Here is a 51,249-nt window from a genome sequence, read left to right on the forward strand (position 1 = left end):
TGATAGCTGATAGCTGATAGCTGATAGCTGATAGCTGATAGCTGATAGCTGATAGCTGATAGCTGATAGCTGATAGCTGATAGCTGATAGCTGATAGCTGATAGCTGATAGCTGATAGCTGATAGCTAATAGCTGAATGCTTACGTTATTTTTTAACGTTTCTTGATCCAGATCAATTTAGAAAAAGAACCAGGAGTTGGGTCTGAGTTTTCGATTTAGGAGCAGTTTATTAAATTTTGTTAAGCACTATTGGCTTAAATCCACTAACATAGAACAGAATTAGAGAAAATGGCTAATTAGAGAAATTCAGAAAGTATCATGAAATACGGAATTGATATTGGTCACAACTTGCCCGCTGATACAGGAGCTCAAGGTATCAGAGTAGAAGATGAAATGACTAGGGACGTCGGAACGAGAGTAATTTCAAAATTGAGAGACTTGGGACATCAGGTAGTTGAATGCAAGCCTAAGAGTGCGAGTACTTTAGGCAGCTCACTGCGGCAACGGTGCAATATTGCCAATGCTAATCGAGTTGATCAGTTTGTTTCAATTCATTTTAATGGATTTAATGGCCAAGCTAATGGGGTAGAAGTATTTGCGATTAGTGATACCGCCAAAAAAATTGCCCAGCCAGTTTTAGAAAAGATAGTGGAGTTGGGTTACTTTAATAGAAAGGTTAAAAATGGCTCTCATTTATATGTACTGCGATATACAAATATGCCAGCAATTCTGATCGAAAGCTGCTTTTGTGATTCCCAGAAAGATATGGAAATCTACGATCCAGAAGCATTGGCTAATGCAATTGTTAAAGGATTAACAGGAGAAGAGCCACCAACTAATCAATCTTCCTCCGAAGATAATGTTCTAGAATTACAAAAAGCTCTCAATCGCCTAAAAATTAAAAGTCCTGCTGGTCAGGGATTAGGAGAAAATGGCTCCCTTGATCAGGCGACTATAGCAGCAATAAAAACATTTCAAGCTATTGTAGGAATTAACCAAACTGGAATGGGTGACTCGACGACATGGCAGACTATTAATCAGATTCTTGAGCAACCCATACTTAGACCTAATCATGCTGGAGGTACCACGGTAAAATATCTCCAACGTCGGGTAGGAACTCAGGCAGATGGTATCTTTGGTTCAGGCACCGCAAGTGCTGTGATCAGATTTCAGAAACAACAAGGTTTAACGGCTGATGGTATCGTCGGACCACAAACTTGGAGTAAATTGATTGACTAGCAAGGCTTAAAGGCACGTTTACCATTCAACAGGTGCGACCCGTGGCGAATTTAATTACGGGTCAAGCGCACCTCAAGCAGTTGCCTCACGTCTCACCCCATCGGGGAGCGTGAGATTAATGGGGGACTGGAATTATAGCGTTTATCATACCTATGAGGTACAGTCTTGATTGGCGCTTATTCCCTTAAGACCTTCTTGCCTTGCTGCCTTCTGCCTTCTGCCTTCTGCCTTAAAAGGATAAGCAATGTCGCTCATGACTCTGAGAATTGCTATATAATAGTTCAAGGTAATAACGAATATTACTGATTACTAGTATAGTTTTCTGTTAACAGGATAAGATAGTCTAATGCTCCATATAATCGTGACAATTTATCAATCGTAAAATTTTCGACATTTTGAGTAAAAATGTCCCTTTGTAATCTTCCAAACTGCCATAAATTCCCATCAGTAACTATGCCATAAACAGGACGTTGAACATCTTGATTTATTTTTTGGGAAGCTACCAACTCGGCAAGGCATTGTCCCCAACCTTGTTGAAAATCATTTTTTTTCGCTTCAAGAATAATAACCAGTGGTTTTTCTAAAACCGTTTTTCCTAATTCCGATTTTGTCGAAAATATGTAGTCAGGAGTCCCTGACAGAACTTGGTCATAGAAGATGGTTTTTTGAATCCAGAAAGAATAGATTTTATAGTATTTTTTATAGAGTTCTCGCAACAATGGTGAAATGATAATTTCACTCCGGGAGGCTTCCGAGCTGAATACATCTATTGTTTCTTTATAAAACTCTAGGTCTTTTACAAAAATTTCGGGTGGGTCAGTATCTTGAGAAACTATAAATGTTCCTTCTTCGTATTTAATTTGATAGTGTTTCTGTACATCAGCAATAGTTTTAAAGTCACTGAATGCCATAGTTGATCAGTCTCCTGATTGCGTCTAATTCTATTTTAGAGACCAAACTATTTCGTTTTGAGATTGGAACAGATGTGCGGCTTAGCTAAGAGACTGTTGATAAAGAAAATTATAAAGTATATCTTAGAGGTTGTCTGAGAAGTCTCATTTGCTACATCCAAGCCCCCGTTGGTCCCCCAAGCGAGGGATTGCTCGCTTGGGGGACTTTTAGAAGCAAATTGACTCTTGTTCCCCCCAAAGTTGGGGGGTCAGGGGGGCAAAATTCAGTATCAAAAAACTTTTCAGATATCCTCTTAAGACGGCGATTATTCGCTGACTGTCATAGCACTTACGAAGTATAAAGTGCGATCGCTCTTAACGGTCAATAATAAGTATAAATACTTACCAATTACCGAAAATCAAGATTTGACTACAATTTAACCGTAAGCATTCACCAGTCAGCAGTCAGCTTATGGGCGTAGCCCATAGGCTGACCGCTGATAGCTGACTGGTTATAACTGGTAAATTATAACTGATAACTGATAGCTGATAGCTGATAACTGATAGCTGATAGCTAATAGCTCACAAATTAACTTATGAAAAAATCCATCTTAAAAGAAAACCGAAAGTATACATTTAGTGACTATTTTGCGATGACCAATCCCACTGAGGAAATTGTTGGTGAGTTTGGTTACTCTTTTGCCATTGAAGTAATTGACCTGCCTAAGTCTAGCAACTATGACCTAGATATCATTCAACAGCTCAACCATACCTACTACACCATTATTCCTAAAATAAGCCTTACCTCGGAAATTGCCAAACGGGAATTTCTGATTGCCCCACTAATCCTGGAAATTGCCAAGCTGCTCCCAGTTAAAGTCAATGTTGAGTATCCCCTAGACATTAACGATCAGCTAGGAGGAGCCCTAGACTACTTATTAAAAACTAGCCAAAATTTGATTATTATAGAAGCAAAAAAGAAAGATATTGATGGTGGCTTCAACCAGTTAGCAGCCGAACTAATTGCTTTAGATAAGTACGAAGATAGCGAATCTATTGAAATTATTTATGGTGCTGTGACTCTGGGGGATATTTGGAAATTTGGAACCCTTGATAGGAAACGGAAGCACATTGCCAAAACTATTCAAAGTCAGACTATTCCTAGAGATACAGAAGAAATATTCTCCATTTTGATTGGAATACTGAGCTTAAAACCAGACCAGACTTCAAATAAGCGGTAACCTATAATCTATAACCTGCAACCTATGGTCAATCGGGAGTAACGGATAATGATTATTGTCATTGACAACTACGACAGCTTTACCTACAACTTAGTCCAATACCTAGGAGAATTGGGTACCCAATTACCTGTGGGATCAGAGATTCAGGTCTATCGCAATGATAAAATTGATATACAGAAAATCCGCGACCTCAACCCAGATGGGGTCGTGATTTCTCCAGGGCCAGGACGCCCTGAAGATGCTGGGATATCAAGTGCTATCTACAGCAATTTGGGGTCAACTCTACCCATTCTAGGGGTTTGCTTGGGTCATCAAGCCTTGGGTCAGGTATTTGGCGGGAAAATTGTTTCGGCACCAGTATTGATGCATGGCAAAACCTCAGAAATTCATCACACTGGGGTTGGGGTTTTTCGGGGATTACCCAATCCTTTCATAGCGACTCGATACCATAGCTTAGTGATTGACCGTAGCTGCTGTCCTGATGTCTTGGAAATTACGGCTTGGGTAGATGATGGCACAATTATGGGAGTTAGACATCGGAACTATCCCCAGCTCGAAGGCGTCCAATTTCATCCAGAGAGTATTTTGACCTCTTCTGGTAAGCAACTTCTAAAAAACTTCTTAGAATCGCTGCCAGCATCTGCTACTCTCTCTATATCTCCCTGAAAATAAACTTGTTTCCAACAAACCATGAAACGGCGACAGTTGATGCGCTATGTCAGTGCGGGTGTACTCACAACTCTTTCAACCGGCTTAGCTTCTGGACTCAGTTCTTACCAAGCACAGCCATCACGCAATGTATTGACAGTAAAGTGGCTTGGTCATACCTGCTTTTTATTTACTGGGGGTGGTGTGCGAGTTTTAGTCAACCCATTCCAAACCATTGGGTGTACCGCTAAATACAACTCACCAAAAGTAGAGGCAGATTTAGTCCTAATCAGTAGCCTACTACTAGATGAAGGAGCAGCGGAAGGCATACCGGGCAGTCCCCGGCTCCTCTTTGAACCGGGTATTTTTCAAGCAAATGGGCTAAAATTCGAGGGAATTAGTATTCCTCACGACCGAGTCGGTGGACGTCGCTTTGGTAATAATGTTGCTTGGAAATGGACTCAAAACGGTATCAATATTCTACATCTGGGAGGAGCAGCAGCCCCTCTAGATATTGAGCAGAAAATTCTGATCGGGCGTCCTGATTTAGCGTTAATTCCAGTGGGAGGGGGACCGAAAGCCTACAACCCTCAAGAAGCTAAACAGGCATTTGATTTCCTTAAGGCAAAGATAATGATTCCTACTCATTTCCGAACCAAGGCGGCTGATGCCGAACAGTGTGATATTTTACCAGTGGAGGAGTTCTTAACATTGATGAAGGACACACCCATACGCCGTGCCAAAAACGATACCATTAGGATTAGCTCAGGGGATTTATCCCAGGATGGGTCAGTGATTCAACTAATGAGTTACAACTACAACTTCTAAATGCCCTTGCCTAGCCCCTTACCCAGACTGCAACCGCCTTTCTGGACTGGTGGAGTGGCGCTTGTAGCCATGATTTTCTGGATTGAAACCCTACGGCAGTTTGGGTTTATTGTTCCAACTCCGTTTATACTTCTTATCTTTGCTGTTGCCCTAACTGCCAGTATCGACGGATTACTTGCTGGAGTTACCAGTGCCACAGTATGGGCAATTTACCTGATCTATGCCTCTGCTGTTCACTTTGGTCCACCGAGTTTAACCGGGGGTTCAGTAGAGGTCAGTTTGGGGATTCTAGTGGTGGTCTTACTGGCTGTGCGGCTCGGCTGGATCAAAGACCAGAACCAGAAGCTGATCAAAAAGTTGCGACAAGCCAGCCTTGAGCTAGAACGACGGATTGAACAACGCACTGCTGAACTCTTAACTGCTAATTCTAGACTAGCCAAGGAGATTCGCGGACGCATTCTGGCTCAAGAGGCACTCGGAAAAAACGAATTGGCATTACAGTTAAGCCACAATCGACTCGAAAGTATCGAAAGTATTTTGAGTTCCCTAGAGGATGTGGTTTGGTCCGTGCGCCCCCAAACTTCCAAACTGCTTTACCTCAACTCCGCTGTTGACAATCTTTATGGTTATAGCATATCCGATTTTTTAGCTAACTCAAATATTTGGCTAGAGGGAATCCACCCAGAAGACCGAGAACGAGTTCAGCAGAAGCGAAATTTTATCAACAATAAATCATTGCCGTTGTCACCCCAATCACTCCTGGCAATTGACGGTATTGACTTAGAATATCGCATCGTGCGCTCTGATGGGCAGGTGCGCTGGATTCGTGATCACGTCCAAATTCACACCGATGCCCATGGTATCCCCATACGCATTGATGGTATTGTCACTGACATTACCAAAGCCAAGCAAGTCGAGAAAGCTTTGGGAGAGAGTCAGCGAAAATTCCAAGCCATCTTTGACCAGACCAGCCAATTTACTTGGCTGCTGCAACCAGATGGTACCTTGCTCGAAGCCAACCAAACCGCCCTTGACTTTAGCGGATTAACTCCGTCAGAGATTGTGGGTAAGCCCTTCTGGCAAATCCAATGGTGGACAAAGTCTACTCAAATCGAAAATCCTTTAAAAAATGCGATCGCGAGAGCAGCCACCGGTGAGTTTGTCCGTTATCAAGGGTCGGTGCTAGGGTTACAGGGTCAAGTGCTCACGATGGAGTTTTCCGTGAAACCGTTGCGGGATGAGAACGGAAATATAGTGTTGTTAATCCTAGAAGGTCGAGATATTAGCGATCGCATCAGAGCAGAAGCAGCAACTCTAGAGGCCCAAAACAAGGACATACTGCTTAAAGAGATTCACCATCGGGTCAAGAACAATTTACAAATTGTCTCAGGAATCCTTTACCTCCAATCTCGATATATAGATGATGAAAGTATCCTGGAGATCATCTGTGAAAGCCGCAACCGTCTCCAAGTCATGGCCTTAATCCATGAGAAATTGTATGGCTCTAAGAACCTGAGCCAGCTTGACTTCGAAGATTATATTCAATCTCTGACTAAGGACTTATTAAGATCTTACACCTGTAGTAATCATCCCCCTAGGATTAAGGTTAATTTTGTTAAGAAATTTATGGACATCGACAGGGCCATTCCCTGTGGTTTAATTATTAATGAATTAGTCTCCAATGCCCTCAAACACGCTTTTCCAGAAGTAGATGGCGGTGAAATTATTGTTGACTTTAAGTGCCGTGAGGATAACTATTTTGAACTGATGGTCAGTGACAATGGTCTTGGCATCCGAGAAGGTATAGATTTAGCAAACCCCAAGACCCTAGGGCTACGCTTAGTCCATACCCTAGCCACTAAGCAACTCAAAGGTGAGCTTGAGTTAGATACAAGTCATGGTGTTATGTTTAAAATTAAATTTTCATAAAGTTTAAACAAGTTTAAACAAGCTTAAAGCATTAGGAAATTTTTCAAGACCCACCCTCGAATTGTGATATAGAACTATCAGGTTGTGAGGCAGTTAACTAACTGGCAGCACAGAACCAAAGCAAAAATTATTAAGTAGGGAGAACACACTGGCTTGCTTCAAAGTTAAGACAAGGGACAACCCAAGGTAACTTAAAAAGCAATTCCATAACTAGGAAATGTCACAAATAAACATCTTAGTGGTTGAAGATGAAGCGATCACAGCTGAAGTTATTGCTGAACAGCTCATACAGTTGGGATACACAGTAACCGATAGCGTCACCTCTGGTACGGGCGCTATCAGCAGCACTGCCAATAACCAGCCTGATTTAGTCCTGATGGATATTACCTTAGATCCAAACGATATAGATGGCATAACTGCTGCTCAGCGCATCCGAGAGCAATTCCAGATTCCAGTAGTCTATTTGACAGCCCACTCTGATGAGAGTACCCTAGCCCGAGCTAAGAGGACAGCACCGTTCGGGTATCTGATCAAACCATTTAACGAACGGGAATTGCGGGTAGCGATTGAAACGGCCCTCTATAGGCACCAGCTGGAAAAAGAGTTAGTCAAACAGCAGGATCTGCTAGCCACAATACTCAGCTCCACTAATGATGCTGTGATCGCTACCAATGAAACAGGAGCAATCACCTACATGAACCCAGCAGCTGCAACCCTCACTGGCTGGACAGTAGCAGAAGCTTCTGGGCAAAGCATTACAGATGTGATTCAAATTGTAGACGAACTCACTGATACCCCACTCCAGAACCCAGTCATGGAAGTGCTTCAGGAAGAAAGGGTCATTTTTGTGGATCAGGGCATAGGTTTGATTGCCAAAGACGGTAGCAAGATCTCCGTGGGAGATAGTGCTTCCCCGATTACAGAAGAAGATGGTACCATCAAGGGTGTAGTTCTTGTGCTGTGGAATATCAGGGAACAGCAACAACCAGAATTATTGGCAGTAGAAAGATCAAAATTGCCAGCCAAAGCTGCCGCTAGCCGACAAGCTGAAGCTCAAGTGGGTCAAATATTGTCTGCAGTACAAGAACTAGGGGAACTGAAATCTGACCTAATCGCTAGGATTTCCCATGAGTTTCGCACTCCCCTATCGATTATCCTAACTGCTGCTGAAGTCCTGCAAAAATACGGTTCCAAGTTGTCACCGCACAAAAAAGAAAGAAACTTGTATCGGATTCAATCATCAGTGATGCGAATGACTCGAATTATGGAGGATGTTCTGACCTTAAGCAAGGCTGAATCCGGTGAACTCCAGCTCAACTGTGTGCCCGTAGATGTGGTTGAATTCTGCCGCAGTTTAGTCGAAGAGCAGCAAATCATTGTGGGAAAGCGCTATACTATTGAGTTATTTGCTCAGGATTACCCTGGCCTAGTTGAGCTGGATGAACAAATCCTACGGCAAATTTTGAGCAATTTGCTGACCTTAGCAACTCATTACTCCTTGAAGGGTAGTATGATTGCTTTGGAAATTTTTTGTGAAGATAACCAAATTGTGTTCCAGGTAAAAGACCAAGGCAGTGGGATTGTGCCCGAAGGTCAGGGACAATTATTTGAAGCGTTCTTCCGAGCTAGTAATATTGGTTCTATGTATTCTTCAGGAATGGGGCTAGGCATGATCCGCAAGTTTGTGGATTTGCATCGTGGTCAAATTACCTTAACTAGTCAAGTCGGAGTTGGTACAACCTATACGGTAAAATTGCCATTAACCAGTTCTATATAGGTGGGCTTGGGCTAAAAAGAAATATAGCAAACAACTAACCAATAACTAAGGATGATTCCACAAACCGAATATAAAGAGCGTCGTGAACAGTTGATGAGTAAGATTGGCAACGGGACCGCAATCTTTCGGAGCGCCCCGGTTGCCATTATGCATAATACTGTGGAATACAATTTCCGACAGGATAGCGATTTTTTTTACTTGACCGGTTTCAATGAACCAGAAGCAGTAATTGTACTAGCGCCCCATCACGAAGAACACCGATTTGTCCTGTTTGTGCAACCGAAAGAACCAGAGAAAGAAGTCTGGACAGGCTATCGGACAGGTGTGGAAGCAGCAAAAGAACAATTTGGAGCGGATGAGACCTATCCGATTACTGAGTTGAATGAGAAGTTACCTCAGTATTTAAAAAAGGCCGATCGAATTTATTACCACTTGGGACGGGATAAACCTTTCAATGATACCATCCTGAAACACTGGCAAAGGTTGATGGGACTTTATCCCAAAAACGGAACCGGACCGATGGCTCTCGAATCGACTAACTTAATTCTCTATGGGATGCGCCGGGTTAAGAGTACTACGGAATTGAAGTTGATGCGTCAAGCTATAGAAATCTCTGTGGACGCCCATAACCATGCTAGAGCATTTACTCAACCTGGACGTTATGAATATGAAGTGCAGGCAGAGCTAGAACATGATTTTCGGCGACGAGGTGCCATCGGTCCGGCTTACCCGAGCATAGTAGCATCTGGTGCCAATAGCTGCGTCCTACACTATACCGAGAACAATCGACAGATGCAAGACGGGGATTTACTACTGATTGATGCTGGTTGTTGTTATGGGTATTATAACGCTGATATTACTCGGACATTTCCAGTGGGTGGTAAGTTTACCCCAGAGCAGAAAATTCTGTATGAGCTGGTATTGAAAGCACAGTTGAATGCGATCGCACAAGTTAAACCAGGGAATCCCTATAATCAATTTCATGACACGGCTGTGAAAATCCTGGTGGAAGGGTTAATCGATTTGGGACTCCTGGCCGGTGATAGTGAGGAAATTATTAAAGAGAAGAAATATAAACATCTATATATGCACCGCACCGGTCACTGGCTGGGATTGGATGTCCATGACAGTGGAGGGTACAAACAGGGGGAGAACTGGCATATTTTTCAGCCCGGTAATGTAGTAACAGTAGAACCAGGACTTTATATTGGTCCTGATACTGAGCCTTTGGAAGGTCAGCCAGCTATTGATCAGCGCTGGCGCGGGATTGGGATTCGGATTGAGGATGATGTGTTAGTGACTGAGTCAGGGAATGAAGTATTGACTGCTGGTGTACCGAAATCCTTAGAGGAGCTGGAGACTTAAGCGATTACAAGCTTTTTCATTCCCGATTCCCGATTCCCGATTCCCGATTCCCGATTCCCTGTTCCCGATTCCCGATTCCCGATTCCCGATTCCCGATTCCCGATTCCCGATTCCCGATTCCCTGGGTGCAGCGCTATAGCTACCATTTTAAAAAACAATGGACAATGTGAATGATTCTTTATCTCGGCAAGAGTCAAAGTTTCAGCAACTACAGCACCAATTACGCGATCGCTGGCAGAGTAGTGATCAATTTGACCAAGACGACCACGATATTCTGGTAGTACCTTCTGTCAGTGTTGACCAACGGGAACTGCTGAAAGTTGAGGGTTTTTTGCACTACGAAGAACGGTTATTATTTTCCCTAATTCGTCTGCGCAACCCTTACACACGGTTAATTTATGTTACCGCTGTGCCGTTGCCACCGATTGTGATTGATTACTACTTGCAGCTTCTGCCAGGAATTCCCTTTTCCCATGCACGCGATCGCTTACTGCTGTTTTCCACCTATGATGCTTCCCTCAAGCCACTTAGCCAAAAGATTCTAGAACGTCCCCGCTTGATGAAGCGGATTCGTCAAGCCTTACGTCCAGGAAAGTCTTACATGTCTTGTTACAACTCTACTAATCTAGAGCGCGAGATATCCTTAAAATTGAACTTACCCCTACTTGCCCCAGACCCAGATTTGCTTTATTGGGGTACCAAGAGCGGTAGTCGGCAAATTTTTGCTGACAGTGGTGTCCCCCATCCCGACGGCAGTGAGTTAGTCTGGACCGTTGATGATTTAGTCGAAGCAACAGCGCAGTTATGGCACAGGCAACCGCAACTGAACAAGATTGTGATTAAACTCAACGAAGGGTTTTCTGGGGAGGGCAATGCTATCTTGGACTTGAAACCACTATCGGAGGTAGGTCCGGGAAATGTTTCCCATACTCAAACAGTAGCGGCTTTGAAAGAAAAGATCGTAAATTTGAGATTTCAAGCTAGTGGGGAAACCTGGGAGAGTTATAGCAGTCGGATACCGCAGTTAGGGGCAATTGCCGAAGCCTTTATTGACGGAGAAAAAAAGCGATCGCCTAGCGTTCAGGCTTATATTACCCCCCATGGCGAGGTCAAGATTCTCTCGACTCACGATCAAATTCTCGGCGGACCAGACGGTCAGATTTATTTAGGTTGTCGATTTCCCGCTGATCCAGGTTATCGCCTACAATTGCAAGATTTGGGACTACGAGTCGGTCAGACCTTAGCGAAAAAAGGAGCAATAGAGCGTTACGGTGTAGATTTTGTTGCGGTTCATCAGCCCGATCGGGATACCTGGGACTTACAAGCCATTGAAATCAACCTGCGCAAAGGCGGTACAACCCATCCCTTTATGACCCTGAAATTCATGACCAATGGTCGCTATGACCTCTCCACTGGTCTTTTTTGCTCTCAAGAGGGTCAACCAAAGCACTATATTGCCACGGACAATTTACAAAAAGATAGTTACAAAGGGTTAATGCCCAATGACTTGATGGATATTATCGCCTACCATCAACTCCATTTTGATAGCAGCACTAAAACTGGCACTGTATTTCACTTGATGGGCACACTCTCTGAATTTGGCAAACTAGGATTAACTAGCATTGGAGATTCTCCCCAACAAGCAGAAGAAATATATAACCAGGTTGTTAGGGTACTGGATCTAGAAACTAAATCTGACAAAGATGCTAATGTCCCAGTTTCCCATCCTAGTATCCCTATTACTTGGAATAGATAATAAAGGGAATAGTAGAATGAAGAATGTAGAATGTAGAATGTAGAATGTAGAATGTAGAATGAAGAATGTAGAATGTAGAATGTAGAATGTAGAATGTAGAATGAAGAATGTAGAATGAAGAATGTAGAATGTAGAATGTAGAATGTAGAATGTAGAATTAAGAATGTAGAATTAAGAATGTAGAATTAAGAATGTAGAATGGAAAATTAAGAATTAAGAATTAAGAATGTAGAATGGAAAATTAAGAATGTAGAAGTTTAGGTGCTAAATTATCAATTATGACAGACAACGTTCAACATGTTAGATTTTAGATATAAATTCTGAATTATGAATTCTAAATTCTAAATTCTACATTCTTCATTCAAAATATCTTTGCCGTATGGGTTAGTGGATCAAACTCAAATCGCTGGTCGTAGTTGGTTTCTCCATAAATATTAAAGGTAATTGTTGGTTCATCTCCCATTGCTTCCACACTATGGATCCCATCAGAGGTAAAACTAATAATATCTCCAGGGAATAGGATTTTTTCTCCTACTTGTTCGATGCGATCGCGAAAATCTGGGTCATGAGTACGCCGCCAAAAGGTGTTTTTTTCTTGCCCACTGATCACGGCTACTACTCCCCATGTACCATGGTTGTGAATGGGAGAAACTCTTCCCGGTAACCAGACTACATTTTGGACGGTTAAGGGATAATTGATTTCATCATAAAGCATTTGCACCGACCAGCCTGGGTCAGGGTTAGGTTCAAGATATTCACCCTGTAGCCAGTAGGAACTAGTGAGTAAGCGACGTACCAAAGGACGAATGACTTGGAGGAGTTGGCGCTCATCGTTAATGTGATCGAGAGTATCCTCTAGGTCAGTCAGAAACCGATAGAGTCGATAGGGTTTCGTTGACCATTCCCAGTCACTAGGTATCTCACAGGCTTCACAGTCCCCTTGATTTGTCAGCAACCAATCACTACTTTCCATACAGTTTACCTAAGCAAGGTTTTTGATAAATGTTTTGTAAGCTATCAGCTATCAGGTTTTAGGTTTTAGGTTTTAGGTTTCAGCTTTCAAAGTCTGACTAAAATTTGACTGGTGGGAAAGCAACTAAAGCGCTACGGGGTTGCTGAATTAAGGAATGAATCCGCGATCATCTGGTTTTCTTAAAGCCCCCTAAATCCCCCAACTTTGCGGTGCGACCCAAGGGCGATTTACTCGCCCATTGGAAAGCGCACCGAGAGGGACTTTTAGAGTTTTTTTCCCCCCAGAATTGGGGGGCTAGGGGGGCGAAACCATACTCAGAATCAGCAACGCCCAATTCTCAGCTATTCCTCAGTCATCTCTCAGGTGTCATTCAGTTTAAACCAATTCAGTCTCAGCCATTTCAATTATTACTCATGTACAATGCAGATAAAAATTAACCTTCATGAAAGCAAAGGAGGGAATTGCCATGAAAATTAAGTATTTTGCTACTATCGCTGCTGCCTCAATTGTCACTCTAGGACTGGTAACATCCTGTGGTGCTCCCACAACCAATACTACTCCTGGTGAGAGTACTACAGAGCAAGGCAATCCTTGTGCCGGTAAATCCAATCCTTGTGCAAGTAAAAAGAATCCTTGTGCAAGTAAAAAGAATCCTTAATCATGTCTCTCCCGCACCTAAGATACCCTGATCATAGGTGGATTTGCCCCTATTGCTGCTGGTGTGATGGCAGCTTAGCATTTCCCTGGCCATACTAGCAGATTACTTAATTGCTGCCTCGGTGATGTTTGTGCCAGCCGCCCTTGCCTTTACCTGTAGGCTTTCTAAGCCATCTGATCATAATAAGTTTGATCATAAGTTTGACAGCTTGTAATGTGTATGACAAGTTGTCATATAATTGAACCGTTGACAGTCATGGTTCAATTTTTTTTATGAAAAACATAGCATTGAAAAAGCTACTATCACTGCTTGTGGTAACCTTCTGTATCTTGACCTTTACCTATGGTTGCGCTGGCTCAACTACAGCTACTGTTCCTCCAGAAACCACACCTGCCCCAGCTGCTGAAGTTGCCCAAGAGGTAGAATCTCCAGCGGAAACCACTGAGGTGGCTGAAGAAGAACCCACGACCGCTGAACCCACCGAGGTCGCTGAAGCACCTGAGCCTGCTGCCGCAGCTGGTGGAGGAACCTACACTATAAAAATGGGTACAGACAATGGGCAACTAAAATTTGAACCAAGTTCTCTTACCATCAAAGCGGGGGAAACTGTCAAGTGGGTGATGAACAACATTGGTCCTCATAATGTTGTTTTTGAGGACGCCCCATCTCTGACTCACAAAAACATGTTGATGGCTAAGGGTTCTTCCTATACATCTACCTTTGATGAGCCTGGTACATACTCCTACTACTGTGCCCCCCACCGTGGTGCTGGCATGGGAGGCACAATCATTGTTGAAGCTGAGTCATAGTAGCACTAGGACTAGGGCTGTGGATCAAGACTTCCAGCAATGTCAAAACCACACAGCTTTCACAAGATTAACTATTCTAAGACTTAAGCGATCGCAAATCGTGGTAGTTTTGTGAATTTAAATCAGCACTTACCCAGCAACTATAACCGTAGGGTATGACGTCAGGGCGCACAGTGTGCGCCCTGACTGCGCTTCAAGTCAGGAATAAAGAAGTTTGACAGCTTGTCTTTTGACGGAAAGAAAGACATGATCTGACAATCCTGTATGGACTAGCCAACTTGTTTTTTTTAATCTCATGAGAAAAATTGCATTGAAAAAGCTATTATCACTCCTAGTGGTAACGGTCTGTGTCTTGACCTTTACCTATGGTTGCGGTAGCGCAACTACAGCTACTGTTCCTCCAGAAAGCACACCTGCCCCAACTGCTGCAGTTACCGAAACCGTGGAATCCCCAGCAGAACCCACCGAGGTAGCAGAGGAAGAAACTGCTCCTGCTGAACCTACCGAAGTAGCAGAGGAAGAAACTGCTCCTGCTGAACCTACTGAGGTAGCAGAGGAAGAAACTGCTCCTGCTGAACCTACCGAAGTAGCAGAGGAAGAAACTGCTCCTGCTGAACCTACTGAGGTAGCAGAGGAAGAAACTACTCCTGCTGAACCTACTGAGGTAGCAGAGGAAGAAACTACTCCTGCTGAACCTGTCGAAGTAGCTGTAGCCGTAGATGAAGCAGCCCTAGCTAAATCAGGACAACTCTTCGCAAGTAACTGTGCCAGTTGTCATAAGGGTGGAAATAATTTACTCAATCCCCAAAAAACTCTGAAAAAGGATATCCTTGAGAAGTATGGCATGTACTCTAAGGACAAGATTGTTTACCAGATCACCAATGGTAAGCCCCCCATGCCAGCCTTCAAAGGTCGTCTAAAAGCGGATCAGATTGCAGCCCTTGCTGATTATGTGTTGTATCAAGCTGACAATGGTTGGCAGTAGATTGATTCAATTGGGTTTATAAAGGATTTGTGAAACTCAATCAACCCAAAACATTTGTAGTTCAGGGATTCTGTCTAAGTAATAATTCACAACCTATTTAGAATTCCTAGATTACTAAAGGAATTGAAACTTTAAGTTAGTGGTTAGTAGTTAGTTGTTGGTGTTATTTTCATTAGCAACTGGCTGCTAACCACTAATTATTTTTTATAGCGCTGCGCTATAGCTGAAGATCTTTTTAACGAAAAAATCAAATCATCAAGGGGTGATGATCATTATCACCCCTTGAGCCCCTAAGATTCAGATTCGTCTTGGTCTATTGGCAGACTGACATCAAAAAAAATCAAAAATTTCGCATGGGGCATCAACTGTTTCAGAGCCTGGGAATGGCTCTTGGCATCGGAAAGGTTGCTGAATCGAGCGAAAACTAGTGGTGGCATCGGTGGCAATAGCCGAATCATTACCCATCCGTATAGGCGCTGACTATAGCACATAATATAAGTTGTCTCCTGTAAATGGGGATCAAGAGCCAGCCCGACCCGCTTGAACATGTCCGGGCTGGCTCTTCCGTGGAATTTATTCTCCACACTTTTAGTTTACCACAAAAATTATTATATTATAGCATATTTTGAAAAATTTTGTAACAAACTTGTGAGGGAGTCGGGAGTAGGGAATCGGGAGTCGGGAGCAGGGCTATAATTTTAGATTATATTAAGTTTTTTTGGTCAGGATTTGTGATACAATCTTAATAGATATTAGTAACACAATCTTAATCATCTATAGGGAACCGGTTTCTAATGGGAACTCCCTTGCTTCGGTTTTCTTTAGGGAGTCGTAAGCTATCAGTTATCAGCTATCAGCTTATGGGCTACGCGCACGCGATCGCGTTCAGCTATCAGCTTATGGGCTATGCACATGGTTATTGATAAGTTCTGTAGGGTGCGTTAGGGGCGGTCGCCCTAATTTTCCGCCTCTTCGTGTCTGGTTGTGACAGCCCGCCCCGTAACGCACCACCGGGTCAAACACCATGCATTAAGATGCACCCTCTTAGCTCCAGTAGGGATTTAAAAATAATACTGGTTTATCCTGGTCTAGCAACTAATCACTATAGCACTTCTGATAGTAATTAAAATCTACAAGATTTATTCCCGACTCCCGACTCCCGACTCCCGACTCCCGACTCCCTAATTTATAGCTCACCCAATTAATAACTCCTATAAATGCTAATGAAAGCTCAAACAATTCTAGCAAGATATGCCCAAGGAGAAAGGGATTTCCGAAAGGTAAATCTCAGGGGTCAGTCATTCCAAGGGAGAGACCTTTCAGGGGCAGATTTTAGTGAAGCTGATATTAGAGGAGCTAACTTTAAGAATACTATTCTAACTGGGACTAAGTTCTGTAAAGCTAAGGCTGGATTACCACAATCGTGGTCAATTGTTATTATATTGGTTTCATCGATGATAGCCTTAATACTATCAGCAATTGTATCATTTTATGGTGGGTGTTATGCAGCATTTATTGTTAACTATGTCCAGGGAGCAAACCTAATCTTCGCCTGGATAGCCTTGGTGGCAATAATTGTTTTATTTGTTGTTATCCTTGGTCAAGGTATTCAAACAGTCCAAGCCTTAGTGGTAGGCTTGGTCTTTGCCTTTGCCGTAGCTGTCGCTGTCGCTGGAGCCTTTGGCTTAGCTTTCCCCTTCGCCCTAGCCTTTGCCTTAGGCTTACCCTTCGCCCTAGCCCTAGCCGTAGCTACAACTGGAGCGGGATCGGGAGTCTTGGATGGTGTCTTAGTGGGAGTCTTAGGCTTGTTGGTAGCTGTAGGTGGAGCGGTAGCTGGAGTGTTTGCTGTACAGCAGTCAGCCTTGCCATTTACCAAAACAGGAACCTTGGGCTTCGACCTGGCATCTGCCATAGGTGGAACCTTGGCCTTCCTCTTGGCGTTACTTGGTTCTTACCTGGGCTGGGGTGCTCTCACCGAAGACCCTAAACATGCCTGGATTCGGAGTACTGCGATCGCATTTGCGGCTACAGGGGGTACTAGTTTTTACAACGCTGACCTAACCGATGCTGACTTTACCGGAGCTACCCTCAAAAGTACAGATTTAAGAAAGGCTAATCTTACTGATACTTGTTTGGATAATACTAGTGAACTTGACTTGGCTAGACGAGATCAAACCTAAGCATTCAGCCGTCAGCCGTCAGCCGTCAGCCTTCAGCCTTTAGCTGAAAACAAGCGTAAGTATTCAGTTGGGAGTGCAGAGTCGGGCTATTTGATTACTCCCCCCTTTGATAAGGGGGGTTGGGGGGGATCGATTCCGGATCTGCTTCAGGGTTGAGATCCCCTTCATTACTCCCCCCTTTGATAAGGGGGGTTGGGGGGGATCGATTCCGGATCTGCTTCAGGGTTGAGATCCCCTTCATTACTCCCCCCTTTGATAAGGGGGGTTGGGGGGGATCGATTCCGGATCTGCTTCAGGGTTGAGATCCCCTTCATTACTCCCCCCTTTGATAAGGGGGGTTGGGGGGGATCGATTCCGGATCTGCTTCAGGGTTGAGATCCCCCTAAATCCCCCTTAATAAGGGGGACTTTTCAGACTAATACTAGCGCTATACTTTTAAAGTTTCTTAATTTGCTTCACTCAGAAAATCTGATCTAATATTCAGTGAATATACTGAACCCAGTTTATCATCAAGACTCTCTTCCTTCGGTTTTACCTAGGGATTCTAATCCCTAAGTCAGGGTAAATACATCGATATTAATTAATCAGCAAAAATAATCTAATTATTAATACTTAACTAAAGCTGTCAGCCATCAGCGGTCAGCCGTCAGCCTTCAGTGGTCAGCTTGTTTTATTCAAAAGCTGATAACTAAGAGCTTATAGCTGAATGCTGAATGCTGAATGCTGAATGCTGAATGCTGAATGCTGAATGCTGACCGCTGATAACTGATAGCTGATAGCTGATAAACGACTAATGAAAGCTAATGACGTTATAACCAGATATAAGAATGGACAAAGGGATTTCCGCAGGGAAAATCTCAGAGGTCAGTCATTCCAAGGAAAAGACCTTTCAGGAGCAGATTTTAGTGAAGCTGATATTAGGGGAGCAAACTTTAATAGTGCTATTCTAACCGGAACTAACTTCTGTCAGGCTAAGGCAGGATTACAAAAACGCTGGGTAACTGTTCTTCTGTTAGTTTCCTGGATAGTGTCAGGACTATCAGGAATTGCCTCCTTACTTGGTGGAGCTTTAGTAGCGTCATTCTTTGACTCTAACAGCTTAGATGACCCAGTCTCCGGTTGGATAGCTTTGGTGACTCTAATTATAGTATATAGTGTTATCCTGCGTCAAGGTATCGGCTCAGAAGTCGCCGTCGCTGCCGCTGTAGCCGTTGCTATCGCCATTGCCTTTACCATCGCTATCGCCTTTATAATCGCCATTACTATCGCTGCCGCCTTCGCCTTCGCCTTCACAATCACCATCGCTTTTCCCGTCGCCGTAGCCTTTATAATCGCCGTAGCCTTCGCTATCACCATCATACTCGCCTCCCCTGTCGCCTTCCCTGTCGCAATCACCATCTTTATTACCATCGCCATCGCCATCGCCAGTGACTGGGAATTAGCCAGCGGTGGCTCATGGGTCGTAGCCATAGCTGTGGCATTAGTCTTAGTATTACTTGGTGCTTACCTGGGCTGGCGTGGGCTAAAAGGGAACCCCCGAGATGCCTGGATTCGCACTATTGCTATTGCTTTGGCTGCTACAGGAGGTACCAGTTTTTACAACGCTGACCTAACCGATGCTGATTTTACCGGAGCTACCCTCAAAAGTACAGATTTAAGAAAGGCTACGCTTACTCGTACCTGTTGGCAAAATACTATTAAACTTGACCGAGCTAGACCAGGTAATACTATCTTAGCTGATACGGCTGTCAGACAATTATTGAGAACTGGTTATGGTTATAATAATAATTATAGTAATGCCAATCTCAGAGGGGCAAATTTAAAAGGAGCTAATCTAAATAAGGCTAATTTAAAATGTGCTGATATTAGCGAAGCCACCTTAGAAGAAGCTAATTTAGAATGGGCGATTTTAACTCAAGCTCAATCAATTGGTACTGATTTTACTCATGCTTACTTTACCGGAGCTTGTTTAGAAGCTTGGAATATTGACTCAACAACTACGTTAACTAACGTTGATTGTCAGTATGTGTTTTTACTAGAGAAGCCCAATCCTCAAGGAAGTCGAGAGCGTCGTCCCCATGACCCTGACCGGGTTTTCCAACCAGGGGATTTTGAAAAGCTCTATAAAAAGATTATCAATACGGTGCATATTCTGCTGCGGAATGGTGTTAATCAAGAAGCATTTCGTCAAGCCTTTCAAAAAATAATGGCGGAAAATCCTGCAATTACTAGTGATTCGATTCAAGCCATTGAGAAGAAAGGCAATGATGTTTTACTTACCTTGGAAGTTCCAGAAGCCACAGATAAAGGTAACTTTGAAAAACATTTTTTAGCAGTTTACGAAGCTAGGTTGGAAGCAGCAAAACAAACTGCTCTGCTAGAGGCGGAAAGAAGTCATAATCAGGATATGAAGGAATTTGTTAGAGCCGCTTTTACCAGCAATCAGTCATCCAATCCTATACTTAATTTTACAAATACAGCTAAAGCCAAGAGTGATATGTCAGATAATTCACGTAATTTTAATATAGATAATCTAGATATAGATCAAAGCCAAGCTAATAATCCTAATAATTTTAATGTTTTCAACGACAATGCTAGACAAGTTAACACTACTAATTTTACATCAGAGCAAAAACAAAGCTTAGCCGAAGCAGCAGCAGAAATCCAGCAACTCCTCAACCAACTATCCCAGACTAATCCCACTACAACCAACAAAGAGAAGATGATAGTTGTAGGTGAAGTTATTGACCAAATTGAAACTAACCCAACCTTGAAAGCCAAGGTTATCAATGCCCTGAAAGCAGGAGGAGTAGAAGCCTTCAAGGAAGCTATCGATCATCCTCTGGTGAATATTTTGATGGCAACAATCGAGGGATGGACAGAAGTTTAGGTGTTGCTGATTCTGCGTATGGTTTTGCCCCCCTAGCCCCCCAATTCTGGGGGGAATAAAACTCTCAAAGTCCCCCGAGCGAGGGATTGCTCGCTCGGGGGATTTAGGGGGCTTTAATAAAACCAAATGATTGCGCATTCATTCCTTAATTCAGTTGCGTAGGGTGCGTTAGGGACGGGCTCGCCCCATTTTATTGATAGCCAGTATTTAAAAAGCCCGTCCCGTAACGCACCACCCACAGGTTCTAATTTTATCCGTCGCCAGTGTTTAAAAAGCCCGTCCCGTAACGCACCACCCACAGGTTCTAATTTTCTCGGTCGCCAGTGTTTAAAAAGCCCGTCCCGTAACGCACCACCGGATCAAACAGCTTTAATCAGATGCACCCATATGAAATTAATGTTTAGTAGTAATATCCGAAATGGCGTTGCATCAGTTTTTGAAGGAAAATCAGTAGAGTGGGCATCCTGTCCGCCCGATGTTGAATGAATATCAGTAGAGTGGGCATCCTGTCCGCCCGAAAATAAAGAGGAAACTGGCAAGATGCCAGTTCTACACAAGATGCCAGTTCTACACAAGATGCCAGTTCTACACAAGATGCCCATTCCATTATTAAGCAACGCCGAATTTTTACCCTACTCCAATTCAGTAATCCCACCGATTAAGATGGGAAATATAGCACTACGCATTAAGGTGTTTGACATGCATACAAGCACAAAAAGCTCTTGCCTTTTGCCTTTTGCCTTTTGCCTTTTGCCTTTTGCCTTGCGCGTAGCGCTATAGGAAGCAATTTCTAGAATCTTGTCACAACAACCAACAATGAAAGGACTCTGGCTCGAAAACCAGCAACTGCAACTGCGCACTGACCTACCTGTGCCATCACCACCCTCTGATGAAGCCTTAGTGCGGGTATTGCGTGCGGGGATATGCAACACTGACTTGGAACTAATTCGAGGCTATTACCCCTACAAAGGTATATTAGGTCATGAATTTGTTGGTGTTGTGGAGGATGGACCAGAGAATTTAGTCAACCGGCGGGTGGTGGGAGAAATTAATGCCGCCTGTGGTGAGTGTCGATTTTGTAGAAGTGGACAACCGACTCACTGCCAAAACCGTACTGTCTTAGGTATTGTTAACCGTAACGGAGCCTTTGCTGACTATCTGACCTTGCCGGTAAAAAACTTACATCCCTTACCGGATAATATTTCTAATGATGCCGCCACCTTTACCGAGCCTTTGGCTGCGGCTCTGGAAATTCAGGAACAAGTCAGGGTGCGTCCCGATCACCAGGTGTTAGTAGTGGGAGACGGTAAGCTGGGACAACTGGTGGCACAAACCCTAGCCCTAACCGGCTGCAATTTGCTAGTGATTGGCCGTCATCAAGAGAAATTGGCCAATTTAGAAGCCAGAGGAATAAAGGTAGGTTTTGCCGATGCCATCACTAACGGTCCTTTCGATATCTCAGTGGAGTGTACTGGCAACCCCGACGGATTTGCCCTTGCCCGGGGAGCCTTGCGCCCACGAGGTACCCTGGTACTAAAAAGTACCTACGCTGGCAACCTAACCTTTGATGCATCCTCTCTGGTAGTAGACGAAATTACTCTAATCGGTTCCCGTTGCGGTCCCTTTAAACCAGCGATAGATTTGTTAGCACGAGATAAAGTAAATGTCAACTACCTGATCCAAACTCATTACCCCATTGAAGAAGGGTTAACCGCCTTTAACCATGCCCAGCAGCGGGGAGTATTGAAAATTTTGCTGACCATGGATCAGAACTCTTGAAAGATGAGCAATAGGTGATGGGATGTATAGCAGAAGTCAGAAGTCAGAAGTCAGAAGTCAGAAGTCAAACTCTTGCGCTTACAAAGGGTGTGAGACTTTTGTCATGTCCTAACTGCCCTGGCGACTGCTATCAGCGGTCAGCGGTCAGCTATCAGCGGTCAGCGGTCAATTATCAGCTTATGCCCTACTTTAAATGCTTTTGAATAAAATAAGCTGTTAGCGTAGCGTAAACCAAAAACTGAAGGCTGACGGCTGACGGCTGACGGCTGACGGCTGACAGCTGACCACTGAATACTGTTAATACTTTATATTTAATCCTTAATGACTTACCAACCACAATCCGAATTCGAGAAATCTCTTAATATCCGTGCGATGACCACTAAACAAATTTGGTCGTATGCTACTGGAATGTTAGCGATTTGTATGATTTTTGCCCCAGGCAGATATAAGTTAGCCATACCGATGATTGTGATCGGAGGAGCAGCAAGTAGTACCGCTTTTGTTTGGCACTCTCATAACAAGTCCGATAAAACCCTTCTTCCTAATCAAGTACAACAGATAGAAGAACGCCTCGGTAACATAGAAACTATTGTGGGACGGGATGATTTGGAAGTAAATTTGAAACTTAAACAATTAGAGGAAAAGATATAGTACAGCAGTTTTAAATTGGGTGATGTAAAAATTCTTGGGTTTAAGGGAGCAGGGAGCAGGGAGCAGGGAGCAGGTAAGAGCTAAGAGGTGAAAAATATTGTTTACTTGATAGCTATGATAAACGCTGTATTTGTAAGTTTAGATATAAAGATAATATAGGATTATAATTGAGGATTGTAACAGGCTCGATTATAGTAGATAAGGCTAGATAATTTGTAAAAATATATCCTAATATCCTAATATATAGCGTTGATCATATTCATGAGGTACAGTCAATCTTATTACCTCTAATCCCTGCTCCCTACTCCCTACTCCCTGCTCCCTGCTCCCTTAAAAAAAATACCTCACCCAATCAACAACTGCAATAATAATGCTCAAAACGAAGACTTATGTAACTGCTACACTGTCTACACTACTCCTAGCACTAGTAATTGGATGTAATGGGGCGGATTCCCCTAAGGGCGTATCTCCATCTGCTGATCCAGATGCTTCCAACTCCTCAGAAGCAGAGAATGCACTAAAGGTGATCCAAAAGCCTGATCAACCCCTAACTGTTGCGGAAACGAATCCTATTCCAGGAAGCCAACAGAGTGTTGACCAATACCTAAAAGGATTATCCGCCAAAGGGATGACTAAGACCAATCAAGGGATATGGATCGAATCAGGAGATACCCTGTTAGCTAATCACCAAGGCACTATTCCCTTACCGGCAGCATCCCTTACCAAAGCAGCAACTACCCTAGCCGCTCTTTCTACCCTTGGTCCTGACCACCAATTCATTACCAAATTTAGCGCCACCGGACCGATTGAGAACGGGGTGCTACAGGGAGACCTAGTGGTTGAAGGGTCAGAAGACCCGTTTTTTGTCTGGGAAGAAGCCATAGCAGTAGGCAACCAGTTAAATCAGTTAGGTATCAAGCAAGTAACGGGTAATTTGGTGGTTGTGGGTAAGTTTTATATGAATTTTGAGACCTTACCCCTCAAAGCTGGCACTCTGCTCAAGCAAGGGTTGAATGGTAAGAGTTGGCCACCAGCAGCAGAAACTCAGTATCAGACTTTACCCCCAGGTACCCCTAGACCGGAAATTGCGATCGCAGGCTCTGTGCAAGTGGTAGCTTCACCCCCTGACAATCTACAGCCCCTAGTGCGCCAGTATTCCTTTCCCCTGGCGGAACTGCTGAAGAAAATGAATCGCTACAGTAATAATAAAATGGCCGACATGCTAGCAAATACAGCTGGTGGTGCCAAAGTGGTAGCCCGCAAAGCAGCAGAAGCGGCGGGAGTACCCCCATCAGAAATTAGCTTAATCAATGGCTCTGGTTTAGGTGAAGAAAATCGCATGTCTCCTCGGGCTGTCACTGCTGTATTTCTCGCCATTGAGCGCTATCTTCAGCAATACAACATGACCGTTGCTGATGTATTTGCCATCGTAGGACAAGACAAAGGTATTTTAAATGAACGTCCATTGCCTAACTTAGCAGTAGTTAAATCCGGTAGTTTGAATTATGTGAGTACCTTAGCCGGAGCCTTACCAACTCAAACCTATGGCACTGTTTGGTTTGCTGTCATGAATTCAGGGGGAGACTATACCAAATACCGGACTCAGCAAGAGATGCTGCTAAAAGAATTAGTAACTAAATGGGGAGTGGTGCAATCTGTTCCTTCTGACATTAAACCATCACCCCAGAGGATCGGTAAGACTTCGTTTAGTGAAATTGTGAGGTAGGGAGTAGGGAGTAGGGAGTAGGGAGTAGGGAGTAGGGAGTAGGGAGTAGGGAGTAGGTAAGCAGTTAGCGGTCAGCGGTCATTAGTCAGCGGTCAGTGGTCAGCTTGTTTTATTCAAAAGCTGAACGCGATGGACGTTCGCGTAGCGTCGGCTCTGCCGAGAGTCCCGCTTTCAGCGATCGCGTGCGCGTAGCCCATAAGCTGTTCGCGTAGCGTGGCCAAAGGCCTTTAGCTGATAGCTGATAGCTGATAGCTGATCTCCCGATTCCCGATTCCCGACTCCCGATTCCCGAGGTGTAACTATTAGCTTTTAATCTCATCAAAGCTTATCATACCTTTACAAATATGTTAGTATAGATTTGTAAAGGTTAAGGCTCTATGAAAAAATATGTCACCCCAAAAGAGGCAGCCAAATATTACGGCGTCTCTATTACAACCCTCAGGAGATGGGATAAAGAAGGAAAACTTGACAGTATTAGAACCCAAGGCAATCAGAGAAGGTTCTGTGTTGATGGAGTTGACCCGCAAAGTAAGCCCATTGTCGCTTATGCAAGAGTCTCTACCCACTCCCAACGGGACGACCTCGATCGGCAAGCTGAATTTTTACGGTCAAAATACCCTTTCGCTGAAGTTGTTTCAGAAGTTGGATCGGGACTCAATTTTAAACGGCGAAAGTTCCTCAAAATATTGGAACGAATATACAGCTCTGATATCTCGGCATTTGTCGTCGCCTACCCAGATAGAGCTGTCCGATTTGGATTTCCATTACTTGAGTGGTTATGCCAAAAAAGTGGAGTCAAGCTCGTGGTTCTCAATGAACGCAAACTCTCCCCAGAACAAGAGCTCGTCGAAGATATCCTGTCCATCCTCCACTGTTTCTCTGCTAGGCTTTACGGACTCCGAAAATACCAAAAACAAGTCACGCAAGCGGTACAAGAGAAAACCTCGGAACCAGACGGTGAAGTTGACACCCAACAGTGTCTCAAAGATCAGGGTGTTTCCATCTAAAGAGCTTCACAGGGTCTGGAAGACTTGGCTAAACGCATACAGGTGGATCTACAACTGGTCGATCGCTGCCATCAAAAATGGCTATACTGGCAGTGCTTACGACCTACAGAAACTGGCGAGAAAATCCCTACGGCCAGAATGGGTAAAAACCTTACCAGGGCATCAATTACAAGAAGCTGTTGCTGATGCAGTCGATGCTGTTAAACAAGCCAAAACCAAGGGAGGTTTTGGCAAATTCAAATCCTGTCGGCAAACAAGTCAAGTAATCAAATTCAAAGCTGGAGACTTCAAAAAAGGCTCCTGGTATCCAACTAAAATAAAAGGCTTATCATTCCGTTCACCTCAAGGTTTTCCTGATGAATGTATCTACGGCACTCAACTAGTTTGGATAAAAGGGAAATGGTACGGAATCTTTCCCGAATACATTGAGCCTACTCCCACGTCTAGGGATAAAGTAATAGCTTTAGATCCTGGGATTAGAACTTTCTTGACTGGGTTTGATGGTATTAGTTACATCGAAATAGGTACTGGTGATATTGGTAGAGTCCAAAGGCTTTGTCAACAATTAGATCGGTTAATGAGTCGCATTGACTTAAGCTCTGCCAAACGTCAGAGACGAGCAATGAAAAGAGCTGCCCATCGTTTGCGCCAAAAAATTAAAGACCTGATCAAGGACTGTCACAACAAGTCAGCTTCTTTCCTAATTAACAACTACAAGCTGATCTTTCTACCGACGTTTGAAACATCTCAAATGGTAGTAAAGTCAGCCAGGAAATTAAACAGAAAAACGGCTCGTAATATGCTAACCTGGAGCCACTATAAATTTCGTCAGCATTTGATGCAGATAGCTGATCGGAATGATGTAAAAGTGGTACTGGTTAACGAATCTTATACGAGTAAGACTTGTCCAGAATGTGGTCACATTCACGAAAAATTAGGCGGTAGTAAAAAATTTCAATGCCCGAAATGTGGTTTTTCATTGCCACGGGATTGGAATGGCGCACGGAACATTATGATTCGTGCTCTGTCGGCAACAACCACTAGATTTTCTCCTGGTGCTATACAGGTCATTCCTGCTGATGAGTAGGTTTAGACAGGTTAAATGTTGCACTCCCTGCTGTATCCTGGTTTAGTGTTAACAAAACTCTCATTAACTGAGAAATATAGATGGCAAACCCAACCGCAACCCTAGAAACCTCTTTAGGCACAATTACGGTGGAATTGTTCACCGATGTGATGCCAGAGACAGCCGGTAATTTCATTAAACTAGCCAAGTCTGGTTTCTACGATGGTCTTCATTTCCACCGGGTGATTAATGACTTTATGATTCAGTTTGGCTGTCCCCATAGCAAGGATCCCAATAGTCCTCGCGCGGGTACCGGCAATGGCCCTGATGGCTGCATCCAGGATGAGCACCCGGACAATGCCAAAATTTCCAATCAGCCAGGTACGTTATCTATGGCAAATACCGGTGCTCCCAATAGCGGTAGTTGTCAGTTTTTCATCAATACACGGGATAATTCCTATCTCGATTGGTTTTCTCCAGGCCCCTCGAAGCACCCGGTTTTTGGTAAAGTGACTGAAGGTATGGATGTGGTGAACAAGATTCAAACCACCCCTACTGATCGTGGTGATCGCCCTCAAACTCCGGTTCAAATGGTGAAAGTGACGATTAACGAGTAACGTAAGCTATCAGCTATCAGCGGTCAGCTATCAGCTATCAGCAATCAGCGATAATGTATCAGTTATCAGCTATCAGTGATCAGTGGTCAGCTATCAGTGATCAGTGGTCAGCTATCAGCTTAAGCGCTACGCGCACGCTACTTGAGGTGCTATCAGCTATTGGCCGTAGGCGAAGCTAGACCGAACAGCTTGTGAATAAAATAAGCTGACCACTGACCGCTGACGGCTGACCGCTGACCACTGACCACTGAATGCTGACGGCTGACCGCTGACCACTGACCACTGAATGCTTACGTTTTCTGTTTCCCTAAGATATTCTTAATCAAGCAGAGTTGATATAATTTCACAGTATCACTAGAGGAGCAAATGCTTTACTCGTAGCGTCTACTGGGAATGTTCTAACTTAGGAAAGGGAAAACCCATGAACAGATTACCCTGGCTAGCAGCTACTGCAATCACTACAGCTTCCTGCCTTACCTTAGGCGCTATCAATCCAGCAGCAGCGAATACCTTTGGCAACATCGAAGTTAACTCAAACAATTTTATTGCAGTAGCTGCCCCTTTTGGTTACAACCAGTATCAATTACTAATCATCGAGCAGATTGCAAACTGGCAAGCGTGCTGGCGTGAACGTGGCAGTAACCCAGTTATTGTAGATCCTCTGCTGCTCGACTTTGACTTTACAGGAATTTGTGGGCGCAGTACAGACAGCAACGGCTATTCTATCCGCGTCGATAGTCAAGACTTCGGCCTAGACTATATGCTCAGAGTGGTTAAACGCAATGGAGAATTGGTATTAGTAGGGAGTCACCGCATTGACCGCAATGCCCCAGACATTGAGCTTGGCCGCACCAGAGGTTTGGCTAATGGCTTTCTCAAAATCTTTCTCGATCCCGGTTGGCGATTTACCAAACGTGTCTATCAAGGCAAACAACTAGGTCACATCTATCTTACCTATGGTGCGATCGCTAATACTGTAGCGCCACAGTGGACGAGTAGCCCTCAACCCTCACCACCTACTCCCAGCAGGGAATATATTTTTACCAAACCACAAGCCCAACCCAAGACTAGTGGTGAACGTTTTCCTGGCACTAGCCCTGAAATTCCACCACCTGCACCGGCAGAATCGTCAAATGATGGCATACCAGTGTTTGAGGGGTTCTAATTAATAGGAGATACTAAGTTGACTTGGTTTCGCCCCCCTAACCCCCAGGGCTGTTTCTTGGGTCGGACTAGAATTTCACGGGTAGGGAGATAGGGAGATAGGGAGATTTTTGCTAATATAGGGGTTTTTACCGTAACACAACCCTAATGAGATACACAGGATTGTATCTCTGTTCCCTGTTCCCTATTCCCTGTTCCCTTTGAGCAATTTAGGTATCCCAATCTAAATACTGAACAGCTTTCCATCACGCTGAAATCACTTCAAAATCAGAAATCGTCTCAATCCATACCCGTGCTCCACACTTGAGGGGATCATCTGGACGATACATCACCCGACAGGGGCCATTGACCTCCACCGTATGACCGTAAACATTTTTAGTGCCTCGCTTGACCGTAATCACAGGATTCCGGTCCCCCGTCTTGAGATTGTTGCGAATCACCCTCTGGTTAACATGAATCACTGTCTTAGTGTACTCTGTACGCTTTGACCAGTTCCGTTTTGGTCCGCGAGTGCCAGGGGTGACCACCGGCATACCATCAAACAAAGGAATCACCCAAGTTCTACCCACCTTATAAGCGCCTTTAACTCTGCCTTTGCCCAGAAGGTAACGGACGCGAGTGGCAGAAACACCAAGTAATTCAGCGGCTTGTGCGGTGGAAATCATCATAGGGAGTAAACCATTGCTTTTACGATATTATTACTTTAACACACTTGTTCTGAAAAGGCAAGGATATAGTAAAACTATTGCATTAGCATAATTTAAAGTCATAGGGTCAATTGGGATTAGTGAGATTAATGGGATTAGTGATATAAAAGGGTGCTAACAAAAACTATTGCATTACCGCAATTTAAAGGAGTAATAGGTTTAATGGGTTAAATAGGGTAATAAAGAAAAGAGGGTGCTCAAACAAACTATTGCATTGTCACAATCTCAAGCAATGGGGTCAACTGGGATTAGTGGGATTAGTGACGGTAGTGGGGTAAAATAGTTATCTAAGACTATTGGATTGTCGCAATTCAGTGCTAAGTGGCTCAGTGCTGAGGGTGAGAATAGTGCTAATAGCTGACAGCTGATAAGTAGCTGGACAAAAATGAACCTCGTAGCTGTATTAACTTGTGTAAAGTTACTAAAAGTCCATCTGTTCCCTGCTCCCTGCTCCCTGCTCCCTGTTGCCTGTTGCCTAAAACCAAAAAACTTGTACCTCACCTAATTTAAAACCGCTATATTGCGGTTCTCATAGTAATGAGAATTGCTATCAATAAATCAGGTACTGTGTAATCACTTACGTCCGATTACTTAAACTATAAATTATAAATTTAAAACTACCCATGGTTCCAACAATTACTGCAAAAGAGATTACCTTACGTCAATTAAGACACAGATTCCATCTAGAACGAACTGATGATGAAAATTTTTTCAGAGAATGGCAAGACGATTTACCAGAACTGACGGATTTTGAGAAGCAATTGCTAGGGCAAGTTAAAGAAGAGTATCTGTACTTATCCGAGTCTCCGTTATTGGAAGTGATCTTAAAAATGGTGATAATATCGCCATTACTGAGACTAGCAGGATTTTATCGTCATCCCTTTGAAATCACAGCAGAGAAAGAAGTTAAAATCACCTCCGAAGATGAGGGTATGATTGTTACTGGACGTATTGATATTCTGATTTTTAAACCAGAATTCTGGGTTACTGTAATTGAAGCAAAAGGAACAAAATATGCCTTAGCAGCTGGAATTCCTCAAGTCTTAGCGTATATGTTGGCTAATCCTAATCCAGAGCAACCTGTCCTGGGGTTTATCACCAATGGAAATGAGTTTAAATTCCTAAAGATGACAACTCAAAAGCCACCTAAATATGCTCAATCCTATACATTCGCTCTTGAGAACAAAGATGATTTTTACACTGTTATGAGGATCTTAAAACGTATTAACCAAACCATCCAAAATCCGTAGTCAGCTGTCAGCTGTCAGCTGTCAGCAGTCAGCTGTCAGCCGTCAGCTGTCAGCTTATTTTATTCAAAAGCTGTTCGCACCTTCCTCTTTTATTCAAAAGCACCTCAAGTAGCTTGCCCATTAGCTGATAGCACCTCAAGTAGCACCATCTGTAGCGCATTACCTGATAACTGATAGCTATCAACATCTTGACGGGGTTGTCCAGGATAACTGATCTACTCGCGCCCCTCAGCAAAATGTCCAACTTTTCCTGGATGGTTTAGCTTACTGCTCAGAGGATATCTCCCAAGTTTTTTGATACTGAATTTTGCCCCCCTGACCCCCCAACTTTGGGGGGAACAAGAGTCAATTTGCTTCTAAAAGTCCCCCGAGCGAGGGATTGCTCGCTCGGGGGACCAACGGGGGCTTGGATGTAGCAAATGAGACTTCTCAGACAACCTCTCAGAAGCAGTTTCTGTACCATGGGCGTAGCGTATTAGCTGACTGCTTACATTTCCTGGAAAGGACTTTACCTTTTTCGCAAAAAGCATTATTATCGAAACGAGGGAGTTTGAGGGAACTATAAAACCCCGTCGGACATGACGAGTGTTAGCTGACGAACACGATGTCATAGGGCGGGGATACATGGACTCCCTCAAGCCAATTGAGGGGTTAGATGCCCCGATAATTGGCAAATTTCTTAAATATTTACACAACATTATAGCCCATGTAAGCTATAATTTGGCCATGCTAACCATGACCTACGAGTACAAACTAGAACCAACTGCCGAACAGATTGAATCTATCGAGCAAACCCTAGATATTTGTCGTTCTGTCTGGAATTTTGCCCTTAGGCAGCGTAAAGATTGGTGTGCATCTCGTAAGTCACCTATTAATGCTTGTTCGATTCAATCCGAGTACATCATTTCTGCCGACGAACCATTTCCGAATTACCATAAGCAAGCCAAGCAATTAACTCAAGCCAAGAAACTCTATCCTCATCTGAAAACAGTTCACTCTCAAGTACTACAACAAACCCTAAGAACTTTAGATAGAGCTTGGGACGATATGAAAGCCAGAGGTTTTGGTTGGCCTCGCTTTAAGAATAAGTATCGGATGCGGTCGTTTGTCTTTCCACAGTTAGGAAAAGACCCAATTAGAGATGATGGGATTAAGTTCCCAAAACTGGGATGGGTGAAATGGCGACAGTCAAGGCCTATTCCCTTTGGGTTTCAAGTCAAGCAAGCGAGGATAGTTAGAAAAGCATCTGGTTATTTTGTGATGCTGTCACTACAGCTAAATGTCAATGTCTCTAGTCCCATGCCTCACGGTCATCCTAGAGGTTTGGACTTGGGGTTTGACACGGACGGCTTTAATTTCCGAGGCAACCTCGGAAATCGCGTCCTCAAGTTTGTAGCTACCAGTGATGGTGAAGAGATTAAGCGACCTCGATTTCTGATCACCCTACAGCGCAAGCTGAAATTGCTGCAACGTAGGCTAAAGAATAAGCAAAAAGGGTCAAATAATAGATACAAGCTAAACCAGAAAATAGCTAGACTACATCAGCGCATATCTGACACTCGTAAAGATTGGCACTTTAAACTAGCTCATCATTTGTGTGATGGTGCTGGCATGATATTTGTTGTTGGCGAAGCCTGTCCGAAGGCACACACTGGCAAAAAAACTCTAGATATTCGCTTTCACCACTGCGATGAGTGTGGATACAGAACCACAAGAGATGTAGCAGCTAGTCAGGTTCTTAGAAATAGAGGGTTAAATGCCGTCGGGCAGACGGTAGTAGAAAATGTCTGTGGACTGGAAGCGACGGGGAGTATCGGTCACGATACTCTAGTTGGCACGGGTCGAAGCAGAAAACCTAATTCGCGAGAGTTAGGAATCCCCTCCCTCAAAGTGACTGAGCATAGGGAAGTTGCTTAGGGAGGGGAGGATGTCAATGATCAGGTGCGACAGCTGTATACCAACTATGGTATCTTCACCATAGTGGTAATTTAGGTAAGGGTAACTGACGCTATGTAGCTGATACTGTGACTGTTATCAATAACTTATAGGTTATTAACAAGCACGGTTAATTGCCTAGCAACATCTAGCGCAATCCACTAGTGAAACCAGCAACTAGTTTGGTAAAACTACCTAGGGAGTCTAGTTAACTAATGGGATAAACCTATTAGAAACTAAGAGCAGTGACATGAAGTATCCGGAATATCCATAAAAACCAATAGATTGACAGCCGGGACTTGCATGAAAAAAAATACCAATTAAAGTAGGGTGGGGAACCTAATTTAATCTATAAAACTGAAAACCAACTTTTTTGCCTATCCGACAAGCTAAAACCTGGTATTTTATTTTTTTGCTACTCCCTAATCATTTGGAGTTGAGATAAGCAGCTTTCCCCAAATCAAAAAAGAATGGAAAAATTATATAGTGTACACCCTAAGTACCTCGAAACAGTCAAATTAGTTTGGAAGCGTAAGCGTCGGGGAAGAGATATAGACCTAGCTAATGAATTAGATTTAGACTTGCCCATTGTTAATCTTTTTCTGATCGGAAAGCCCATTAAAGGTCTTTTCTTTGTAGAAATTTGTCAAGCATTGCAGTTAAACTGGCGAGAAATCGCTGGTTTAGATTTACTGGAAACTCCAGTGAAATCCTCAGAGATTGAAGTAGATACTAGTGAAGTAGATACCGTCGATACCAGTGATGGGATTGGCCCTAGGCCAAGCTACGCGAACGCAAAACCAAAGCCTATCGAAGAGGTGAACACCGTTGATGACGCTTTAGGGGAGTTAGTGGACACCCTCAAAGAAATGTTACGTCGCCTGACCCGAAAAGCTGGAAATATACTAAAAGCAGACCGCACCAGTATTTTTTTACTGGATGAGCACAGTAACATCCTCGGTTCCATTGACGCTGATGACGGGAAAGGTGGCTCCCTAGTCATTGATATTCCAGCAGATAAAGGAATTGCTGGTGCAGCTGCTACCTCCTTAAGTATTATTAATGTTCCCTTTGATGTCTATGACGACCCACGCTCTGAAGAAGCGAAAAGAATCGACAAAATTACCGGTTACCGAACCTATACTATGGTAGCTTGGCCCGTGTTGAATCAGCAAAAAAATTTAATTGCTGTGGTACAATTAATTAATAAGTTAAAACCCAATAGTAATCCAAACGATAACTTGTCTGAAAGAATTGATCTAAAGGGGTTTACCAAAAAAGATGAAGAATTGTTGGCTCAATTTACTCCTTCAATTTTGAAAAATTTAGAACGATGTCAGTTATGTTTTCAACTAGCCCGTAAACTTTGGTTAAAGTCAGAAAGTAACTCAGAGATTATCGATCCCTATAATCAAAAAATGATTACTGAACTCCAGGAGAAAGAAAAACAGGTGCGCAAGAGCCTAAAAAAACTAACCAAACTCAACTTATATTAAGTGTTAATTTTTATTGTTAAATTTCAATATTTTATAGTTTAAATTTTAAATGTTAACGTTTTAGGCAAGCTAGGATATATTTTGCCTAATAACTCCAGTACAATCAGATTTAACAAACTTTTCATGTTGACCGGAGTAGAACACAATGCCAGTAGCAGTTGGAACTATTGAGACCCTAGGTTTTCCAGGGGTACTAGCCGCAGCAGACGCCATGGTCAAAGCAGGGGCAGTCACACTGGTATCCTATGATAAATCTGAGAAAGGTCGGTTTATGGTGAGCGTCCGTGGTAAAATTTCAGAGGTAAACGTCGCGGTAGCAGCTGGGCTAGAAGCCGTAGAGAAAACCTATGGTGCGGAGGTGACAGCTCACTATATCATTCCTAACCCTAATGAAAATGTGGACACAGTGCTGCCCATCCACTACACCAGCAAAGTCGAAGAGTTCCGAACATTTTAAACTAATACACTTAATCAGTATTAAGGTAAGCATTCAGCCGTCAGCGGTCAGCCGTCAGCTTTCCATAACTCAGATTAAAATTTTGCTTACTTGTTTGATTCAAAAGTTCCCTAGCGTCCTAATTGCCCATAAGCACATCAAGTGGCACCATCTGTAGCGCATTAGCTGATAGCTGATACGCGACACGCTGATAGCTGATAGCTTACGTATTAAGCCGAATCGGTAGCGAAGATTCGTACAATAGTTCCTGAGTTTCAAATAATTCAACAGATTAAGGAGTTTGGCTATGTCCACAGTGGCGGTTGGATCTCTCGAAACCAAAGGCTTTCCTGGTATACTCGCAGCAGCAGATGCTATGGTTAAAGCCGGTAGGGTTACCTTAGTAGGCTACATCAGAGTTGGTAGCGCCCGCTTCAATATCAATATTCGGGGGGATGTTTCGGAAGTAAAAACAGCTATGGATGCCGGTATTGCAGCCGTCGAAAAAGCCCATGGCGCTACCCTGGAATCCTGGGTGATCATTCCTCGTCCCCATGAAAACGTCGAGTGTGTTCTGCCCATTGCCTATACTGAAGCCGTTGAACAGTACCGAGAAGCTGTGGAAAATCCCATCATCGGGCGGGGGAACGGTTTTTCTCGTTAAGCTTTTTGGTTTTAGCTAAGCCCGCACCAAGCCCAGGTCTGACCCGATAGGAGAGCGGTTGTTGAATGCGGGTTGAAGCTACATTTGTGTTAGAACCGGGTTCGGTTAACTATGTCAATCATCATGCTACTAATCCTGATGGTTGCACTTCCACAGCAAGCACTGGCAAATCAACCCGCACTTTCTGAGCTTGGGGCTGTGCTGCTTGCTCTAATACTTCTACCTCAATATTAACTGCCACTAGATAAGAACCAGTTTGATCTGCCACAGCTTGGGCAATCAAACCAGCAAAGTCTGGCCGTTCTGCGGTAATGGGATCTCTTAACGTACACTGCTCCCATTGGTACTCGGCATTGGGATTGATGCTCAGTATATAGTGCTTCTTCATGGGGAAAAACCTTGATTAGGGGTTTATATCAGATCAGCTGACCGTCAACTCACTCTCTTTATTATAGTACAAATATACTATTTTAGTCCTGGTCAGTAATCAATCCTATGGTGGTTTGCTGCCATTGAGTCTGCTGTCTCCTGAAAAAACTAGCCAATTTCCGACATCGAACTGAGTTCCTGATCACCCGTTGATGGTAGAAATCTGTAAACTATCTTAAATCTCAGCCAGTTTAATCAGAATTTTGATAAAGGTTTCCCATCCGGTGGCACTTTCTCCAACACGTTAAACTAATCAAAGCTAAACTAAAAAACGTTAACGAAAACACAAAACCTGATGATTGCAACTGCTACTCGGATTAAACACGAAGTTAAAGACCTGTCTCTGGCACCAAAAGGAAAACAGCGGATTGAATGGGCTGGACGGGAGATGCCAGTGCTCAAGCAAATTCGAGACCGCTTTGCCCAAGAAAAGCCTTTGGAAGGAATTCGTTTAGTTGCTTGCTGTCACGTAACCACCGAAACTGCCCATTTAGCGATCGCACTCAAGGCTGCTGGTGCTGATGCTGTCCTGATTGCCAGCAACCCTCTGTCAACCCAAGATGATGCAGCGGCTAGCTTAGTGGTTGATCATGAGATTTCTGTATTTGCCATCAAAGGGGAAGATAACGAAACCTATCACCGCCACGTTGAAATTGCCCTGGATCACAAACCAAACATTATAATCGATGATGGTAGCGATGTTACCGCCACTCTGGTAAAAGAGCGCCAACACCAGCTCGGTGATATCATTGGCACCACCGAAGAAACCACCACTGGCATTGTCCGTCTGCGGGCTATGTTCAATGACGGGGTGTTGACATTCCCGGCAATGAATGTTAATGATGCTGACACCAAACACTTCTTTGACAATCGCTACGGTACTGGTCAATCTACCCTTGATGGTATTATCCGCGCCACCAACGTGTTGCTAGCTGGTAAAAACGTGGTTGTGGTCGGTTATGGCTGGTGTGGCAAAGGCGCAGCACTTCGAGCCCGGGGACTGGGAGCCAATGTCATTGTTACTGAAATTGACCCCACTAAAGCCATTGAAGCTGTAATGGATGGCTTCCGGGTAATGCCGATGGCAGAAGCTGCTCCCTTAGGTGACTTGTTTATCACAGTTACTGGGAACAAGCACGTGATTCGCCCTGAGCATTTCGAGGTGATGAAAGATGGAGCAATGGTGTGCAACTCTGGTCACTTCGATATTGAAATTGACCTCAAGTCCTTAGGGGAAATGGCAACAGAAGTCAAAGAAGTACGGAACTTTACCCAAGAGTACTGTTTGAAAAATGGTAAATCCGTTGTGGTACTGGGTGAAGGACGCCTGATTAACCTGGCAGCAGCTGAAGGTCATCCCAGTGCGGTGATGGACATGAGCTTTGCTAACCAAGCTTTGGCCTGTGAATACCTAGTCAAGAACAAAGGATCCATTGAACCAGGTTTACACTCCATCCCTGAAGCAGTGGATAAGGAAATTGCCCGGTTGAAGTTACAAGCAATGGGCATTAACATTGACACCCTAACCCCAGAGCAAATCGAGTACATGAACTCTTGGACTTCTGGTACCTAAAACGAGGGTAATCCGTTGACGATACCGGTTCAATAATCCTAATCTCCCTTCTCGGGTAATGGGTTATGGGTAACAGGTAATTGGTCATCGGTCATGGGTAATTGGTAGTTGACTATTCCCGACTATCGATTACCCTGACCCAAGAATTCAGTAACTATTTGGGAAGTGATTAAGCCGACTTGAGATTATTGCTCCCTTTGCATAAAATAGCCAAATAATACCAATACCTTTGATGGTAACTTGGGATTAAATATATAGATACCTAAGATCGATATCTGAGTTGGATATAAAGTAATTACTCAGAATTAGCAATTAGGCGGTAAAATAAGGTGTGGGATTAGCTGCAACCCTTTTAAAAACAGGACTTGGCAGAAACTGGGGAGCCAACTATACCTATAAAACTATACCTATAGGGTGGAGTGACTGCGTCAGTCCTGAAGAAGAATAGAAAGTAGGCAAATACCACTTGTGAAAGCCAATTATCGATGATTTTTCGAGATTATGGATGATTTTTCTAAATGGGTTAACTATCTAGGTTATAGCTAAAGGCAAATTATAAAATTATATGGACTCTTGCATAAATCTTTAAAAAGAGGATGATAAATACTATAGCCCGATCGCAAAAATTGACTTTTGCAAGAGGCCTATTCAATGAGTAGGGTGATTGATCATGACTTGGCAACAATCTCCAACCTATCTGGCAGTGCTGACTACTATGCTCTCGGCTGCACTGGTAACTGACTTCACCGCAGCCCAGTTACTGGCACAGTCATACCCACACCATGAAGTTGGTGCACAATTCCCACGACCACCAGAGCGAGGGTCACCGTCTAGAACCCTTGGGGCTGGGACACATATGATTAAATTTCCACCACAAGTACCAGAACGAGGAAAACCGAGAAGAACAGCAGGAGGAGGGTCTCGTAGCTATTCTTGTACTGACAACGGTGATATCCCTTTAACTGCTATCGTGCCAACCAATAATCTGGTCAAAACGGTGGCGGCTAATCCTACACTGTTCTGGTATGTTCCCAAAACTACAGCTACTGTTGCAGAATTTGTGTTAATTGATGACCAGGATCAAGAGGTGTACCTGACCACATTGACCCTGGATAACAGGAAAGACGGTATTGTGCAACTGAGCATACCGAAAACCGTACCTCTGACCATGGGTAAGGAATACAAGTGGTTTTTCGTACTAGTTTGCGATCCTCAAGAGCGTAGCCGAGATCATTGGGTTCAAGGAATACTCCAGCGTACTGAACTTAGTCCGCAATTAGCGCTTAATCTAGATCAGGAGCAAAATACCTTAGAACAAGCCAAACTATATGCTGATGCTCTGATTTGGCAAGAAACTGTGACTACTGTCGCCCAGTTACGGGATTCCCAGCCCCAAGCATGGGTAGATCTGATCAAATCAGTGGGGTTAGAAGCGATCGCTAACAAACCATTTGTCAATTGCTGCACAGCTAGCAATTAATCTTAATTGACACTCCCCCTCCGATAAGAACGGGGATTCTTACTTGGCCGTAGGCCACGCGATCGCGTTCAACGAGCTGTATTGCCTGTTCAGGTCTGAACCAGAAAAGGTAGAGGACAATTCTCTATAAGCGTATTGGATAGCGCGGATCCAGGTTTCGGTGTGCCCCACCGTACCTAAATTATTGAAAACATAGATAGATATATTTTTTATCTGATTTTTTCATAGACGATCAAGTCGTTAGACTGAATTATGCAACATGCTGATCTCAAAACATGTTTTTTACATTGTCTACTTATTTTTAGATAATATCTACCTAGATTGTTATTAATCTATTATTATAGACATTTATCATAACATGCTCTCGGAAAAGTGTCAATACAAGAAGGTTGTATTATAAAGCCGTCCTATAAGGACGGGGCTTTAAACCCATTTTTTTTGGTAATGTCAGGGTAAGTGCTAGAAAGATTAGTATATATTAGTATATTAACTTTTATAACTAATCACTACTGAATGGCTAAACTCTCTGTAGAACTACAGCGCTATTTTTTTGAGGAAGAGCGAGAGCCTCAGGTAAGGCTGGCAGATATTTTAACCCTAGCGGGGGAACGTATCTTTGGGTTTCTATTCGTTATCCTATCTCTACCTTCAGCTTTGCCAGTTCCAGCACCGGGTTATTCGATTCCCTTTGCAATTGTGATCTTCTTGTTGGCTATTCAGCTCATCGTTGGTGCCAAACGCCCCTGGCTACCTAAGAAGATGATGAATGGGAAAATGAAATTGGAAACCGTGCAGGGTTTTCTGAAAATAGGACTCCCTTGGTTGCGGCGGATTGAGGCAGTTACCCGTCCTCGCCTAAGCTATATTTGTACAAGTTTGCCTGGTCGGATATTTATGGGGAGTGCGATCGCATTAATGTCAATTTCGATGATGATTCCGATTCCAGGGACAAATACCATTCCAGCTGCGGGAATTTTTATAACTGGTTTTGGCTTAACTGAAGATGATGGCGCAATTAGCCTAGCGGGTTTAGTCCTGTGCCTGATCGGAGCAAGCCTCTCCATCTCAATTATGTTTGCCCTATGGTTTGGTGGCACAAGTCTAGTTGACCAGATTAAGATTTGGTTGGGTCGTTAAACTGATGTGCATCCAGTCCGCGTCGAAGATTTTGTTTGGGTTATAGTAATCACTAATTGGTAACAAACTTCGCTACAGTTGTCGGTAACTTCGGACAAGGGAACTTCGGCTCAGGCCAAAATAATTGACCCAAACAGTATAATAAAACTACTAAGGCTGCTAGGTCTAATCGATAATCGGTAATAAGTAATCGGTAATAAGTAATCGGTAATGGCTAATCACAATTACCATCTAAACTCGAAGGGGACTCCCGTTATAGCCCAAAGACAAGCGCGGGATACGGGGGGTATAAAGTGCTCCCGCAGGTGACCCACACAGCCCCTTGGGAATTGGGGACTGAAAATGTTGCGTCTCCTTGAAAGTTTTTGCTATAATAGATGTATTATTGTGCTCGTTCCCTTAGCGTCTCCTAGGTCGAAAAGAGCTATGATGACTTGGGCTTTTTATCAGTTCTCTCAAATCCTAGAACACTTGTGTAATCGCTATGGTTCCAAGTTAGTGAGAGTAACAGAGGAATACACCTCTTATACCTGCACAAAATGTTGCACCTGCGTCTAAAAAGTAAAAAGGGATAATATTATATAATAGTATCATCCCTTTTTCCTATTCCATTTAGTTTTTTTGCCAAGTTAATAATTCTTAACATAGTGCCATTCTACCTAACTACCTAACTTAGTAGGTATCAAACTAGGTATTAAACCAGAGGACATCTATGGCTCAGTTGGGTTTGGGGAATCGCTACGCTTTTCAGTGCGCTGCTTCTGAGGACCTAAGGGAGTGGAGTTGGTTAAGTTGTCTTCAAGAACCATACGCTGTTCCATCTGACGGAGAAAATAACCAGTCATCATGGCTGAAGCCAGCAATCCAGCTAAATTTTCCCGATCAGTGGTGATTTGAACATTAAAGTTTTCTGATGGCAGCATCCCTACTAGCCCTTGAACGTTCTGAGAGATGATTTGTTGGATTTCAGGGCTAGCAGACTTAGCAATCCTTGCTAAAACATCAGAAGGTTGATTCTGGAGGTATTGCAGCAGTTGGTTCGGTTGAGGCTCTGGTCCTGGGGAACTTAGAAAATCGGGGTTGAATACCATTAGGAATTTTAGGTTTGACCTGCTTCATCTCGACTTTTCTATACTCTAAACGATTGTGAGATAACCTGAATCAGCTTTCGGGGATAAATCTCAGTTTTTTGGGTATAAATTCTGAGGAAAAAAGCTTACTTAAAGAAATCTTGAAGTTTTTGTAACCCTTGGCATAGCTTCTATTGGGGTGGCAGTAGCTGCTGAACTTCAAAGTGTTGATGAAATTTTTCGGTAACTTGTAACCAGTACGAGCGCCCCTCAGTTTGTCTACGTTTCTGGACAAAATCGAGCTCGACCAGTTCCTGGATATGTTGATACGCTCCACTTCCACGAAGGTTGACTAGGTCAGCTTGAGTAATCGGACCTTTAAGAGCGATCGCAGCTAAAGTCCTCAAAGCACCTGTGCCCAATTCAGCAGGAATTAAGTTTTGCAGTAATTCACTAAACGTGGATCGTAACTGTAAGCTATACCCAGCAGGGGTTTCCACAACTTCTAAAGCACTGTCCCGGTGGGCATAGTCTGCCATCAGTTCAATCAGGCCATCCGCAACTTTTTCGCGATCGCATTGGGCATACTCTGAGATTTCCTCTATAGAGACGGGCTGTCCCTTCAAGTATAGAATCGCTTCAATTTGGGTAGCTAGACGAGGCATTGTTTTAATTAGCTTCTAATCCAATTGACGTCCTGTCAATTCAACAAAAATATCTTCCAGGTTGGAGGGACGAACCATCACACCAGTTTTATCAGGTAAACTTTCGAGATAGCCACTCGCTTGTTCCAGAGTCGGAAAAAATTTGTATTCAAAGCGTTCTGAGAGTTGTTTGATCAGTAATCCTTCCCCATGTTGGTGGCGCAACTGTTCAAATGTACCTAATTCGATTAGTTTACCAGAATCCATGATACCGATCCGTCCTGGCTTGCCAGCGCCATAGCGATCGCACAAAAACTCCACTTCTTCCATATAGTGGGTAGTTAGCAATATCGTCATACCTTGGCGATTCAAATCCCGAATAATTTCCCACAGGCGACGGCGGGTTTGGGGGTCTAATCCTACTGTAGGCTCATCCAAAAATAGAATCTTCGGTTGATGTAACAGCGCTCTAGCAATTTGCAACCGACGCTTCATTCCCCCAGACAGAGTTTTCACTAAACTATCCCGTCGGTCTATTAGCTCTACATACTCTAACCACTGATTAATCAGCCGCTGACGCCCAGGATTGGCAATGTGATGCAGCCGTGCGTGGAGTTCCATGTTTTCCCAGACAGTCAGGTCAATATCCACGCTAGTTTGCTGCAAGACCACACCAATATTTTCCTTGACCTGATCTTTTTCTTCTACAACGTCGTAACCCGCTACCTTAATTTGACCCTTGGTCGGTTCAGTTAAGGTAGTTAGCATCCGAATTGTAGTGGATTTACCAGCACCATTCGGACCCAGCAAACCAAATATCTCTCCTGATTCAATGGTAAAGGACAGGTCATTCACGACAGGGACCTTATCGTAGATTTTGTAGATGTTCTGGAGGGAAACAGCTGGGGGCATAGATTCCTTAATATGTATGATATTGAGTCAATAGGCTTGAGCTAACCTGCTTCTACACCACAGGTTAGAAGCAAATTATATCATGTCGATATCATTCCCCTTAATAAAAAGAGCAGTAATCCCAAATTTACCCACAAATACCACTGCTACAGGTGTAGTCATCGCTCTTAACGGTCATGTCATTAACAGGGTATTCATTTTACTATTATATCTTAAATGCTTCCTCTTAATTACTTGTCATTAATTGTTATTACATGTAGACGAATTATCAATCTGTAGGTTAAAACAAATAGGGGCTGTTCCTTTGGTTAATCCATTAGTTATCAGCTACATTTATTGACTTTGAGCGTAGAATTTAGTATGGCAATATTTAGGATATTAGGTCGGGTAATCGATCCAAAAACCAGTGGCGTCGTTTCAGGATTACGGGTTGAAGCATGGGATAAAGACCTTATTTTCAACAACTTGGTGGGTAGCGCCATCACTGATGACCATGGCAGCTTTGGGATGGAATTCGATGAATCCTATTTTCAAGAACTGTTTGCTGACCAACGACCAGACATTTTTTTCAAAGTATTTTGTGATCAGCAACTGGTCAAAAGCACCGAAGATTCAGTGCTGTGGAATTTAGACATTGACGAGACTGAAGTCTTGATCACTGTAGATAACTATAGCCAATATAACGTTTACCAAAAATATCTCCAAGCTGCTGACGAAGGTGTTGAAGATAATCCCAAACTATTATATCTCGGTATTGATACTTCACCATACAAACAGCAAATTAAAGATTATCCCTCCCACCTGAACCATAAACCCGATGGTAAACATCTCGTGTCTGGAATTAAAGCGGATCATACTTTCAGTCCTTATCCAAATCTGGGGCAACTTCCAGATATTGATCAGCAAGGGTTAGAGTTTCTCCATCAAGACATCAAAGAAGCTTGTATCTGTGTTGGTAGTTTTGTAGAGGAAGAGTTCAAGGTAAAATGGTTGGGACGAAATGCCCTAAGTAATGACGAATTATGGAGTGGGAGTAAGATTATCCCCATTATTAATCTAGTGTCTCGCCTTAATAGCAAATCTCCTAATGACGATCTTGATAAGTGTACAATTCGAGGCACAGACCAAGCTGGAAATCAAAGGGATATTCCGGTCTGTGATTTAATCACAGATGTGATTAGTTATGACTACAATACAGCAAGTTCTAATTGCTTAGGGGCAATGTTAAAGCGCTTTGCTCCCCAAATGGACTTAGAAAATTGGCTGAAACAGATTACAGGCAATGATAGCCTGATTTTCCGTGGCCGATATGGGGAAAAACCGTTTATTGAGTACCCCCAGTTGTTTGGTAGCACAACCAAAAGCATAATTCTAACTGCTGACCCTGAACCCCCTCAATGGGAAAGTAATACTATATCGGCTTATGATTTAAATCGGATGATCTCAATGGTGGGTTGGCATAATTACATACCGGAACCATGCCAGCTACCGGGAGTTAAGTGGGATAGTCTCGAAAGTATCATCAGAGCAATGGGGAACGATCCAGCTCGGTTAGTTGATTTAGCTATTAAAGAGTTGGGTTTGTTGAATGTGATTGACTCAACAGTGATTATCTCAAAACTCGGCAACGGAGTTACCAGTATTAGGAACAGAACCGAAGCGGTTTATGTCGCGCTAGTTAAATTAGTTAAGCCTAGTCTTGACGATTCTCTCAAGCCAGCTAAATTGATTACCTTCAGTATGGCGCTACGGGGAGCAAAAGTGCTTGAACCAAGAGATTTCAATCGTGAAGCGGTGGAACTTGATGCCAGAATAGCAACAGAAGTGACAGAGATTTTGCGCAGAGCGGTGATGGGTGAATTGGTTTGATTAACCAGTTTGATCAATCTTCACCGTAATTGTCCTGTTACTGTCTAAACTCCAAGTAAATGTAATTAGTCATATCAAGTCCGGTTAATTACCTCCCAAGTAGTCTCTGGATTTTACGCCAGAAGGGATATCATGATTAGTCAACCGGACTTGATATTCGATCATGGCCAGAAAAGTTTTATGCTTGGTTTTTTTAGGGTCGGGTTTAGACAAAACGTGATTAATCTGTAGTCATTAATCGTAGGGTGGGCAGTGTCTACAAAGGCGAAAAGCCCAGCTTATCTTATCTGTCTGACACTGCCCACCTGACATGAACTCTACCAGCCAGGGACTTTTCAAAACCCTTCTTAGCAGAAGATAAATTGAAAACCGTGTGGGTACAAAAACCTAAAGAAAAAAAGTATATCTTCTCGTCTAACTACTACAAGATTTTCTTGGATATCCAAAGACGATGTGACTTTCAAATTTCTTTTTCAAACTTTCTTTTGTACGTTTTCTTTGTTCTGCAATATACTATCCCCATTTTTTTAGCGGCTATCGGAGGTATTACGGCAGGTAATGACTTATTGGTCTCGTTTATTCAAGAATTTGTTTCTGATGAACAAGCCGAAAATATCGTCAATTTTTTTATATTTGTTATTAGTCTATTAGGAACATTGTTCGGCACCATAAGTGCCACAACTAACCCTTCGGAAAGCTATGATAATGCAGCAGCGTTTAATAACAAATTTTCTGAGTTTAAGATTAATTTAGCGATAGATATGAGAAATCTTGAACTTACCAATGCTATGGAAGAAGAGTACCTGCAGCTTCTGAAGGAAAAAAATGCTAATCTTTCCGAATTGATTGAGGAATATAATCAGAAACGGTCGATCGATAAGAATCAAGTAAGCGGAGTAGAGTGATTAGTTGCTTACGATCCTCAGTGTCCAAATTGATCATGATCTACTAGTCTGTGATTACTTTGTTCCAGTTTTACACAAGTCTTTGAGGAATGCGATCGCGTAGCGTGACCGTAGGTCAATCGCATTCCCTAGAGATATATTGCGTTCGTGCAGCGTCGGGCTTTGGCCGAATCGCAAAACAACAAACCCAGCAACATCCCATACTCTGTGTTAACTCTGTGACCCACTGACCCACTACTGTACCACACGACCCAATCCCACTTGCTCCAGCAGAGCGATAAAATCTGCTCGAATCGAGGAGTCATTGGGATTAGCAGCTTGAGCCTGGTAAAGGGCATCAAGGGCATCAAACCAAGCCCCTGCTTCGGCATAGATGATTGCTTGTTGATGCAGTAACTCAGAGGTGGAGCTGTTGGTATTTGCAGCAACTGCTGCTAGCTTTTGCTCTAATTCTGGGGGTGGTGATACCCGCTCAATCCAGCTCCTATAATAGGAAGTCTTAGGCGGGTTTTCGCGATCGCATTCTAGGGTAACAGACCACATGTATATCTTCCTGTTTTCTTCCTCTAGTCCTGGTGGGTTTGCAATCAGTTCTGGACTGTTTTCCGGAAGTTCTACTGAGATCATCCCTACCTGACCTGAGTCAATCCTTTTCTCAAATATTGTCTGGTTTTCTACTGTGTCCACCAAGGTAAATACTATTGGTACGTCTACAGGCTCGGACAAATACCATAAAAATCTAGGATGACCAGATATCGTCTGTGCAGCTACTTTCTGTGAGGGAATTAACAGCGTCACCAATTCACGGGGTAACTGCTCATACCAGCCTCGTGAACCAGACCCATTACTCTTTCGAGGAGCGCTATCGGTTGGTGGAATAAATCGTAAGCGTGAGCCGTTGGCTGAACTATTTTGGGAACTATTTTGGGTTTCAGATGAGTTATTATTAGAATCGGCAACGTGACCGTTGACAGATTGTAAACCTTGAGAATAGCTTGGTTGAGGGGTGAGTGCGCAAAACAGCAGTACAATCAAGATTGATGTTGTACGTGCCAATAAATTAATAAAGTTAGCGGTAGTTTTCATAAGTTTATTAAATTATTAAACTATAATAGACATTTACAAGAATTAGCCTTAACCCTTAGAGGATATCTCCCAAGTTTTTTGATCCTGAATTTTGCCCCCCTGACCCCCCAACTTTGGGGGAAACAAGAGTCAATTTGCTTCTAAAAGTCCCCCAGAATTGGGGGACCAACGGGGGCTTGGATGTAGCAAATGAGACTTCTCAGACAACCTCTTAGTCAAGCCTGAGTTTAAGCTGAATTTTTTCAGAGATTTGACACTCCCCGGTCGCGCATACGCGGGGATTATTGGTTCAACGACTCGACTTGCCCATGACTTGTTTGCACCAGCCACAGTAGAGGCCAAATCTCCCCAAGCGTTTGGGTCGTTTAAGACCAGAGTTCCGACATGCCCTGCCGTACTTAAGGCTCTTTCTAGGATGTTGATTGCAGCGTTGTGGTCTCTGTCGAGAGAACAAGCACACTGACAAACATGGGTTCTAGTTGATAGAGATTTTTTAACTACTTCACCACAATTAGAACAATTTCGACTAGTGCAGAGCCTTGGGTGCATGTCAGTTTTGTTAATCCCTGATTTAGATCCCCCGTTTCCCTTAATAAGGGGGACTTTTGAATCTAATTCCCCCCTTTTTTAAGGGGGGCTAGGGGGGATCTATTTACCTAATTACAAAGGTGACATGCTCCCCAGAGCCTTTCTTTTTTCGAGAAACTCGACGTTGATAGAACTTTAGACGCTTTTCCCCTTTTCGATAAAACCTAGGTAAGGGTACAGTATTGCTATTCGGTGTTGCTGGAACAGACTCATTGATATCGATCTGAAGGCAAAACTGAACATATAGCACTACCCATTAAAGTTAGGACATGGCTAAAAGCTGAAAACCTGTTGTAGTAAACTTTTGTCTTCTGACTTGTGACTTCTGACTTGCGCGTAGCGCTATAGTAACCATCGGCTCGACGGACTATCCTAACCCTCTTAATTAGCTTTTTGTCAAAGCGCCAGAAATTCCATGTTCCTTTGAGTTTGAGTTTTCCAATCCCTTTTTTGTCACTAAAAATGATTGACTTTTTATCTGGACATAATTTCCATCCAGAAGTCTTTTATTCAACTGATTGACAATGTTTTTTGAATCTAGGAAAACCTTTCTTTCCGGAAACTTTTTTCTTACAGTTTTCGTATAAACGGGCAATTGATGACCGGAGATGAAACCTTAGAATAGTGGAGCCTTTATAGGCGATAGGCTATGCAGATGCATGGTTAAAACTCATGAAATAAGGCTCCACTATTCTTACGGTAACTTCTAACCATGCTCGTTCAGCACTGGCGAGGGGGACCATAGAGTTCAATTCATTGGCAAACGGGAACTGATGAGCTAAGACAGTGCAATATTTGTTGAGGTCTAATTTCCCAACACCTTTATTGTCCATCCAATAGCGAATACAGCTATTGCGAACAATTTTAGCTGTTATCATCGCTTCTTCTATTGCTAAATATTGCTTTTGTTTGCCAATTGCCTTGAACTGTAAAACAATCATTAGTATCGACCTTTAACTACTAAAGTAGTCTACACTACACAAAGTAAAATTTCCGGAAATAGAAAAATATTTTTCTTACGGCGCGTCAAGCCGCTGAAGCGCCTTCATCCCCGGTGATTAGACAGGGGGTTTTCGGCTTTGGGGGATTTTTATAATTTTTTGGTGCCATGGGTTTCTAATCTCAAATCCCGCTGACTAGTTTGCCTGTAGGAGGGACGCAATCAAAGGTTTACGCAGCCATGGATACAGGGTTTTTCGAACAGCGATTAACCGGAGTTTCAATCAGATCAAATTGCCTGTACCAAGGTAACTTTTTATACCCGTAACCCTTGACCGAACTCAAGGGTTACTCAATTAGACTTCACAGAACTTAGGATCAATTCCTGATTACTGACTCGTAGAGAGATTTTAGTTTTGCTGATATCTCCGGAGGGACAGCAGTTAACCGGATGTAAAAACTTCCCGGTTCTGCTGTTTTTTCTAAAACCTTGGCGTAGATATCCTCACTGGGTTGGTTCACATTATCTGGATCGAGTAAGTTGAGCTTAATATTACTTAGTGGCTCAGGGATAGCAGAGATTTCGCTGCTGTTAGCACGAAGCTTAGCTCCCTTACTTGAAATCTCTACTAAACGTCCAGTGTAGACCGAATTACTGATATGCTTTCCATCTAGAAAAGCATAATTAAATTGTAGATCAATTTTTTGGTTAACGTCGAAAAATGTTTCTTGCTGTTTGGGTAAAAATAGGTTATAATTATGCCCAATCCCACCCACTTCATAGATAGTAATTGGCTGTTTAATTCCCTTGGGTTTTACCTGTTTTTGACCGTCAATTCTTAAAAATTCGCCAGTTTCTTCCAAAGTGGAAGGAGAAATCATAACTTGACCACCAGTTGTATAAGATTCGATCCGGTAAGTCAGGTTGACAGCGCTGCCAATGACACTATATTTGGTGCGTTTTTCGGAACCAATATTCCCAAGCACAACCACACCGGTATTGATACCGATGCCCATTTCCAGTTTTGGATAGCCCAACTGCTCGATTTCTTCATTGACACTGGTCATGGCTAACTGCATCGCTACTGCACAAGCCACTGCTCTGTGGGCATCATCCTCTTGGAGGGTGGGAGCACCAAAAAGCACTAAAATCCCATCCCCGATCAACTCGTCGATAGTTCCTTGATAAGCAGTAATCACATCCGCCATGTGACCCAAATAGATGTTTAGGATTTTGACTACCTCTTGGGGATGTAACCGTTCTGAAATTGCAGTGAAGCCTCTTAAATCAGAGGTCAAGATGGTGATTTTCCGGCTTTCACCCCCGAGTTTTTGTTTGTCTGGGTTCTCCAGCAAATCCGCCACCAATTGGTCAGTTAGGTAACGTCCAAAAGTTTGACGAATCTCTTTAGCAGTGCTAGCAACGTAAGAAGCTGTGATGGCAACTGCAGACCCACTTAAGGCTAACAATGGCGGTATCACCGGGAGCCACCAACCACCCAAAAATGCTCCATAGGTACTTCCGAATAATGCCCCTGTAGCGACCACGGTAATCGCAATTCTCCTCAATGACAGCCCTCCGAGACCCCCAAGATAGCGCCATTTCCAAGTTAGAGTGGCACCGACTATAGACCAGCCTACAATCCACAGGATTTCCACAGGCTCAGACCAGGTTTTGAGCAAGGGACGACCATCTTCTACAGCACTAATAATTTGGCTGACCATGTTAGCTTGGACTTCCACCCCAGCCGTTGACTCCCGGATGGTAGTGTCATTACTGTAGGGGGTGTAGAAAAAGTCATTTAAACTAACCGCAGTTGCACCAATTAAAACGATGGAATCATTGATCAAGTGATCTGGAATGTTATCTTCCAAAACGTCGGTCATGGTTACCATGCGGAAGGTTCCCGCTGGTCCGCGATAGTTCAAGAAAATCTGGTAACCGCCATGATCGATTCCCACATAACCACCGTCATTGCTGGCCAAAGGGCGAAACATGGCCTTGCCCCACTGGAAAATTCTGGGATCTTGCTGTAATGGTTCAGGAAAAAGGTTTTTTGACTCTAGATAAATCCCCGCTAGGAGCATACTAAAGGAGGGCTGTAGGCGATCATTTACCTTCAGAGAAAGTAAGCTGCGCCGCAGGATACCATCCGTATCGTTTACGACATTATTGGCACCCACTAGACGAAGGTCACTGAGAATCGGTGGAGGATCCACCGCATTGTTAGGGTTTTTTTGATCGATATATTCGATAGCAACTAAGTTAGGTGTGGTTTCAAACACCCTGAGTAAGTCAGCATGACCAGGTTCAACCGGAAAATCCCGATACAGGTCAAGACCAATGGCTGCAGGGTTTTGAGCGTTGATTTTCTCTAAAACTTGGGCAAGCATCCGATCAGTGATTGGCCACCGTCCAGCACGCTTTAAATCTGCCTCAGTCATAGCCACAATCACAATCCGTTCATCCGTAGGTTCCTTCGGACGCCAACAAAAGTATTGGTCGAGAGCAGCTAGTTCGTAAGGCTGTAACCAGCCGAGTAGCCTGAAAGCGATCGCAATTCCAGCCACCACCGGTGTAGTAATTAGAACACCGCGCCATTCCCATAGTTGTTGTTTTAGTGGTTGCCACATATAGCAGTTTTCAATTAGGTGAGGTATAGCAGAAGTCAGAAGTCAGAAGTCAAACTCTTGCGCTTACAAAGGGTGTGAGACTTTTGTCATGTCCTAACTGCCCTGGCGACTGCTGTACTTTCGTTCTGGGTTTTAGGGACTTCGGAGCAGGGACTTCGGAGCAGGGACTTCGGAGCAGGGACTTCGGAGCAGGGCAGAAACTTCAGATGTACCTCACGCTTACTAGGAAACTATTATTACGGTTGAACCCTTACTGGACTAACTACAAAGCTCTGTCTTAGCTTTGGGTCGATTCACCCTCCCCACACTTCCGGGAGTGATAGATTTACATCAAAAAACTGATAGCTGATAGCTGATAGCTGATGTTGACAATGTCCTATCCCATTTTAACAACTTTCTCAGGGTTATCTCATCCTTTTCAAAGACTCAGTTAAGTTAGATTAAATACCTTAAATAATAATTAAATAGAGTGGAATTAAACCAACACTGTTTTAGTTTAATTCTGTCTACGGACTTACGAGTCAGTTCTGATATTCGGGAGAGTTCTGTGATGAAAGATATCAAAAAAACCGTAATGGTGAGCGCTGCCTTGACTAGTGTCTTGGCTCTAGGTTTAGGTGTAGCATCTGAAAACGCCTTGGCCGGTAAGGAAGGAATGGAAAAATGTGCTGGTATCGTTAAGGCGGGTAGGAACGATTGTGGCACCAGCAAGCATGATTGCAGCGCGCAGGCTACGGTAGATAGCGATCCCGAAGAGTGGATCTACGTTCCTGAAGGCACTTGCGACAAGATTGTTGGTGGAACTATTGTACCACCAAAAACCTCCAGCCAGGAAACTGAAAAGCCAACTGAGAGTGCCCAAGCCAATTAAACAAAGCTATCAGCAGGCTGCGCACTCAGCTATCAGCTTATGAATCATGGCTGAGTAGTGTTATGTACACCGATCCCCCCTAACCCCCCTTAAGAAAGGGGGGAATTAGATTCAGTTGAGTAGTGTTATGTATACCGATCCCTTAAGAAAGGGGGGAATTAGATTCAGCTGAGTAGTGTTATGTATACAGAACCCTTAATAAAGGGGGGAATTAGATTCAGTTGAGTAGTGTTATGTACATAGATCCCTTAAGAAAGGGGGGAATTAGATTCAGTTGAGTAGTGTTATGTATACCGATCCCCCCTAACCCCCCTTAAGAAAGCTATGCTTTATAAACATCTTTCTTAACATAAAACTTGACAAAAAGAGTCAAGTGTGCATAGAGAGGCGATCGCCCTAAATTGACAAAAAGAGTTAAGTGTGTATAAGAGTGCGATCGCTAATCT

General features: G+C 43.4%; 46 protein-coding genes and 4 pseudogenes. 32 read left to right on the forward strand and 18 right to left on the reverse strand.

Translation table 11 applies throughout. From position 1 onward, the window contains the following. Positions 1-318 precede the first annotated feature (318 nt). Entirely contained in the window at positions 319-1,239 is a 921-nt protein-coding gene (locus tag F6K63_RS27645) for an N-acetylmuramoyl-L-alanine amidase (protein ID WP_287313657.1), read from the forward strand. A gap of 299 nt (positions 1,240-1,538) precedes the next feature. On the opposite strand, the gene F6K63_RS27650 is transcribed toward F6K63_RS27645, so the two are convergent. Continuing rightward, positions 1,539-2,150 carry a hypothetical protein gene (locus F6K63_RS27650; RefSeq protein WP_287313659.1) on the reverse strand — a complete coding sequence of 204 codons (612 nt, stop codon included), beginning with the start codon at positions 2,148-2,150 and terminating at the stop codon, positions 1,539-1,541. Positions 2,151-2,725: 575 nt separating this feature from the next. Here F6K63_RS27650 and F6K63_RS27655 point away from each other — a divergent pair. The 6 genes from F6K63_RS27655 (at position 2,726) to F6K63_RS27680 (ending at position 9,917) form a co-directional block, all read left to right on the forward strand. Beyond that, positions 2,726-3,370, forward strand: coding sequence for a hypothetical protein (locus F6K63_RS27655; RefSeq protein ID WP_287313661.1), 645 nt, complete (start codon positions 2,726-2,728; stop codon positions 3,368-3,370). A 48-nt stretch (positions 3,371-3,418) separates the two neighbouring features. Then, positions 3,419-4,036: an anthranilate synthase component II gene (locus F6K63_RS27660; RefSeq protein ID WP_008181343.1), complete on the forward strand. Its 618-nt coding sequence runs from the start codon at positions 3,419-3,421 to the stop codon at positions 4,034-4,036. Between the two features lie 24 nt (positions 4,037-4,060). Beyond that, positions 4,061-4,846, forward strand: coding sequence for an MBL fold metallo-hydrolase (locus tag F6K63_RS27665; protein WP_008181344.1), 786 nt, complete (start codon positions 4,061-4,063; stop codon positions 4,844-4,846). Beyond that, positions 4,847-6,775: a sensor histidine kinase gene (locus F6K63_RS27670; RefSeq protein WP_287313663.1), complete on the forward strand. Its 1,929-nt coding sequence runs from the start codon at positions 4,847-4,849 to the stop codon at positions 6,773-6,775. A 217-nt stretch (positions 6,776-6,992) separates the two neighbouring features. After that, positions 6,993-8,552, forward strand: coding sequence for a hybrid sensor histidine kinase/response regulator (locus F6K63_RS27675; RefSeq protein WP_287313665.1), 1,560 nt, complete (start codon positions 6,993-6,995; stop codon positions 8,550-8,552). 51 nt (positions 8,553-8,603) lie between these two features. Beyond that, positions 8,604-9,917, forward strand: coding sequence for an aminopeptidase P N-terminal domain-containing protein (locus tag F6K63_RS27680; RefSeq protein WP_287313667.1), 1,314 nt, complete (start codon positions 8,604-8,606; stop codon positions 9,915-9,917). On the opposite strand, the gene F6K63_RS27685 is transcribed toward F6K63_RS27680, so the two are convergent. Beyond that, positions 9,914-10,063, reverse strand: coding sequence for a hypothetical protein (locus F6K63_RS27685; RefSeq protein ID WP_287250859.1), 150 nt, complete (start codon positions 10,061-10,063; stop codon positions 9,914-9,916). The two genes, F6K63_RS27680 and F6K63_RS27685, sit on opposite strands and share 4 nt — an antisense overlap. An 11-nt stretch (positions 10,064-10,074) precedes the next feature. Here F6K63_RS27685 and F6K63_RS27690 point away from each other — a divergent pair, with 11 nt between their 5' ends. Then, positions 10,075-11,673 (forward strand): peptide ligase PGM1-related protein, encoded by a 1,599-nt coding sequence (locus tag F6K63_RS27690; RefSeq protein ID WP_287313669.1) that lies wholly within the window; start codon positions 10,075-10,077, stop codon positions 11,671-11,673. A 361-nt stretch (positions 11,674-12,034) separates the two neighbouring features. Here the strand turns inward: F6K63_RS27690 and F6K63_RS27695 are convergent, their stop codons facing one another. Continuing rightward, entirely contained in the window at positions 12,035-12,646 is a 612-nt protein-coding gene (locus F6K63_RS27695) for a cysteine dioxygenase family protein (protein WP_287313671.1), read from the reverse strand. A gap of 466 nt (positions 12,647-13,112) precedes the next feature. Between F6K63_RS27695 and F6K63_RS27700 the strand changes: the two genes are divergently transcribed. The 3 genes from F6K63_RS27700 (at position 13,113) to F6K63_RS27710 (ending at position 15,098) form a co-directional block, all read left to right on the forward strand. Continuing rightward, entirely contained in the window at positions 13,113-13,304 is a 192-nt protein-coding gene (locus F6K63_RS27700) for a hypothetical protein (protein ID WP_287250861.1), read from the forward strand. A gap of 446 nt (positions 13,305-13,750) precedes the next feature. Continuing rightward, positions 13,751-14,113, forward strand: coding sequence for a plastocyanin (petE, locus tag F6K63_RS27705; RefSeq protein ID WP_502708369.1), 363 nt, complete (start codon positions 13,751-13,753; stop codon positions 14,111-14,113). A gap of 295 nt (positions 14,114-14,408) precedes the next feature. Beyond that, positions 14,409-15,098, forward strand: a complete 690-nt coding sequence (locus F6K63_RS27710) for a c-type cytochrome (protein WP_287263537.1) — start codon at positions 14,409-14,411, stop codon at positions 15,096-15,098. A 290-nt stretch (positions 15,099-15,388) separates the two neighbouring features. Here the strand turns inward: F6K63_RS27710 and F6K63_RS27715 are convergent, their stop codons facing one another. Further along, on the reverse strand, positions 15,389-15,589 hold the full coding sequence (locus tag F6K63_RS27715; protein WP_287313675.1) for a hypothetical protein: 201 nt from the start codon (positions 15,587-15,589) through the stop codon (positions 15,389-15,391). A gap of 732 nt (positions 15,590-16,321) precedes the next feature. Between F6K63_RS27715 and F6K63_RS27720 the strand changes: the two genes are divergently transcribed. Next, positions 16,322-17,278, forward strand: coding sequence for a pentapeptide repeat-containing protein (locus F6K63_RS27720; protein ID WP_287250867.1), 957 nt, complete (start codon positions 16,322-16,324; stop codon positions 17,276-17,278). A 793-nt stretch (positions 17,279-18,071) separates the two neighbouring features. Continuing rightward, entirely contained in the window at positions 18,072-20,168 is a 2,097-nt protein-coding gene (locus F6K63_RS27725; RefSeq protein ID WP_287313677.1) for a pentapeptide repeat-containing protein, read from the forward strand. 400 nt (positions 20,169-20,568) lie between these two features. On the opposite strand, the gene F6K63_RS27730 is transcribed toward F6K63_RS27725, so the two are convergent. Beyond that, positions 20,569-20,823, reverse strand: coding sequence for a hypothetical protein (locus F6K63_RS27730; protein ID WP_287313679.1), 255 nt, complete (start codon positions 20,821-20,823; stop codon positions 20,569-20,571). A 161-nt stretch (positions 20,824-20,984) separates the two neighbouring features. Here F6K63_RS27730 and F6K63_RS27735 point away from each other — a divergent pair, with 161 nt between their 5' ends. The 3 genes from F6K63_RS27735 to F6K63_RS27745 all read left to right on the forward strand — a co-directional run bounded on the left by F6K63_RS27735 (position 20,985) and on the right by F6K63_RS27745 (position 24,324). After that, complete coding sequence (locus F6K63_RS27735) at positions 20,985-21,947, forward strand: MDR/zinc-dependent alcohol dehydrogenase-like family protein (protein WP_287313699.1); 963 nt, start codon at positions 20,985-20,987, stop codon at positions 21,945-21,947. Between the two features lie 321 nt (positions 21,948-22,268). Continuing rightward, positions 22,269-22,598, forward strand: coding sequence for a hypothetical protein (locus F6K63_RS27740; RefSeq protein ID WP_287313681.1), 330 nt, complete (start codon positions 22,269-22,271; stop codon positions 22,596-22,598). A gap of 370 nt (positions 22,599-22,968) precedes the next feature. Next, entirely contained in the window at positions 22,969-24,324 is a 1,356-nt protein-coding gene (locus tag F6K63_RS27745; RefSeq protein WP_287313683.1) for a D-alanyl-D-alanine carboxypeptidase, read from the forward strand. 109 nt (positions 24,325-24,433) lie between these two features. On the opposite strand, the gene F6K63_RS27750 is transcribed toward F6K63_RS27745, so the two are convergent. Then, positions 24,434-24,643 (reverse strand): hypothetical protein, encoded by a 210-nt coding sequence (locus tag F6K63_RS27750; RefSeq protein ID WP_287313685.1) that lies wholly within the window; start codon positions 24,641-24,643, stop codon positions 24,434-24,436. Positions 24,644-24,701: 58 nt separating this feature from the next. On the opposite strand from F6K63_RS27750, the gene F6K63_RS27755 reads away from it, so the two are divergent. From F6K63_RS27755 to F6K63_RS27770, 4 genes are all read left to right on the forward strand, one after another. Then, the gene (locus F6K63_RS27755) at positions 24,702-25,331 is read left to right on the forward strand and encodes an IS607 family transposase (protein WP_287313687.1); all 630 of its coding nucleotides are present in this window, start codon (positions 24,702-24,704) and stop codon (positions 25,329-25,331) included. Beyond that, positions 25,318-26,418: an RNA-guided endonuclease InsQ/TnpB family protein gene (locus F6K63_RS27760; protein ID WP_287313689.1), complete on the forward strand. Its 1,101-nt coding sequence runs from the start codon at positions 25,318-25,320 to the stop codon at positions 26,416-26,418. Before F6K63_RS27755 ends, F6K63_RS27760 begins: the two co-directional genes overlap by 14 nt. A gap of 80 nt (positions 26,419-26,498) precedes the next feature. Further along, complete coding sequence (locus F6K63_RS27765; RefSeq protein WP_287313691.1) at positions 26,499-27,014, forward strand: peptidylprolyl isomerase; 516 nt, start codon at positions 26,499-26,501, stop codon at positions 27,012-27,014. 421 nt (positions 27,015-27,435) lie between these two features. Beyond that, positions 27,436-28,179 carry a DUF3747 domain-containing protein gene (locus tag F6K63_RS27770; protein WP_287253469.1) on the forward strand — a complete coding sequence of 248 codons (744 nt, stop codon included), beginning with the start codon at positions 27,436-27,438 and terminating at the stop codon, positions 28,177-28,179. Positions 28,180-28,423: 244 nt separating this feature from the next. Here F6K63_RS27770 and F6K63_RS27775 read toward each other — a convergent pair whose 3' ends face one another. Continuing rightward, on the reverse strand, positions 28,424-28,846 hold the full coding sequence (locus F6K63_RS27775) for a helix-turn-helix domain-containing protein (protein ID WP_008181378.1): 423 nt from the start codon (positions 28,844-28,846) through the stop codon (positions 28,424-28,426). A 662-nt stretch (positions 28,847-29,508) separates the two neighbouring features. Between F6K63_RS27775 and F6K63_RS27780 the strand changes: the two genes are divergently transcribed. The 5 genes from F6K63_RS27780 (at position 29,509) to F6K63_RS27800 (ending at position 34,666) form a co-directional block, all read left to right on the forward strand. Then, positions 29,509-30,135 (forward strand): type I restriction endonuclease, encoded by a 627-nt coding sequence (locus F6K63_RS27780; RefSeq protein ID WP_008181380.1) that lies wholly within the window; start codon positions 29,509-29,511, stop codon positions 30,133-30,135. A 726-nt stretch (positions 30,136-30,861) separates the two neighbouring features. Next, entirely contained in the window at positions 30,862-32,052 is a 1,191-nt protein-coding gene (locus tag F6K63_RS27785; RefSeq protein WP_044492492.1) for an RNA-guided endonuclease InsQ/TnpB family protein, read from the forward strand. Positions 32,053-32,540: 488 nt separating this feature from the next. After that, the gene (locus tag F6K63_RS27790) at positions 32,541-33,566 is read left to right on the forward strand and encodes a GAF domain-containing protein (RefSeq protein ID WP_008181382.1); all 1,026 of its coding nucleotides are present in this window, start codon (positions 32,541-32,543) and stop codon (positions 33,564-33,566) included. Between the two features lie 145 nt (positions 33,567-33,711). Next, positions 33,712-34,023: a carbon dioxide-concentrating mechanism protein CcmK gene (locus F6K63_RS27795; protein WP_008181383.1), complete on the forward strand. Its 312-nt coding sequence runs from the start codon at positions 33,712-33,714 to the stop codon at positions 34,021-34,023. A 286-nt stretch (positions 34,024-34,309) separates the two neighbouring features. Beyond that, complete coding sequence (locus tag F6K63_RS27800; protein WP_008181384.1) at positions 34,310-34,666, forward strand: carbon dioxide-concentrating mechanism protein CcmK; 357 nt, start codon at positions 34,310-34,312, stop codon at positions 34,664-34,666. Between the two features lie 121 nt (positions 34,667-34,787). Here the strand turns inward: F6K63_RS27800 and F6K63_RS27805 are convergent, their stop codons facing one another. Beyond that, on the reverse strand, positions 34,788-35,054 hold the full coding sequence (locus tag F6K63_RS27805) for a hypothetical protein (protein ID WP_008181385.1): 267 nt from the start codon (positions 35,052-35,054) through the stop codon (positions 34,788-34,790). 336 nt (positions 35,055-35,390) lie between these two features. Here F6K63_RS27805 and ahcY point away from each other — a divergent pair, with 336 nt between their 5' ends. Both ahcY and F6K63_RS27815 read left to right on the forward strand, forming a co-directional pair. Continuing rightward, positions 35,391-36,668: an adenosylhomocysteinase gene (gene ahcY, locus F6K63_RS27810; protein ID WP_008181386.1), complete on the forward strand. Its 1,278-nt coding sequence runs from the start codon at positions 35,391-35,393 to the stop codon at positions 36,666-36,668. A gap of 670 nt (positions 36,669-37,338) precedes the next feature. Then, positions 37,339-38,148: a DUF928 domain-containing protein gene (locus F6K63_RS27815; protein WP_008181387.1), complete on the forward strand. Its 810-nt coding sequence runs from the start codon at positions 37,339-37,341 to the stop codon at positions 38,146-38,148. A 212-nt stretch (positions 38,149-38,360) separates the two neighbouring features. On the opposite strand, the pseudogene F6K63_RS38040 reads toward F6K63_RS27815, so the two are convergent. Then, a pseudogene (locus tag F6K63_RS38040) lies at positions 38,361-38,474 on the reverse strand (RNA-guided endonuclease TnpB family protein); the annotation flags it as partial. A 187-nt stretch (positions 38,475-38,661) separates the two neighbouring features. On the opposite strand from F6K63_RS38040, the gene F6K63_RS27820 reads away from it, so the two are divergent. Together F6K63_RS27820 and F6K63_RS38045 are read left to right on the forward strand one after the other, a co-directional pair. Next, positions 38,662-39,285: an exopolysaccharide biosynthesis protein gene (locus F6K63_RS27820; protein WP_008181389.1), complete on the forward strand. Its 624-nt coding sequence runs from the start codon at positions 38,662-38,664 to the stop codon at positions 39,283-39,285. Positions 39,286-39,714: 429 nt separating this feature from the next. After that, the gene (locus F6K63_RS38045; RefSeq protein ID WP_438941758.1) at positions 39,715-39,843 is read left to right on the forward strand and encodes a zinc ribbon domain-containing protein; all 129 of its coding nucleotides are present in this window, start codon (positions 39,715-39,717) and stop codon (positions 39,841-39,843) included. A gap of 152 nt (positions 39,844-39,995) precedes the next feature. Here F6K63_RS38045 and F6K63_RS27825 read toward each other — a convergent pair whose 3' ends face one another. From F6K63_RS27825 to F6K63_RS27835, 3 genes are all read right to left on the reverse strand, one after another. Further along, on the reverse strand, positions 39,996-40,376 hold the full coding sequence (locus tag F6K63_RS27825; RefSeq protein ID WP_287313693.1) for a DUF760 domain-containing protein: 381 nt from the start codon (positions 40,374-40,376) through the stop codon (positions 39,996-39,998). 170 nt (positions 40,377-40,546) lie between these two features. After that, a complete protein-coding gene (scpB, locus tag F6K63_RS27830) occupies positions 40,547-41,020 on the reverse strand; it encodes an SMC-Scp complex subunit ScpB (protein WP_008181392.1) in 474 nt (157 codons plus the stop codon). A 15-nt stretch (positions 41,021-41,035) separates the two neighbouring features. Then, positions 41,036-41,911: an ABC transporter ATP-binding protein gene (locus F6K63_RS27835; protein ID WP_287251753.1), complete on the reverse strand. Its 876-nt coding sequence runs from the start codon at positions 41,909-41,911 to the stop codon at positions 41,036-41,038. 360 nt (positions 41,912-42,271) lie between these two features. Here F6K63_RS27835 and F6K63_RS27840 point away from each other — a divergent pair, with 360 nt between their 5' ends. Next, positions 42,272-43,780: a peptidoglycan-binding protein gene (locus F6K63_RS27840; RefSeq protein WP_287313695.1), complete on the forward strand. Its 1,509-nt coding sequence runs from the start codon at positions 42,272-42,274 to the stop codon at positions 43,778-43,780. Positions 43,781-44,142: 362 nt separating this feature from the next. Beyond that, complete coding sequence (locus F6K63_RS27845) at positions 44,143-44,685, forward strand: hypothetical protein (protein WP_287313697.1); 543 nt, start codon at positions 44,143-44,145, stop codon at positions 44,683-44,685. Positions 44,686-44,739: 54 nt separating this feature from the next. Here F6K63_RS27845 and F6K63_RS27850 read toward each other — a convergent pair whose 3' ends face one another. The 6 genes and pseudogenes from F6K63_RS27850 to F6K63_RS27880 form a co-directional block, all read right to left on the reverse strand. Then, positions 44,740-44,862 carry a hypothetical protein gene (locus F6K63_RS27850; RefSeq protein WP_267871999.1) on the reverse strand — a complete coding sequence of 41 codons (123 nt, stop codon included), beginning with the start codon at positions 44,860-44,862 and terminating at the stop codon, positions 44,740-44,742. Positions 44,863-44,919: 57 nt separating this feature from the next. Then, positions 44,920-45,771 (reverse strand): DUF928 domain-containing protein, encoded by an 852-nt coding sequence (locus F6K63_RS27855; RefSeq protein WP_008181405.1) that lies wholly within the window; start codon positions 45,769-45,771, stop codon positions 44,920-44,922. A 129-nt stretch (positions 45,772-45,900) separates the two neighbouring features. Beyond that, positions 45,901-46,543: pseudogene (locus F6K63_RS38050) on the reverse strand (zinc ribbon domain-containing protein); the annotation flags it as partial. A 163-nt stretch (positions 46,544-46,706) separates the two neighbouring features. Continuing rightward, positions 46,707-46,961 (reverse strand): annotated as a pseudogene (locus F6K63_RS27870) (RNA-guided endonuclease InsQ/TnpB family protein); the annotation flags it as partial. Between the two features lie 108 nt (positions 46,962-47,069). Next, positions 47,070-47,300: pseudogene (locus F6K63_RS27875) on the reverse strand (transposase); the annotation flags it as partial. Between the two features lie 376 nt (positions 47,301-47,676). Beyond that, positions 47,677-49,932: a CHASE2 domain-containing protein gene (locus F6K63_RS27880; RefSeq protein WP_287313698.1), complete on the reverse strand. Its 2,256-nt coding sequence runs from the start codon at positions 49,930-49,932 to the stop codon at positions 47,677-47,679. 469 nt (positions 49,933-50,401) lie between these two features. On the opposite strand from F6K63_RS27880, the gene F6K63_RS27885 reads away from it, so the two are divergent. After that, positions 50,402-50,803, forward strand: a complete 402-nt coding sequence (locus tag F6K63_RS27885) for a BufA1 family periplasmic bufferin-type metallophore (protein WP_008181410.1) — start codon at positions 50,402-50,404, stop codon at positions 50,801-50,803. Positions 50,804-51,249 lie beyond the last annotated feature (446 nt).

The organism is Moorena sp. SIO1G6 (genome assembly GCF_010672795.1).
Taxonomy (GTDB): domain Bacteria; phylum Cyanobacteriota; class Cyanobacteriia; order Cyanobacteriales; family Coleofasciculaceae; genus Moorena; species Moorena producens.

What these genes read in the sequence shown, in the direction of transcription:
- F6K63_RS27645 (WP_287313657.1), top strand. Translation starts at nt 319, where the DNA reads ATGAAATACGGAATTGATATTGGTCACAACTTGCCCGCTGATACAGGA.
- F6K63_RS27650 (WP_287313659.1), bottom strand. Translation starts at nt 2,150, where the DNA reads ATGGCATTCAGTGACTTTAAAACTATTGCTGATGTACAGAAACACTAT.
- F6K63_RS27655 (WP_287313661.1), top strand. Translation starts at nt 2,726, where the DNA reads ATGAAAAAATCCATCTTAAAAGAAAACCGAAAGTATACATTTAGTGAC.
- F6K63_RS27660 (WP_008181343.1), top strand. Translation starts at nt 3,419, where the DNA reads ATGATTATTGTCATTGACAACTACGACAGCTTTACCTACAACTTAGTC.
- F6K63_RS27665 (WP_008181344.1), top strand. Translation starts at nt 4,061, where the DNA reads ATGAAACGGCGACAGTTGATGCGCTATGTCAGTGCGGGTGTACTCACA.
- F6K63_RS27670 (WP_287313663.1), top strand. Translation starts at nt 4,847, where the DNA reads ATGCCCTTGCCTAGCCCCTTACCCAGACTGCAACCGCCTTTCTGGACT.
- F6K63_RS27675 (WP_287313665.1), top strand. Translation starts at nt 6,993, where the DNA reads ATGTCACAAATAAACATCTTAGTGGTTGAAGATGAAGCGATCACAGCT.
- F6K63_RS27680 (WP_287313667.1), top strand. Translation starts at nt 8,604, where the DNA reads ATGATTCCACAAACCGAATATAAAGAGCGTCGTGAACAGTTGATGAGT.
- F6K63_RS27685 (WP_287250859.1), bottom strand. Translation starts at nt 10,063, where the DNA reads ATGGTAGCTATAGCGCTGCACCCAGGGAATCGGGAATCGGGAATCGGG.
- F6K63_RS27690 (WP_287313669.1), top strand. Translation starts at nt 10,075, where the DNA reads ATGGACAATGTGAATGATTCTTTATCTCGGCAAGAGTCAAAGTTTCAG.
- F6K63_RS27695 (WP_287313671.1), bottom strand. Translation starts at nt 12,646, where the DNA reads ATGGAAAGTAGTGATTGGTTGCTGACAAATCAAGGGGACTGTGAAGCC.
- F6K63_RS27700 (WP_287250861.1), top strand. Translation starts at nt 13,113, where the DNA reads ATGAAAATTAAGTATTTTGCTACTATCGCTGCTGCCTCAATTGTCACT.
- F6K63_RS27710 (WP_287263537.1), top strand. Translation starts at nt 14,409, where the DNA reads ATGAGAAAAATTGCATTGAAAAAGCTATTATCACTCCTAGTGGTAACG.
- F6K63_RS27715 (WP_287313675.1), bottom strand. Translation starts at nt 15,589, where the DNA reads ATGTGCTATAGTCAGCGCCTATACGGATGGGTAATGATTCGGCTATTG.
- F6K63_RS27720 (WP_287250867.1), top strand. Translation starts at nt 16,322, where the DNA reads ATGAAAGCTCAAACAATTCTAGCAAGATATGCCCAAGGAGAAAGGGAT.
- F6K63_RS27725 (WP_287313677.1), top strand. Translation starts at nt 18,072, where the DNA reads ATGAAAGCTAATGACGTTATAACCAGATATAAGAATGGACAAAGGGAT.
- F6K63_RS27735 (WP_287313699.1), top strand. Translation starts at nt 20,985, where the DNA reads ATGAAAGGACTCTGGCTCGAAAACCAGCAACTGCAACTGCGCACTGAC.
- F6K63_RS27740 (WP_287313681.1), top strand. Translation starts at nt 22,269, where the DNA reads ATGACTTACCAACCACAATCCGAATTCGAGAAATCTCTTAATATCCGT.
- F6K63_RS27745 (WP_287313683.1), top strand. Translation starts at nt 22,969, where the DNA reads ATGCTCAAAACGAAGACTTATGTAACTGCTACACTGTCTACACTACTC.
- F6K63_RS27750 (WP_287313685.1), bottom strand. Translation starts at nt 24,643, where the DNA reads ATGAGATTAAAAGCTAATAGTTACACCTCGGGAATCGGGAGTCGGGAA.
- F6K63_RS27755 (WP_287313687.1), top strand. Translation starts at nt 24,702, where the DNA reads ATGAAAAAATATGTCACCCCAAAAGAGGCAGCCAAATATTACGGCGTC.
- F6K63_RS27765 (WP_287313691.1), top strand. Translation starts at nt 26,499, where the DNA reads ATGGCAAACCCAACCGCAACCCTAGAAACCTCTTTAGGCACAATTACG.
- F6K63_RS27770 (WP_287253469.1), top strand. Translation starts at nt 27,436, where the DNA reads ATGAACAGATTACCCTGGCTAGCAGCTACTGCAATCACTACAGCTTCC.
- F6K63_RS27775 (WP_008181378.1), bottom strand. Translation starts at nt 28,846, where the DNA reads ATGATGATTTCCACCGCACAAGCCGCTGAATTACTTGGTGTTTCTGCC.
- F6K63_RS27780 (WP_008181380.1), top strand. Translation starts at nt 29,509, where the DNA reads ATGGTTCCAACAATTACTGCAAAAGAGATTACCTTACGTCAATTAAGA.
- F6K63_RS27785 (WP_044492492.1), top strand. Translation starts at nt 30,862, where the DNA reads ATGCTAACCATGACCTACGAGTACAAACTAGAACCAACTGCCGAACAG.
- F6K63_RS27790 (WP_008181382.1), top strand. Translation starts at nt 32,541, where the DNA reads ATGGAAAAATTATATAGTGTACACCCTAAGTACCTCGAAACAGTCAAA.
- F6K63_RS27795 (WP_008181383.1), top strand. Translation starts at nt 33,712, where the DNA reads ATGCCAGTAGCAGTTGGAACTATTGAGACCCTAGGTTTTCCAGGGGTA.
- F6K63_RS27800 (WP_008181384.1), top strand. Translation starts at nt 34,310, where the DNA reads ATGTCCACAGTGGCGGTTGGATCTCTCGAAACCAAAGGCTTTCCTGGT.
- F6K63_RS27805 (WP_008181385.1), bottom strand. Translation starts at nt 35,054, where the DNA reads ATGAAGAAGCACTATATACTGAGCATCAATCCCAATGCCGAGTACCAA.
- ahcY (WP_008181386.1), top strand. Translation starts at nt 35,391, where the DNA reads ATGATTGCAACTGCTACTCGGATTAAACACGAAGTTAAAGACCTGTCT.
- F6K63_RS27815 (WP_008181387.1), top strand. Translation starts at nt 37,339, where the DNA reads ATGACTTGGCAACAATCTCCAACCTATCTGGCAGTGCTGACTACTATG.
- F6K63_RS27820 (WP_008181389.1), top strand. Translation starts at nt 38,662, where the DNA reads ATGGCTAAACTCTCTGTAGAACTACAGCGCTATTTTTTTGAGGAAGAG.
- F6K63_RS38045 (WP_438941758.1), top strand. Translation starts at nt 39,715, where the DNA reads ATGACTTGGGCTTTTTATCAGTTCTCTCAAATCCTAGAACACTTGTGT.
- F6K63_RS27825 (WP_287313693.1), bottom strand. Translation starts at nt 40,376, where the DNA reads ATGGTATTCAACCCCGATTTTCTAAGTTCCCCAGGACCAGAGCCTCAA.
- scpB (WP_008181392.1), bottom strand. Translation starts at nt 41,020, where the DNA reads ATGCCTCGTCTAGCTACCCAAATTGAAGCGATTCTATACTTGAAGGGA.
- F6K63_RS27835 (WP_287251753.1), bottom strand. Translation starts at nt 41,911, where the DNA reads ATGCCCCCAGCTGTTTCCCTCCAGAACATCTACAAAATCTACGATAAG.
- F6K63_RS27840 (WP_287313695.1), top strand. Translation starts at nt 42,272, where the DNA reads ATGGCAATATTTAGGATATTAGGTCGGGTAATCGATCCAAAAACCAGT.
- F6K63_RS27855 (WP_008181405.1), bottom strand. Translation starts at nt 45,771, where the DNA reads ATGAAAACTACCGCTAACTTTATTAATTTATTGGCACGTACAACATCA.
- F6K63_RS27880 (WP_287313698.1), bottom strand. Translation starts at nt 49,932, where the DNA reads ATGTGGCAACCACTAAAACAACAACTATGGGAATGGCGCGGTGTTCTA.